The 57,671-nt window shown below is 60.9% G+C and carries 46 protein-coding genes (2 of these 46 cut by a window edge); 28 read left to right on the top strand and 18 right to left on the bottom strand.

Annotation, left to right across the window (positions count from 1 at the left end; translation table 11 throughout):
- From AU381_RS12985 to AU381_RS12965, 5 genes are all read left to right on the top strand, one after another.
- On the top strand, positions 1 to 591 hold the 3' portion of the coding sequence (locus AU381_RS12985; RefSeq protein ID WP_064242181.1) for a MerR family transcriptional regulator. 237 nt of this gene lie to the left of the window's left edge; the window shows 591 of its 828 coding nt (coding positions 238-828); its start codon lies off the left edge, out of view; the stop codon is at positions 589 to 591.
- A gap of 374 nt (positions 592 to 965) precedes the next feature.
- Positions 966 to 2,159: an acyltransferase family protein gene (locus AU381_RS12980; protein ID WP_064242285.1), complete on the top strand. Its 1,194-nt coding sequence runs from the start codon at positions 966 to 968 to the stop codon at positions 2,157 to 2,159.
- A 16-nt stretch (positions 2,160 to 2,175) separates the two neighbouring features.
- The gene (locus AU381_RS12975) at positions 2,176 to 3,279 is read left to right on the top strand and encodes a glycosyltransferase family 2 protein (RefSeq protein ID WP_064242180.1); all 1,104 of its coding nucleotides are present in this window, start codon (positions 2,176 to 2,178) and stop codon (positions 3,277 to 3,279) included.
- Positions 3,266 to 4,318: a glycosyltransferase family 2 protein gene (locus tag AU381_RS12970; protein WP_064242179.1), complete on the top strand. Its 1,053-nt coding sequence runs from the start codon at positions 3,266 to 3,268 to the stop codon at positions 4,316 to 4,318. Before AU381_RS12975 ends, AU381_RS12970 begins: the two co-directional genes overlap by 14 nt.
- A complete protein-coding gene (locus tag AU381_RS12965) occupies positions 4,318 to 6,111 on the top strand; it encodes an ABC transporter ATP-binding protein (protein WP_064242284.1) in 1,794 nt (597 codons plus the stop codon). Before AU381_RS12970 ends, AU381_RS12965 begins: the two co-directional genes overlap by 1 nt.
- Before the next feature lie 67 nt (positions 6,112 to 6,178).
- Here AU381_RS12965 and fba read toward each other — a convergent pair whose 3' ends face one another.
- A complete protein-coding gene (fba, locus tag AU381_RS12960) occupies positions 6,179 to 7,225 on the bottom strand; it encodes a class II fructose-bisphosphate aldolase (RefSeq protein ID WP_064242178.1) in 1,047 nt (348 codons plus the stop codon).
- 753 nt (positions 7,226 to 7,978) lie between these two features.
- Here fba and AU381_RS12955 point away from each other — a divergent pair.
- The 4 genes from AU381_RS12955 to AU381_RS12940 are packed head-to-tail and all read left to right on the top strand — an operon-like array spanning position 7,979 to position 13,278.
- A complete protein-coding gene (locus tag AU381_RS12955) occupies positions 7,979 to 9,577 on the top strand; it encodes a peptide ABC transporter substrate-binding protein (protein WP_064242177.1) in 1,599 nt (532 codons plus the stop codon).
- Positions 9,578 to 9,628: 51 nt separating this feature from the next.
- Complete coding sequence (oppB, locus tag AU381_RS12950) at positions 9,629 to 10,552, top strand: oligopeptide ABC transporter permease OppB (protein ID WP_064242176.1); 924 nt, start codon at positions 9,629 to 9,631, stop codon at positions 10,550 to 10,552.
- The gene (locus AU381_RS12945) at positions 10,545 to 11,675 is read left to right on the top strand and encodes an ABC transporter permease (RefSeq protein WP_064242175.1); all 1,131 of its coding nucleotides are present in this window, start codon (positions 10,545 to 10,547) and stop codon (positions 11,673 to 11,675) included. The genes oppB and AU381_RS12945 overlap by 8 nt, the downstream gene beginning before the upstream one ends.
- Position 11,676: 1 nt before the next feature.
- Positions 11,677 to 13,278, top strand: coding sequence for an ABC transporter ATP-binding protein (locus tag AU381_RS12940; RefSeq protein WP_064242174.1), 1,602 nt, complete (start codon positions 11,677 to 11,679; stop codon positions 13,276 to 13,278).
- 82 nt (positions 13,279 to 13,360) lie between these two features.
- Here the strand turns inward: AU381_RS12940 and fcl are convergent, their stop codons facing one another.
- The 10 genes from fcl to AU381_RS12890 all read right to left on the bottom strand — a co-directional run bounded on the left by fcl (position 13,361) and on the right by AU381_RS12890 (position 23,913).
- Complete coding sequence (gene fcl, locus AU381_RS12935; RefSeq protein WP_064242173.1) at positions 13,361 to 14,329, bottom strand: GDP-L-fucose synthase; 969 nt, start codon at positions 14,327 to 14,329, stop codon at positions 13,361 to 13,363.
- 13 nt (positions 14,330 to 14,342) lie between these two features.
- Positions 14,343 to 15,413, bottom strand: a complete 1,071-nt coding sequence (gene gmd / locus AU381_RS12930; RefSeq protein WP_064242172.1) for a GDP-mannose 4,6-dehydratase — start codon at positions 15,411 to 15,413, stop codon at positions 14,343 to 14,345.
- Between the two features lie 351 nt (positions 15,414 to 15,764).
- Positions 15,765 to 16,553 carry a phosphatase PAP2 family protein gene (locus tag AU381_RS12925; protein WP_064242171.1) on the bottom strand — a complete coding sequence of 263 codons (789 nt, stop codon included), beginning with the start codon at positions 16,551 to 16,553 and terminating at the stop codon, positions 15,765 to 15,767.
- A gap of 46 nt (positions 16,554 to 16,599) precedes the next feature.
- Positions 16,600 to 17,937, bottom strand: a complete 1,338-nt coding sequence (locus AU381_RS12920) for an NAD(P)H-dependent oxidoreductase (RefSeq protein ID WP_064242170.1) — start codon at positions 17,935 to 17,937, stop codon at positions 16,600 to 16,602.
- Positions 17,938 to 17,984: 47 nt separating this feature from the next.
- The gene (gene rfbC / locus AU381_RS12915) at positions 17,985 to 18,518 is read right to left on the bottom strand and encodes a dTDP-4-dehydrorhamnose 3,5-epimerase (RefSeq protein ID WP_064242169.1); all 534 of its coding nucleotides are present in this window, start codon (positions 18,516 to 18,518) and stop codon (positions 17,985 to 17,987) included.
- Positions 18,519 to 18,623: 105 nt separating this feature from the next.
- Positions 18,624 to 19,706 carry a GHMP family kinase ATP-binding protein gene (locus tag AU381_RS12910; protein ID WP_082909940.1) on the bottom strand — a complete coding sequence of 361 codons (1,083 nt, stop codon included), beginning with the start codon at positions 19,704 to 19,706 and terminating at the stop codon, positions 18,624 to 18,626.
- Positions 19,707 to 19,739: 33 nt separating this feature from the next.
- Entirely contained in the window at positions 19,740 to 20,795 is a 1,056-nt protein-coding gene (locus AU381_RS12905) for an NAD-dependent epimerase/dehydratase family protein (RefSeq protein WP_064242168.1), read from the bottom strand.
- Complete coding sequence (locus AU381_RS12900; protein WP_064242167.1) at positions 20,788 to 22,056, bottom strand: HAD-IIIA family hydrolase; 1,269 nt, start codon at positions 22,054 to 22,056, stop codon at positions 20,788 to 20,790. Before AU381_RS12900 ends, AU381_RS12905 begins: the two co-directional genes overlap by 8 nt.
- Entirely contained in the window at positions 22,053 to 22,661 is a 609-nt protein-coding gene (locus AU381_RS12895) for an SIS domain-containing protein (RefSeq protein ID WP_064242166.1), read from the bottom strand. Before AU381_RS12895 ends, AU381_RS12900 begins: the two co-directional genes overlap by 4 nt.
- Before the next feature lie 532 nt (positions 22,662 to 23,193).
- Positions 23,194 to 23,913 (bottom strand): LuxR C-terminal-related transcriptional regulator, encoded by a 720-nt coding sequence (locus tag AU381_RS12890; protein ID WP_064242165.1) that lies wholly within the window; start codon positions 23,911 to 23,913, stop codon positions 23,194 to 23,196.
- A 369-nt stretch (positions 23,914 to 24,282) separates the two neighbouring features.
- Here AU381_RS12890 and AU381_RS12885 point away from each other — a divergent pair, with 369 nt between their 5' ends.
- From AU381_RS12885 to AU381_RS12850, 8 genes are all read left to right on the top strand, one after another.
- On the top strand, positions 24,283 to 25,071 hold the full coding sequence (locus tag AU381_RS12885) for a WecB/TagA/CpsF family glycosyltransferase (RefSeq protein WP_064242164.1): 789 nt from the start codon (positions 24,283 to 24,285) through the stop codon (positions 25,069 to 25,071).
- Positions 25,072 to 25,249: 178 nt separating this feature from the next.
- Complete coding sequence (locus AU381_RS12880) at positions 25,250 to 26,563, top strand: oligosaccharide flippase family protein (RefSeq protein WP_064242163.1); 1,314 nt, start codon at positions 25,250 to 25,252, stop codon at positions 26,561 to 26,563.
- Positions 26,564 to 26,573: 10 nt separating this feature from the next.
- Positions 26,574 to 28,277, top strand: a complete 1,704-nt coding sequence (locus AU381_RS12875; protein WP_162273427.1) for a GumC family protein — start codon at positions 26,574 to 26,576, stop codon at positions 28,275 to 28,277.
- Positions 28,274 to 29,794 (top strand): hypothetical protein, encoded by a 1,521-nt coding sequence (locus AU381_RS12870; RefSeq protein ID WP_156528590.1) that lies wholly within the window; start codon positions 28,274 to 28,276, stop codon positions 29,792 to 29,794. The genes AU381_RS12875 and AU381_RS12870 overlap by 4 nt, the downstream gene beginning before the upstream one ends.
- Before the next feature lie 297 nt (positions 29,795 to 30,091).
- A complete protein-coding gene (locus tag AU381_RS12865; RefSeq protein ID WP_064242160.1) occupies positions 30,092 to 31,390 on the top strand; it encodes a polysaccharide biosynthesis/export family protein in 1,299 nt (432 codons plus the stop codon).
- Positions 31,391 to 31,412: 22 nt separating this feature from the next.
- Positions 31,413 to 32,591 (top strand): glycosyltransferase family 4 protein, encoded by a 1,179-nt coding sequence (locus AU381_RS12860; RefSeq protein ID WP_064242159.1) that lies wholly within the window; start codon positions 31,413 to 31,415, stop codon positions 32,589 to 32,591.
- A 303-nt stretch (positions 32,592 to 32,894) separates the two neighbouring features.
- The gene (locus tag AU381_RS12855; RefSeq protein WP_162273425.1) at positions 32,895 to 34,025 is read left to right on the top strand and encodes a glycosyltransferase family 4 protein; all 1,131 of its coding nucleotides are present in this window, start codon (positions 32,895 to 32,897) and stop codon (positions 34,023 to 34,025) included.
- Positions 34,022 to 34,426 carry a recombinase family protein gene (locus AU381_RS12850; RefSeq protein ID WP_064242157.1) on the top strand — a complete coding sequence of 135 codons (405 nt, stop codon included), beginning with the start codon at positions 34,022 to 34,024 and terminating at the stop codon, positions 34,424 to 34,426. Before AU381_RS12855 ends, AU381_RS12850 begins: the two co-directional genes overlap by 4 nt.
- A gap of 40 nt (positions 34,427 to 34,466) precedes the next feature.
- Here AU381_RS12850 and AU381_RS12845 read toward each other — a convergent pair whose 3' ends face one another.
- Positions 34,467 to 35,594, bottom strand: a complete 1,128-nt coding sequence (locus tag AU381_RS12845; protein WP_156528589.1) for a hypothetical protein — start codon at positions 35,592 to 35,594, stop codon at positions 34,467 to 34,469.
- Positions 35,595 to 35,904: 310 nt separating this feature from the next.
- On the opposite strand from AU381_RS12845, the gene AU381_RS12835 reads away from it, so the two are divergent.
- The 8 genes from AU381_RS12835 to AU381_RS12805 all read left to right on the top strand — a co-directional run bounded on the left by AU381_RS12835 (position 35,905) and on the right by AU381_RS12805 (position 44,452).
- Positions 35,905 to 37,560, top strand: a complete 1,656-nt coding sequence (locus AU381_RS12835) for a GMC family oxidoreductase (protein ID WP_064242154.1) — start codon at positions 35,905 to 35,907, stop codon at positions 37,558 to 37,560.
- A gap of 37 nt (positions 37,561 to 37,597) precedes the next feature.
- On the top strand, positions 37,598 to 38,758 hold the full coding sequence (locus AU381_RS12830) for a glycosyltransferase (protein WP_064242153.1): 1,161 nt from the start codon (positions 37,598 to 37,600) through the stop codon (positions 38,756 to 38,758).
- Between the two features lie 727 nt (positions 38,759 to 39,485).
- A complete protein-coding gene (locus AU381_RS12825) occupies positions 39,486 to 40,934 on the top strand; it encodes an undecaprenyl-phosphate glucose phosphotransferase (protein ID WP_162273424.1) in 1,449 nt (482 codons plus the stop codon).
- A 318-nt stretch (positions 40,935 to 41,252) separates the two neighbouring features.
- Positions 41,253 to 42,407 carry a PqqD family peptide modification chaperone gene (locus AU381_RS12820; RefSeq protein ID WP_244520058.1) on the top strand — a complete coding sequence of 385 codons (1,155 nt, stop codon included), beginning with the start codon at positions 41,253 to 41,255 and terminating at the stop codon, positions 42,405 to 42,407.
- Positions 42,404 to 43,408: a nucleotidyltransferase family protein gene (locus AU381_RS12815; RefSeq protein WP_064242152.1), complete on the top strand. Its 1,005-nt coding sequence runs from the start codon at positions 42,404 to 42,406 to the stop codon at positions 43,406 to 43,408. Before AU381_RS12820 ends, AU381_RS12815 begins: the two co-directional genes overlap by 4 nt.
- Before the next feature lie 112 nt (positions 43,409 to 43,520).
- Positions 43,521 to 43,760: a hypothetical protein gene (locus AU381_RS29690; RefSeq protein ID WP_156528588.1), complete on the top strand. Its 240-nt coding sequence runs from the start codon at positions 43,521 to 43,523 to the stop codon at positions 43,758 to 43,760.
- A 27-nt stretch (positions 43,761 to 43,787) separates the two neighbouring features.
- Positions 43,788 to 44,039: a hypothetical protein gene (locus AU381_RS12810; RefSeq protein WP_064242151.1), complete on the top strand. Its 252-nt coding sequence runs from the start codon at positions 43,788 to 43,790 to the stop codon at positions 44,037 to 44,039.
- 110 nt (positions 44,040 to 44,149) lie between these two features.
- Positions 44,150 to 44,452 carry a hypothetical protein gene (locus AU381_RS12805; RefSeq protein ID WP_064242150.1) on the top strand — a complete coding sequence of 101 codons (303 nt, stop codon included), beginning with the start codon at positions 44,150 to 44,152 and terminating at the stop codon, positions 44,450 to 44,452.
- 563 nt (positions 44,453 to 45,015) lie between these two features.
- Here AU381_RS12805 and AU381_RS12800 read toward each other — a convergent pair.
- The 5 genes from AU381_RS12800 to AU381_RS30540 all read right to left on the bottom strand — a co-directional run bounded on the left by AU381_RS12800 (position 45,016) and on the right by AU381_RS30540 (position 50,945).
- Positions 45,016 to 45,870: a class I SAM-dependent methyltransferase gene (locus AU381_RS12800; protein ID WP_162273423.1), complete on the bottom strand. Its 855-nt coding sequence runs from the start codon at positions 45,868 to 45,870 to the stop codon at positions 45,016 to 45,018.
- A gap of 378 nt (positions 45,871 to 46,248) precedes the next feature.
- A complete protein-coding gene (locus AU381_RS12795; protein WP_244520057.1) occupies positions 46,249 to 47,754 on the bottom strand; it encodes an HlyD family type I secretion periplasmic adaptor subunit in 1,506 nt (501 codons plus the stop codon).
- A 16-nt stretch (positions 47,755 to 47,770) separates the two neighbouring features.
- On the bottom strand, positions 47,771 to 49,558 hold the full coding sequence (locus AU381_RS12790; RefSeq protein WP_064242148.1) for a type I secretion system permease/ATPase: 1,788 nt from the start codon (positions 49,556 to 49,558) through the stop codon (positions 47,771 to 47,773).
- Positions 49,559 to 49,720: 162 nt separating this feature from the next.
- Positions 49,721 to 50,596, bottom strand: a complete 876-nt coding sequence (locus AU381_RS12785) for a right-handed parallel beta-helix repeat-containing protein (RefSeq protein WP_064242147.1) — start codon at positions 50,594 to 50,596, stop codon at positions 49,721 to 49,723.
- A 7-nt stretch (positions 50,597 to 50,603) separates the two neighbouring features.
- On the bottom strand, positions 50,604 to 50,945 hold the full coding sequence (locus tag AU381_RS30540) for a hypothetical protein (RefSeq protein ID WP_206743866.1): 342 nt from the start codon (positions 50,943 to 50,945) through the stop codon (positions 50,604 to 50,606).
- 1,153 nt (positions 50,946 to 52,098) lie between these two features.
- Between AU381_RS30540 and AU381_RS12775 the strand changes: the two genes are divergently transcribed.
- From AU381_RS12775 to AU381_RS12765, 3 genes are all read left to right on the top strand, one after another.
- Positions 52,099 to 52,890 carry a response regulator transcription factor gene (locus tag AU381_RS12775; RefSeq protein ID WP_064242145.1) on the top strand — a complete coding sequence of 264 codons (792 nt, stop codon included), beginning with the start codon at positions 52,099 to 52,101 and terminating at the stop codon, positions 52,888 to 52,890.
- Positions 52,891 to 52,917: 27 nt separating this feature from the next.
- On the top strand, positions 52,918 to 54,474 hold the full coding sequence (locus AU381_RS12770; protein ID WP_064242144.1) for a phosphomannomutase/phosphoglucomutase: 1,557 nt from the start codon (positions 52,918 to 52,920) through the stop codon (positions 54,472 to 54,474).
- Positions 54,475 to 54,608: 134 nt separating this feature from the next.
- Positions 54,609 to 56,918 (top strand): AGE family epimerase/isomerase, encoded by a 2,310-nt coding sequence (locus tag AU381_RS12765; RefSeq protein WP_064242143.1) that lies wholly within the window; start codon positions 54,609 to 54,611, stop codon positions 56,916 to 56,918.
- 91 nt (positions 56,919 to 57,009) lie between these two features.
- Here the strand turns inward: AU381_RS12765 and AU381_RS12760 are convergent, their stop codons facing one another.
- Positions 57,010 to 57,671: the final stretch of a sigma-54-dependent transcriptional regulator gene (locus AU381_RS12760; protein ID WP_064242142.1), read on the bottom strand. 682 nt of this gene lie beyond the right edge of the window; 662 of the gene's 1,344 nt are visible here — the last part of the coding sequence; the start codon falls outside the window, past its right edge; its stop codon occupies positions 57,010 to 57,012.

The raw sequence follows: 57,671 nt of genomic DNA, 5'->3' as shown, positions 1-57,671 counted from the left end.
ACCGCGAATGACGAGCCCGGGCCTGCAGCATTATCGGAAAGCAATATCGACCTCCAGGTGGGCCGAAAATTGCGGAGCCTCAGACATGCCGCTGGCAAGACGCTCGAACAGGTGGCTGGCGACGTCGGCATTGCGCCGTCGGTGCTCTCGACGCTCGAGCGAACGTCCCAAGGTGTCTCGGTTGCCGTCCTGCACAATCTTGCCGAATATTTCGGAACGACGGTGTCGAGCCTCTCAGGCGAGGAGGAACTGCAGGCACGGGTGCTTGTCCGCGCGGGCGAATGGCGCAATTGGCCGCGCACGACGCCGGGCGTGACGGTGCAACTGCTTGCCGAAGGCCAGAACCAGATGGACTGCCACCGCTTCGTGCTGGCGGCCGGCGCATCGAGCGAGGGGGCCTACCGGCACGACGGCGAGGAGTTCGTCTATGTGCTTTCCGGCCGTGTCGAGTTCGTGCTCGACGGGGATCAGTTCTATGATCTCCATCCGGGCGATTCCCTCTATTTCGAGAGCCGGCGCCGCCATGCCTGGTCGAACCGCCACGATGGAGAGACCATTCTTCTATGGATCAATACGCCGCCGACTTTTTAGGCGGCGGCCAGAGCCTTAAGGCGGCGAATTGAGGTAACCTGGCTGCAGTTCAGTTGGCGTATGGCCAAGATTCTTGCAGCTGAAACCACATTGTAGCGGCTCTTTATCGACTTCAGCTTGGATATAATCCCTCGTTGCGGATGCAACACACTTCCTCTGGTTCTTCGGGTTTGCGGGAATCCTTCCGGAAGGCGCGCCAAAGTTTGGCCCTATTCGGGCATACATTCGCCGGCAACCGCGTTGACTATCTTTCACCTATTTGAATTCACCGCTCTTCCGAGAGCACTTGGCGAAGCGGCGGCAAAAAATCATACCGGCCCAGGGAGTGATGCCACCAGGGGAGAATCCCGCAAAGGTTTACTCGGGGGATGTTCATGCAGATTGCGCGCGACCGGCAGCTGGACGGCCTAAGGGCCATCGCCGTTTCATTGGTTCTCTACGCGCATTTCTTCGCGGCCGACGGATCCCACTTGGGCCATATCGGTGTCCGGCTGTTCTTCGTCCTGAGCGGTTTCCTGATTACCCAGCTGCTGCTGGAAGCGCGCTCTGATGCCCGCTTCGAGCCGGCAACAGCGCTCAAATCCTTCTACGCACGCCGTGCGCTGCGCATCTTTCCTCCTTATTTCGCGGTGCTCGGCTTCGTATGGCTGACCGGTTTGGAAAGCTCGAAGGGAGTGCTGGCCTGGCACGCTCTCTACCTTTCCAACTTCTGGTACGCGCTGCAGAACGAGTGGACGCCTTGGGTTCTCTGTCATACCTGGAGCCTGAGCATCGAGGAGCAATTCTACATCGTTTGGCCGCTGGCCGTCCTGATCGCGCCGCGGCGCTCGATTGCCGGAATTTGCGTCGGTGTCATCGCATTCTCGCTGGCTTACCGCTTCTACTGGCCATTGACCGGAACGCCGTCGCTGGCGCGCGATCTGCTGCCACCGGCATCGATGGATGCGCTGGCGGCGGGCGGGCTCCTGGCGGTACATCGATCGAAAGGCGAAGCCTGGCCGCAATGGGCCCGGAAAAGCTTGATGCCACTGCTGGCCGCCTCCTTGATCCTTTTGTGGCTCAGGCCCGTGCCGAAGACGCCGATGCTCGAGTGGCTCGCCTGGATTGGCCTCGAAGTCTTCCCTCTCTTGCCGCTGGCGATGCTGGTGGGCAGTTGCTCGCGGGGCATCGGCGGCTATCTCGGCCGCTTCATCGAATGTCCGCCGATGACTGCGCTCGGCCGCGCCAGCTACGGCATCTATCTTTACCACGCCATCGTCCTGGCTTTTGTCGTCGAGGCGCAGCCCTGGATAGCGGTCAATGTCTCCGAGCAGGGGCCCGGCCGCTTGCTCATCGCCGGCGCGGGCACCTTGATAATCGCGTCGATATCCTGGCTCGCCTTCGAAAAGCCGCTGAATGCGCTGAAGCGGCATTTTCCGTACGTTGCTCCAGGAAGACGCAGCGCCTCGACGGCCGGGGGCAAGTCAATCAGGCCGATCGCTGCGGAAATCGAAGTCCAAGGTCAACCGGCTGTGCCGCGAGCCGCGGCCGACCGCAGCAAAGTGTTCCAGACCTCTGATGTTCAATAAACACGCGAGCCGAACCATGCCGTCGCCCCTGGTGTCCGTCCTGCTGCCCGTCTACAACGGCGAACCCTATCTCGCTGCAGCGCTCGAAAGCATCCTGCGCCAGGACTACGAACATCTGGAGATCATCGCGATCGATGACGGATCGACCGATCGTTCGCTCGAGGTTCTCGAGCGCTATCGGGAGGCGGATCGCCGGATTTTCATTCGTTCGCGGGAGAACCGGGGTCTCATAGCGACCCTGAACGAAGGCCTGGCGCTCGCTCGCGGCGAGCTTGTCGCGCGGATGGATGCCGACGACGTCTCTTATCCGTCGCGGCTTTCGCGGCAGGTGGCGCTGTTCGCCGAGCAACCCGAACTGGCGCTGTGCGGCGCCGGGGTCGACACGCTGATCGGCGATCGCATCGTCCGCGGCAAGCCTAGTCCAATCTACCGGCCGGGCAGCATGCGTATCCTGTCGATGTTCTTCACCATCTTCATCCACTCGACCGTGATCTACAACCGACGCGTGATCCCGGACGATTTGCTTGCCTATGACAAAGCCTATCCGCACGCCGAGGATTTCGACCTGTTCAGGCGTATCGCCGACCGTTTTCCGACGATGATGATCGATGAGGCGCTGGTCGCCTACCGGCTCCATGAGGGCAGCGTCACGAGCAAGCACCAGCTTCAGATGCGCCGGACACACTTGAAGATCGTCGCCGAAAACCTCGAACGGAATGGCCTTTTCGCCGACGCAAGTGCGCTCCGCGCGATCGGCGCCAACGTAACGAAGGAGACGATCCGAGTTGTTGGCGAATTCATCGTCTCGCTCGAACGGAAGATCGCTGCTTTTCCGCCCGAGACGCGCCGGGCCTATGAGGACGGCCTCCTGTGCTTCTTCTATTTTCTCTACCAGTTCATCGCCGATGAGAAACGTCCGGACCTCACGCACGAATTCCTGACGCGAACGCGGAAATGGCAGCTCATCCGGCGCCGTGAACGATACGGTCTGCTTGCCGGAGCTCGTGCGCCCTGGTGCAGCCGCCTTTCGCTCGCCGCCACCGAGCGGATGGACGCGCTGGCGCGCTACCTGCAGTCCGTGCCGGCCGCAAGCGTCCTACCGCAGCATGGCACGATCTGAAATGGCGCGCGACGTCCAAGAACGAGCCCGTGTCGAAGCCGCGGCAAAACGCGTGGCTGCCCCGGCGGCTTCAGCCGGGCACCGGCCGTTCGCGAGTTTCATCGTCTGCACGCGCGATCGCATACGGGCCCTTGCAGCCTGCATCCGGTCGATCGAGGCAGCGTGCGACGCCCATGGCGCGGTAACAAGTGAGCTCGTGGTGGTCGACAACGGCTCGACGGACGGCACGCCGGCCGAGTTGCGCCGAATCGCCGTGGCATCGAGGATGAAAATCACGCTTGTCACTGAACCGCGTCCAGGCCTTGCCGCCGCGCGCAATGCGGGAATGGAACGGGCCCGTGGGCAGATCCTCGTCTTCATCGACGATGATTGCGAAATCGACCGGACGTATCTCGGCGATCTGGAACGGCACTATGCAAACGGCGGGCAGCGTGTCATCCGCGGCGGTCGCGTCGAACTAGGCAACCCTTGCGATCAGCCCTTCACGATCAAACGGTCGAAGGTACCCGCCCGGTTGACACGCGACGTCCATCCCGGCGGCTTCGTGTTGGGCTGCAACATGACGATGCATCGCGACGTCGCCGCGCTCATCGGCCGCTTCGACGAGCGCTTCGGGGCGGGCGCGCCGCTGCACTCCGCGGAGGACACCGACTATCTCGTACGTGCCTTCCAGCTCGGCATTCCTGTCGAATACGTACCGGACATGACGGTCTTCCATCGCCACGGCCGAACCTCCCGCGCTGCAATCGAGAAGCTCCACCGAAGCTATAGCCTGGGCAACGGAGCGCTTTGTGTGAAACACTTCTTCAAGGCGCCGTGGCTGCTGCGGCATTTCTGTTGGACGGTCAGATCGGCATGCGGCCAGGTCTTCGGCGGCGCCCGGTTCGATCCGGAGCTGCAACTGTCCCATTGGCCGATCGTGTCGATGAACCTGTTGGGCGCTGCGAAGTTCGCCTATCTCCTCATCGCAAACCGGGCCGCGCCGACCGAACTGCAGCCGATCGGCGAGACGACGCCCGGGCTGGAGCGAGGCCGATGATGGTGCGGTTCCTCATGCCCGGCCTGCAGCTGCTGCGTGACACGCTCGGGCGGCAATTGCGCCTGCTTCCACTGGTCGTCGTTCTCGGGCTCGCGAGTGCGGCGCTCGAAGGTGCCGGCATCGGTCTCATCATCCCGATGCTCGGGATCATCGCGGGCAGCGACGGTTCGCCCGGTCTAAGCGGCATCTCGGCGGTCTTCCACCAGGTCGGATCCGGGCTGGATAATGGCGACAGGCTGATGGCGCTTGGGGCCGCGATCCTGGCGCTGATCGTCCTGAAGAATGTCATCGCCTTCGCAAACACCGTACTCACCAACTTCATCTACGGGAAGGCGAGCCATTCGATCCGCAGCGCTCTGGCCAATCAGCTCCTGCGCATAGGCTATCCGTTCTTCCTGCAACAGAACCCCGGCCGGTTGCTCAATATCATCTCAAATGAATCGTGGCGGGCCTCCGACGCGATACAGACCGTGCTCGCAGCCATGGTGAACGCCTCCGCCGCGGTGATCCTCCTGGCTTTCCTGCTGCTCCTGTCGTGGCAGATGACGCTCTTCGTGGCGCTCGGCCTCATCGTCGTCCAGGTGGCGCACGCGGCACTATCGGCCACGCTCAAGGCCCCCAGCCGCAAGGTGACGTCCTTCAACAGCGATCTTGCGGCGCGGATGCTGCATCTCGTTCATGCGGGACGGCTGATCCGCGTCTTCGGTCAGGAAAACCGCGAAAAGGCGGCGTTCGATTCCGCTTCCGATTCCGTGCGCCACGCAGGTTTCGTGCTGCAAACCCGACAGGGTATCCTGCCGCCGCTGACGGAGGTTCTGCATTCCGCCTTGTTCCTGGCAGCGGTCGTCAGCGCCTGGTTCGCGGGCGTGAGCTTCCCGGTGATCGTCGCCTTCGTCGTTCTGCTCTACCGGCTGCAACCGCATGTGCGGGCCCTGCAAATGTCCTGGAGCCAGATCCAGGGCTGGAGCGGCTCGCTTGAGGAAGTGCGCTGGCTCCTGGATTCATCCGACAAGCCGAAGCCGCCCTCCGGCAGCGAACCGATCGCAGGGATTAACGAGGGGATCGCATTCGCCGGCGTAACCTTCAGATATCCGGCTTCCGGCTCCCGTGCCGTCGTGCTGCGCTCGGCGACGTTCGAGATACGCGGCGGTTGTTCGACGGCGATCATCGGGCGATCGGGTGCGGGCAAGACCACCATCGTCAATCTGCTTTGCCGGTTCGTGGAACCGGACGAAGGCCACATCCTCATCGATGGCCTGCCGCTCGACCGGATCGACCCTGCTCATTGGCGACGCCAGATTGCCGTTGCGAGCCAGGACCTGGAACTCGTGGACGGCACCATATTCGAGAATATCACCTATGGCCAAAGTGCCACGCTTGCCGAAGTCGAGCGCGCGGCGAAGCTTGCCGAGGCGCATGGCTTCATAGAAGAGCTCTCCGAAGGCTATCAGACGGTCGTTGGCTATCGGGGGGCGAGCCTCTCGGCCGGGCAGCGCCAGCGCATCGCGCTCGCCAGGGCGCTGGTGCGCGATCCGGCCATCCTCATTCTGGATGAGGCCACGAACGCCGTGGATGGCCTCTCGGAAGCGGCGATCGTCGAGACATTGAAATTGCGGGCCGGCCGGCGCACGACGATCGTCATCAGCCATCACCGAAGCACGATCTCGTTTTGCGATGACGTCGTGGTGCTTGGCGGCGGACGGGTCAGGAGCCGGGCGCGCCTTGCTGAAGTGGCGTCGCTCAGCATGGACCAGCTCTATGAGCACGAGGCACCGCTGGAGAGCCAAAGCTGAAACGAAAAGCAAGGCCATGCATCCTTGCGGGATGTACGGCCTCGCAGCGTTCCAGGCTGGATGAGTGTCAGGCTGCCTTGGCGTAGCGCTTGGCCATTTCCGGGAGTCTCAGCACCCGGATCTTCGATGCCTGGCCGGCGGCATGGAAAGCCTCGAAACGCTCCTTGCAGACCTCGGTCATGTGGGCGATCGCCGGTTTCAGATAGTTGCGCGGATCGAAATTGTCCGGGTGTTGGATATGGTGCTTGCGGATCTCGCCAGTGAAGGCGAGACGGAGGTCCGTGTCGATATTGACCTTGCGCACGCCGAGCGGGATGGCCTTCTGGATCTCCGAGACCGGCACGCCCCAGGTCTTCTTCATCTTGCCGCCATAGGCGTTGAAAAGCTCCTGGAGGTCGGCCGGAACGGAAGACGATCCGTGCATGACGAGGTGGGTGTTGGGCAGCCGCTTGTTGATCTTGGCGATCGTCTCGATCGACAGGATCTCGCCGTCCGGCTCGCGCGTGAACTTGTAGGCGCCGTGGCTGGTGCCGATCGCCACCGCCAACGCGTCCACGCCGGTCTTCGAGACGAAGTCGAGCGCCTGGTCCGGGTCGGTCAGCAATTCCTCACGCGATAGCTTGCCTTCGAAGCCGTGGCCGTCTTCCTTGTCGCCGGCGCCGGTTTCGAGGTTGCCGAGGCAGCCGAGCTCGCCTTCCACGGATACGCCCGCCGCATGAGCGATCTTCACGACTTCGGCCGTGACCGCCACGTTGTACTCGTAGCTCGCCACTGTCTTGCCGTCCTTTTCCAGCGAGCCGTCCATCATTACCGAAGTGAAGCCGTTCGTGATCGCCGAAATGCAGGTCGACGGCTGGTCGCCGTGGTCAAGGTGAAGACAGACTGGGATATGCGGATATTCTTCCGCAGCGCCAAGGATCAGGTGGCGCAGGAAAGCGTCGCCGGCATAGGAGCGGGCGCCGCGGCTTGCCTGCAGGATCACCGGGGAGTCGGTCGCATCGGCGGCGCGCATGACTGCCTGGATGTATTCGAGATTGTTCACATTGAAGGCCGGCAGCGCATAATTGTTTTCCGCCGCATGGTCGAGCAGTTGCCGCAATGTGATCAATGCCATTCGAAATCTCCCTGTGCTAACGCGCTCACTCCGGGCGCTACGAAATTGAAGCGGGCCCCACATTCGCGGCTACCCAGGCGATCCTCGGCCTACGATGCGGGCGTTTGAGCGCATTCCGATGTCTTTGGAATCCGCGCGCCCGACCAAAGTCAGACGCACAATAATTGATGCAGACCGTTTGGCAACCGGACCCAAGGCAGGCGCGGGCAGTTGATTGACGTGCGTCAAGGGATTTTGCTGTGGATGGAAACCCGCCCTGTCAAAAATCACCACATTCGCTTTCTGGTTGGTAGTGGCAGCCTTGGCGCGAGGTGGGGATGAAGCGGCTTCGGGTGGCTGTCCTGTCGCTTGGTGTCTCAGAATGATTTCGCGTCGCAGGAACGCGTCGGCAAGGCTCGCAACAGCTGCTCGCAAAAATATTGCGAAAGAGGCGGGAAATTATTCTGCATATTACGTAAAGTGCCGATTGAATTCATGAAGTTTGCAAAAGGCCTGCTTGCGTCGACCACGGCGGCGACGGGCTAGACGTTGCGATGTCATCTAAAACGTTGCAGTTGGCTGCTCTCGGCGCATAATTCCGCTTGGCCGGCCGCATGAGGAGGCAATGGAATTCGTTGCGTCGCTTTGCAACTTACGCGATCAATGAGAATTTCGTTTTATAAGAGAGGGTGCAGAAATCGCCTTGCGTTCGGTGCAAATTTGCACTTCTCTCGTGCGATTGGCTGATCCAAAACAAGGGGAAGGAGAAGAAAAATGGCTTCACTGAAACTCAACCTCCGCGCCGCCGCGCTCATCGGCTCGCTACTTGTCGGAGCAAGCCCGGCGCTCGCCGAAGCGGTCCTGCACCGCGGCAATGCCGGCGAGCCCCAGACGCTCGACCAGGCGCATACGTCCATCAACATCGAGGAATTCATCCTCAAGGACCTCTATGAGGGTCTGACGATCTACGATGCCGCCGGCAAGATCGTCCCGGGTGCCGCCGAAAGCTGGGAGCTTTCGGATGATGGCGTCGTCTATACGTTCAAGCTGCGCGCCGATGCCAAGTGGTCCGACGGCTCGCCGGTGACCGCCGAGGACTTCGCCTTCTCGTTCCGCCGCGTCGAGGACCCGAAGACGGCTGCCGAATACGCCAACATTCTCTTCCCGATCAAGAACGCCGAGAAGGTCAACAAGGGTGAGGTGCCGGTCGACCAGCTCGGCGTCAAGGCCGTCGACGAGAAGACGCTCGAAGTCACCCTTGAGCGGCCGACGCCGTTCTTCCTGGAACTGCTGGCTCACCAGACCGCACTTCCGGTCAGCAAGGCGAGCGTCGAGAAGAACGGCGCCGTTTTCGTGAAGCCGGGCGTCATGGTTTCGAACGGCGCCTTCAAGCTTACCGCGCATGTGCCGAACGACAGCCTGACGGTCGAGAAGAACACGAACTACTGGGATGCCGCCAACGTCAAGCTCGACAAGGTGATCTTCTACCCGATCGACGACCAGGCCGCCTCGGTGCGTCGTTTCGAGGCGAAGGAAATGGACCTCGTCTACAACTTCTCGGCCGACCAGATCGATCGCCTGCGGCAGTCCTATAGCGACCAGGTGCATGTCTCGCCGACGCTTGCGACCTATTACTACGCCTTCGACACGCGGCAGGAGCCCTATAGCGACGTCCGCGTCCGCCGGGCCCTGTCGATGGCGGTCGACCGCGACTTCCTCGCCAAGGAAATCTACAGCGGTTCGCAGATTCCTTCCTATTCGATGGTGCCGCCGGGCATCGAAGGATACGGTGATCCCGCAAAGGCGGATTTTGCGGAAATGTCACAGCTCGACCGTGAGGACAAGGCGATCGAGCTGATGAAGGAAGCCGGCTACGGCGAGGGCGGCAAGCCGCTGAACATCGAGATCCGCTACAACACCAACCCGAACCACGAGCGTGTTGCGACGGCTGTCGCCGATATGTGGAAGAACACCTTCGGCGCCAAGGTCTCGCTCGTCAACCTCGACGTCTCGTCGCACTACGCCTACCTGCAGGAAGGCGGCAAGTTCAACGTCGCCCGTGCCGGCTGGGTCGCCGACTATGCCGATGCCGAGAACTTCCTGGCGCTGAGCCTCAGCACCAACAAGACCTTCAACTATGGCCACTTCGAAAATGCCGAATACGACGCGCTGATGAAGAAGTCCTACGAAGAACAGGATCCGGCGGCGCGCTCGAAGGTCCTCCATGAAGCAGAGACCCTGCTGATGAAGGAGCAGCCGATTGCGCCACTCCTCACCCAGGCGGACCTGTGGCTCGTCTCGAGCCGCGTCAAGGGCTGGCAGGACAATGCGCCGAATGCGCACTTGAGCAGGTTCCTGTCGATCGCCGAATAACGAACTGAGGCGACGCGCGGGAGCCCGCGCGTCGCCTCCGGAGCCAAGTCCATGATCTCCTTCGTCCTTCGCCGATTGGCGAGTGCGGTGCCGACGCTGTTCATCGTCGTCACCATATCCTTCTTCCTGATGCGGTTTGCCCCCGGTGGCCCCTTCAATCTCGAGCGTCCTCTCCCTCCCACCACGATGGAGAACCTGATGAGGACCTATCACCTCGATCAGCCGCTCTGGCGTCAGTACGTTACCTATCTCAGCAATGCGGTGACCGGCGACTTCGGTCCGAGCTATATCTATCATGACAACAACGTCGCGCAGCTGATCGGCAAGGGCTTGCCCTATTCAATGGAGCTCGGCTTCTACGCGCTGATCCTGGCTGTAGTCGGCGGCGTCATCGCAGGGACGATCGCCGCGCTCCGTCAGAACAGCTTCCTCGACTTCGCTGTTATGTCGGTTTCGACGATCGGCGTCACCGTGCCGAATTTCGTCGTCGGCCCGGTGCTCACCCTCATCTTCGCAATCATGCTCGCCTGGCTTCCCGCCGGCGGCTGGGGCGACGGGTCGTTCCGCTTCCTGGTTCTGCCGATGATCGCGCTCGCGCTGCCGCAACTCGCGGTCTTCGCCCGGCTGACGCGCGGCTCCATGATCGAGGCGCTCAACACGGACCATATCCGCACGGCCAAGGCCTATGGATTGCCGTCCCGTGCCGTCGTCATCACCCATGCGATGCGCGGCGCGATGCTGCCGGTCGTTTCCTATCTGGCCCCCTGTGCGGCGGCGCTGCTCACCGGTTCGGCGGTGGTCGAGACGATCTTCACCATTCCGGGCGTCGGCCGCTATTTCGTCCTCGGCGCCATCAACCGTGACTATACACTGGTCATGGGCACGGTGATCCTCATCGCCATCTTCGTCATCGTCTTCAATCTCCTGGTCGATATTCTCTACGGCCTGCTCGATCCGAGGGTTCGCCATGACTGATATCGTCCAGATACCGGCGGCCGCGCCGGAAACAAAAGGCCGCAGTCTCTTCCAGCTCGCGGCACTGCGCTTCCGCCGCAACCGCGCCGCCATGGCGGGCTGCATCATGCTGGCGCTGATCGCGCTCTTCTCCTTCGTCGGTCCGTTCTTCTCCCCGCACAGCTACGACCAGGTCTTTCCGTCCTATGTGTCGATCGGCCCGAACCTCGAACCGCGGCCGGATACCTCGACGCTCCAGGAGGTCATGGAAAGCGTTGCGGCGCGCGCCCGCGTGACGCTGAAGGAATTCAACGTCGAGGGCGAAGCCTTTACAGCCACGGTCACTTCAGAGCAGCCGATCGATCCGCGCGCCACGCGCTATTTCGACCGCGCCAACGAATTCGAGAACACCAAGGTCGTCGCGACCGAGGACGAGGGCCGCACGCTGAAGGTCGAGGGCCAGGTGGACCGCGAATATTTCCCGTTCGGCACCGATTCCAACGGCCGCGACCTGCTCGTCCGCGTCATGCTCGGTGGACAGATCTCGATCGCCGTCGGCCTGCTCGCGAGCCTCGTGTCGCTCGGCCTCGGCGTCTTCTACGGCGCGACGTCCGGCTATATCGGCGGGCGCGTCGACAACGTGATGATGCGCTTCGTCGAAATCCTCTATTCGCTACCCTTCGTCTTCCTCGTCGTTGTGCTGGTCGTCTTCTTCGGCCGCAGCTTCATCCTGATCTTTCTGGTGATCGGCGCGGTCGAGTGGCTGGACATGGCCCGTATCGTCCGCGGCCAGACGCTCGCTCTGAAGCGCCGCGAATTCGTGGGTGCGGCGCAGGCGCTCGGCCTCACCGACTGGCAGATCATCCGCCGGCACATCATCCCGAACACCATCGGTCCGGTGATCGTCTTCGTGACCGTCGTGGTGCCGAAGGTCATCCTGCTCGAAAGCTTCCTGTCCTTCCTCGGGCTCGGCGTGCAGTCGCCGCTGACGAGCTGGGGAGCGTTGATCTCCGAGGGAGCAAACAACATCCAGTCGGCGCCGTGGCTGCTGATCTTCCCGGCCATCTTCTTCGTCGTTACGCTGTTTTCGCTGAACTTCGTCGGCGACGGCCTGCGCGATGCGCTCGACCCCAAGGACCGCTGACATGGCAGACACCACCGATTCCATTCTCACCGTCCGCGGCCTCAAGGTGGACTTTTCCACGCCGGACGGCACGGTCGAGGCGGTCAAAGGCATCGATCTCGACGTGCATGCCGGGGAGACGCTCGCGGTTGTCGGCGAATCCGGCTCGGGCAAGAGCCAGACCATGATGGGTATCATGGGACTTCTCGCCAAGAACGGCATGGTCGCCGGCTCGGCGCGCTACCGCGGCCAGGAACTCATCGGTCTGCCGCCAAAGGCCCTGAACGAGGTGCGCGGGTCGAAGATCACCATGATCTTCCAGGAGCCGATGACCTCGCTCGACCCGCTCTACACGATCGGCCGGCAGATCGCCGAACCGATCGTCCACCACCGTGGCGGCACGTTCAGAGAGGCGCGCAAACGCGTGCTCGAGCTCCTGGAATTGGTCGGTATTCCCGAACCGGCGCGCCGCATCGACAGCTACCCGCATGAGCTCTCGGGCGGCCAGCGCCAGCGCGTGATGATCGCCATGGCGCTGGCCAACGAACCGGATATCCTGATCGCCGACGAGCCGACGACCGCGCTCGACGTCACCATCCAGGCGCAGATCCTCGATCTGCTCAAGTCGTTGCAGCAGCGCTTTGGCATGGCGATCGTGCTGATCACGCACGACCTCGGCATCGTGAAGCATTTCGCCGACCGCGTCGCCGTGATGCGCCGCGGGGAGGTGGTGGAGCAGGGGAGAACGCCAGAGATTTTCGAGCGCCCCAAGTCCGACTACACGAAGATGTTGCTTGCCGCCGAACCGAGTGGCCGCAAGGTTTCGCCGCCGGACCACGCGCCGATCATTCTCGAGGGTCGCGACATGGCGGTCGAGTACGCTATCGGCAAGGGCCTGTTCGGCGGTTCGTCCACGGTCTTTCGAGCGGTCGACGGCGTCAACCTGCGCCTGCGGCAGGGTCAGACCATCGGCATCGTCGGCGAGTCCGGTTCGGGGAAATCGACGCTCGGGCGGGCATTGTTGAGATTGCTGCCGAGCAGCGGCTACTACCGTTTCGGTACGACCGATATTTCCGGCTTCGACCGCAGCACCATGCGGCCCTTGCGCCGCGAGCTCCAGCTCGTCTTCCAGGATCCGTACGGTTCGCTTTCACCGCGCCTGACGGTGGGCGAGATCATCACGGAGGGCCTCTATGTTCATGAGCCGGAGCTGAGCCGTGCCGAGCGGGACCGACGCGCCATTGCGGCCCTGAAAGAGGTCGGCCTCGACCCGGCCTCGCGCAACCGTTATCCGCACGAATTCTCGGGCGGGCAACGCCAGCGCATCGCCATCGCCCGGGCGATGATCCTGAAGCCGAAGGTGGTGATCCTCGACGAGCCCACCTCCGCTCTCGACCGGTCGGTACAGGGCCAGGTTATCGAACTGCTCCGCGACCTGCAGAGAAAGCATGGTCTTTCCTACATCTTCATCAGCCACGACCTGTCCGTCGTGAAGGCGATGTCGGACTATGTGATCGTCATGAGGAACGGACGCATCGTCGAAGAGGGGCAAACGGACGCCATCTTCGAAGCACCGCGGGAGCCTTACACAAAGACGCTGATCGGGGCAGCCTTCAACGTGTGACATTTACCGTCGACATTGCGCCTTTCATGATTGCCTCGCGTCTCGGAAATGCCTTATCCCACCCGCCACTCTGGTCTGGCGCCTATACGGCCCTCAGCCGCAGATCGCCAGCTTCGGTATGTGCCTTGAACCACGCATATGTAAGTTCCAGGCCTGCACGAAGCGTATGCCTGGGTCGCCATCCGGTTGCGAACAATTTGCCGACGTCCATCAGTTTGCGCGGTGTCCCGTCCGGCTTGGCCAGGTCCGCCTCGATCTCGCCCGTAAAGCCGACGACGTCGGCGATGAGCATTGCGAGGTCCCGGATGGAGATATCCTCGCCAGAGCCGACATTGAGGTGACCATCCGCCGAATATGTTTTGAGCATGTGGACAATGGCGTCGGCGGCATCGTCCACGTGTAGGAATTCGCGTCGCGGTCTGCCGGACCCCCAGATCGTGAGGCTAGGTTCTCCTTCGATCTTCGCGTCGTGGGTCCGGCGCATGAGCGCCGGGACGACGTGACTTTTTTCCAGGTCGAAGTTATCGCCCGGACCGTACAGGTTGCACGGCATTGCCGAAACATAATCGGCATTATACTGGCGCCGATAGGCCTGGCACAGCTTCAGACCGGCGATCTTGGCGATAGCGTACCACTCGTTGGTGGGTTCCAAGGGGCTCGTGAGAAGAGCGTCTTCCGGGATCGGCTGTGGCGCCAGCTTCGGATAGATGCACGATGAGCCCAAGAACAGTAGTCTCTCGACGCCACACCGGAAGGCGCTGTGAATGACATTCGTTTCGATCAGCAAGTTGTCCAGCAGGAAATCGGCCGGATACCGATCATTGGCGAGAATCCCGCCGACCTTAGCGGCCGCGAGAACCACGGCGTCCGGCCTGGTTTCCGTCATCCAGCGATGCACGGCGTCCTGACTTCGAAGGTCGAGAACGTCGCGCCCGGCCGTCAGGATTTCGCAGTTTTCCTGCTCCAGTCGCCGCACCACGGCCGAGCCGACCATGCCGCGGTGGCCGGCCACAAATATCCGTTTTGCTTCGAGCCGATAAGCGTAGTCCATGGCTGGTGGTCCTCTAGACGCTAGAGTCGATGTGCCAACGCTCTCGCTCCAGACGTTTCAGATCGGCGATCACCATTTCCGCTACTAGATCGCTGAACGTTGTTCTGTGCGTCCAGCCGAGCTTTGCGCGGGCCTTCGCCGGATTTCCCATCAGCAGATCGACCTCCGTAGGACGGAAATGGCGTGGGTCGATCCTGACGAGAATCTCTCCTGTTTTGCCGTCCCGGCCGATCTCGTCCACCCCCTTGCCCTCCCATTCGATGACGCGACCGACTGCCCGGAAGGCAAGAGCCACGAATTCGCGCACCGAATGGGTTTCGCCCGTGGCGAGGACGAAATCGTCAGGCTCGGCGTGCTGAAGAATCCGCCACATCCCATCTACATAGTCTCGAGCATGTCCCCAGTCGCGTTTCGCGTCGAGATTGCCGAGATAGAGGGTGCTTTGAAACCCCCGTTCGATACCCGCAACCGCACGTGTAATCTTGCGGGTCACAAACGTCTCGCCGCGCGTGGGGCCTTCATGATTAAACAGGATACCGTTCGAAGCGAATATTCCGTACGCTTCCCGGTAGTTGATCGTGATCCAATAGGCATAGAGTTTGGCCGCCGCATAGGGAGAGCGCGGATAAAACGGCGTTCTCTCCGTTTGGGGCACCTCCTGGACCTTGCCGAACAGCTCGGAGGTTGACGCTTGATAAAAGCGCACCTGCTCTTCCATCTTCAGGATGCGTATCGCTTCAAGCAGCCGGAGTGTGCCCAGGGCATCGGCGTTGCCGGTATACTCCGGCGTCTCGAAGCTCACCTGAACATGGCTTTGGGCCGCAAGATTGTAGATTTCGGTCGGGCGCGTCTCCTGAATTATGCGGATGAGATTGGTCGCGTCGGTAAGGTCGGCGTAATGGAGAAAGAAGCGCGCGCCCGGTTCGTGCGGATCGACGTAGATGTCGTCGATGCGCTCAGTGTTGAAGGAGGAGGATCTGCGTTTCAGTCCGTGGACAGTATAGCCCTTCTGCAACAGCAGTTTGGCAAGGTAGGCACCGTCCTGACCGGTTACACCTGTTATGAGCGCAATGCGATCTGTCATCGGGTCCAATCCATCGTTGAGCGGCGGTGGCGCCGTCGACCGACGGTCCCGCCCCCACATCCTCAAAGGAAAAGGGAAAGCGCTTTGTTCGACCAGAGGGTCATTGTGGGAGGCGCTCCAGCAATATGGAGGTAAATCCCCCACTTGATGTTCGTAAAAGGTGCTACGCGAGCGTCGTCTTTCCGCTTGATTAGCTTATTCGACCATGCTCCTACCGCAAAGGAAGTAGCCGCGATGCGCGAGCCGTCAGGCCACGAGTCCCACGCCGCCGCCAACTCGCCGAACCGTGATCAGATCCGAGTCGCGGCGGCGACAATATCAGCGCTCCGCTGGCTGGCGTTGTGCCAATTCCTACGGGAGAAGGCTTTCGGCAAGTTCGCGCAACTCCTGGAATGCGATAATAAGGTATGAGAGCTGAAAGCTGCACAGATAGAAGCTTGGTGCCGCGCCGCGCTCCCACAGGAGAATCAGGGCGCCGAGTTCAAGGCTCGGGCGCGTTTGTGATAGCCATGCCAGGGTGGCGGCCAAGGTGAGGCTACCCAGAGCGTTGGTCGGGTAATGCAGCCCCAAGTAGACTCGCGCAAGCTCTACCAACAATGCATAGACCAGGGCGAGGAGTCCGAGTTCGAAGTGAACGAGAAGAATGGCGATCGCTAGACCCACGAACAGAACCGCTCGCTCGCTCGGAAACCCGGGGCTGCCGGCGAACGGCGCTGAGCGCAGAACGGCAGCGTCGCCCAGAACGTCCGGGATCTGAAGCCTAAGTGCGGGGTCAAAGATCGGCTTTGGCGTCGTTGGCAAAGTGTCCTGCAGGAAATGTGCGACGAACGCTGCGAGAACGGCTGCGCAGACACCGCTCACCAGCCTCGCCCTCGATTCCGGCCCGACATGGGAAAACCAGCAACACCAGAGCAAGGATACGACTATAGCGCCTTCCGTGGTCGGGTGAATGGCACCGGAAGCGAGCCGCGTGGCAAAGGGCTGATTGCTCGCTACGGTGTTAATGGCCTTTGCGAGAGGCCTGTCAATCCAATCGGGGTTAAGGGCCAGGAAACTCGTACCGACAAAGAGAAGGAAAAGCGCAGTGGCCTGCGTCAGGCGATGCAAGTCGGATAACCTTCGCGCCATCGGTTCGGCCATCTCGAACTCCTGGGGTAGGTCGGCGCATCCTCTGATGTCCCGCCAATTAAGCGGTCGCAGGAACCTTGCGCTGCGGGGAGGCTGCAGAGCGGCCGAAGAAGGCAAGATCCTGCTCCTGGCGCAGCGCGTCGCATAGTCGCCCGGCCGGAAGCTCGATGTCATCATAACCGAGCACCTCGTCGCGCTTGACGTCGCGCAGCAGGCGGCAGCCCTCGGCGAGCCCGATCGGCAGGAGGCGCTCGGCGTGTACCGTGCGTGCGTTCTCGCAGAGCCCGTAGGTCATGTAATATCCAAGGCCATCGAGGACCTCTCCGGCACGAAGGTCTCGCTTGGCGGCGGTCACCACGTCAACGGCCGGCCCACCCAGGGGAGCAATGGCAGCATCGCGGAAGATTGCGGCCCTCGCCACTGTAAAGGGTACCTCGAAGTGACACAGATGATAGGGCCAATAGAAACAGTAGAGCGGCCCGGGGCCCATCTTGTAGAGTGAGAGATAGTGCTTCTCGACAGTATCCTCTGTGGTGCCAAGAACGAAAACGCCGGGGTTTGGCATGGCGCCGACACAATAATCGACGATCCCCGGCCCCTCGAGGAGCTGATCGAGCGGATACCAGCCGACCGCTTCCTGAATCGGGGTACCGGGCTCGACCACAGGCCCGTACATGCCGCGCTTCGCCACCCGCATGCCTGTGGCGTTGGCAACGATGGCATTCTCGAACGAGATCTTCGTGCCGTCCGCGAAGGAGGTGACCATCGGGGCCTTCATCCCCCACTTCCTGGCAAATCCCTCCTGGGTCGTCGGATTTCGGTAGGGATCGTGCAGTCCCTTGATGTTCCCACAGAGCACCGGACGTACGCCTAGGCCCTTGACCCAACGATAGAGGTTCATCATGACGCCCGGCTGATCTCCCTCAACATTGGTGAGGACCACGCCTGCACGGTCGGCATAGACTTTCAGGATCGGGCCGATCGTGCCGTCCAGTTCGGCATTCATGAGCGCAATATGCTTGCCGTGCCGGATCGCGCGCATAGTGACATGGGCGGCGAATTCGATCGCGCCTGTCGCCTCGACGATGACGTCGATCCCGTCGGCCTCGCAAATGTGCATCGGGTCCGCCGTGATCGCGCGGCGGCCGCTGGCGATGAGATCCTCAAGCGCCCTGGTGCTGGTCGCCTCCGTCACATCGTCGTCGCCTGCAGCGGCATAGACTTCGCGCGCCTTTTCCACGTGTCTGTTGGAAATCGCCGCGAGCTCCATTCCCGGAACATATCGCAGCATCTGCAGCGCGATGCCTCGGGCCATGAAACCGGCCCCGATCATGCCCACGCGAATTGGACGCCCCTCAGCCTGGAGCCGCTCCAGCTCCTTGTCGACGATGAACATTCGCGTCTCCTCTGTAGCGCTGCCCGCAAGTTCGGGGCGGTGGCGGGTTAACCGGCATAATCCGGCCAGTTTTGGTCCTTTTCGGAAACCACCGCCGGCGCATCCACCGGCCACTTCACGGCGAAGGCAGGATCGTTCCAGCGAACACCGCGCTCGGCCGCCGGTGTGTAGAATTCGGAAACGAGATATGTCGCCTCGGTGTGGTCCTCCATGGTGAGAAAGGCGTTCGCGCAGCCCTTCGGGATCACCAGCATCCGTTGGTTCGCCGCCGAAAGCTGGACCGTGAAGTGCTGCCTATAGGTGGGCGACTCGGGCCGCAGATCGATCAGCACGTCGTGCAAGCTGCCCCGGATGCAGCGAAGCATCTTGTCCTCACCATGGGGGGCCAATTGATAGTGAAAGCCCCGCAGTGTGTGTTTGTGCCTGTTGTATGAGATGTTCATCTGCACGACCTGGCCCGGAAGCCCGTGCTCGGCAAACTCCCGCGCGCACCAGCCGCGCGCAAAAAAGCCCCGTTCGTCCTCGAATTTCTGCAGTTCCACCAAGGTCACGTCTGGAATATCGGTCTTTGTGAAAAGCATTTGTAAATCCATTAGGTCAGAAAAACTTCGTCGCGCCGCACATGCGGCTATGCCTCCTGCGCTTCGTTCGCGCCAACGATCCGCTGGCGCCGTGGCGGCTGGGCATCAGACTTGCGTTGGATACAAGAGGCGCGAGCCGTGTACTTCATAGCCGATGGGCACATAGGTCAGGTGTGAGAGGGCCCGCCTCACGCTTTCCCGGCGCTCCGGTTTGACCGCGAACATAAGGAAACCGCCGCCGCCGGCGCCGCACAGCTTGCCGCCCTCCGCCCCTGCCTGCTTGGCGAGGTCGTAGTTGCGGTTGATCTCCACGTTGCTCACGCGCGACGCCAGGCTCCGCTTCATCTCCCACCCGCTGTGAAGAACAGCACCGAACCGCTCTATGTCGACGACGGGCTCCGAAAAAACCTCCTGAAGCATGAAGGCGTAATCACGCATCTGCCGCAGCGTATCCAGATTGCCGGACGTTTTCGCCTTCTGCTCGACCAGCACGGAACTGGCCGGTCGCTGATGCGATGTCCAGAACATCATCAGGTTTGCGAAGAGATGTTCGACGGCGCCGTTGCGCACCCGTTGCGGCTCGACCGTTACCGCGCCTCCGGGCTGGAAGCGGAACAGGTTCATGCCCCCGAACGCGGCGGCATACTGGTCCTGCTTGCCGATCGGCTCCTGGAGGATGTCCATCTCGATGTGACATGCTTCTTCGGCCAATTGGCCGGGCGTGACACGCTCTCCCCGGAACGCGTGCAGGGCGTTGAGCAGACCCACCGTAAACGAGCTCGACCCGCCCATGCCCGTCGAGGCCGGCATGTCGCCGACCGTGGAGATGTAAATCGGTGGTTCGATCTCCAGAAAACGCAGGCATTCGCGAGCGATGTTGTTCTTGATCTCCCCTATGGTGTTTACCTGCTCCGTTTGCGAATAGTTCAGGCGGATGGGTTCATTGAAGATCTCGCTGTGGCGCTTGACGGTGACATAGATGTACTTGTCCACTGCCGCGCTGAACACTGCACCGTAGTCGAGGTTGTAGAAATCCGGCAGGTCGGTGCCGCCGCCGGCAAAACTGACGCGCAACGGAGTGCGTGTCAGGACGAGAGACGGCAGTCGCTGTGCAGCGCGATCGATGATCGTCGGATGGGTCAGTCCCGAGTGGCGATCATGCACTAGAGTATCGACTAGCTGTTCCATATTTCGCTACCTCGAAGTCTACGGGAACGATGATTATGCAATGCACAACTGTGGTGTTCGCCAACGCAGTTCGTCATCGAGCTTCCCCGCTTCGATCAAGTGACCGAGCCAGCGCAGCCGCGTGAAGCGCTTGTCGGTAAAGTCTTCATATCGGAGCGCGATCGAGCGGAACGCCTCGTAGAGCTCCTGCGCTCCCCTTCGTGCCGTCCACTGAAACTCGAAGTCCGGGAAAGTTCGAGAGAACTTGCTAAAATCCGCCTTGTAGGTCCTTTGATCCGCGCCGGGTTGCGGTACCATTATCAGTTCCGCGCCCGGCACCGCCTCTGCGGCGACCTCAGCTATCTCGCGCACCTGAAGATTGAGGCTTTCAACGCCCATGTTGAACGCCTCATTGTGGATGTCCTGAAGCGGCGCCTCCAGCATCAGTTTGAAGTAGCGCGCGACATCCTGGACATGAACCACGGGCCGCCATGGCGTGCCATCGCTATGGACTTCGACACGCCCCCTGGTGAAGGCGCTGCCCATGAAGTTGTTTAGCACGGTATCGAAGCGCATCCGTGGTGACAGACCGTAGACGGTGCCGTTGCGGCAGTAGACGGGCGAGAACCCGTCGTCGGCCAGGGCGCGCAGTGCTTCCTCGGCAACAACCTTCGACCTTGCGTACTCAGTCTGCGGTGCCAGCGGGGCGGTCTCGTCGACGACTGCAGCTTCCGACATGCCGTACATGATGCAGGAGGAGGAGAACAGGAACCGCCGGATGCCGGCCGCCTTGGCCATCTCGGCCAGACGCAACGTCCCTTCCGCATTGATCTGCCGCGTCCAGTCGGCGTTGAGATTTCCGATCGGATCGTTCGAGAGTGCCGCCAGATGGATCACGGCGTCATAGCCCCGGAGATCCGAGGGCTCGATTGCGCGCACATCCTTTGTGATCTCGGGCACGCCGGTATTGTCGACTCCGAGGGTGCATGCACGAAAATATCCCGTGTCCAGCCCGGTCACCTCATAGCCCGACCTTTGCAGCAAGGGCACCATGACGGAACCGAGATATCCATTGTGTCCGGTGATGAGAATGCGTGATGATTCAGTCATTTTTCTCCAATCCTGCTGTCGATAGGAGTTGCCGGGTGAGGTCCAGAAGCGAGCTCTGCTCGCTTACCTGCGCATAGAGGCAGTCGGCCGCTTCGGCCGCCTGACCGTCGCGATCGTCGTCACCGACAAAGAGGGTGCGCGTGAGATCGAGATCAAAGTCGCGTTGCGCCTCGTACAACATGCCGGGTTTGGGCTTGCGGCAGTCGCAGCCTTCGTCCCAGCCGTGTGGACAGTGGTAGATCGCTGTGATCTTGGCGCCGGCGGCCGCGGCCTCGGCGCACATGTGCTGGTGAACGGCATCGAGGTCGGCGGCGCTCATCGCGCCGCGCGCTATCCCCGCCTGGTTGGAGATGACAATTATGCGGTAGCCGGCGTCGTTCAGGAGGGCCAGCGCCTGCTTGGAACCCGGGATCCATTCCCACTGATCCGGTGAACACACATATTGGGCCCGCGGGGGCTTGCGGTTGAGGACGCCGTCCCGATCCAGCAGGATGGTTTTCTCGCGGCTCATGAAGCGTGCTGTTGCGGGAAGACGCTCGATCGAGCCCACGCTGTAATAGCGGTGCTCGCTCACGAAGCCGGCGAGGCGGTGCTGCGTGGCGAGCGGCGTATAGATCGCCTCCTCGAACAGCGTGTCCTCGTCGGGCAGGAATTCGAGGGCGAGGTCGGTCAATATGGCGTAGCTGATCTCGACCCCCTGCAACCCGGGCGTCGTCCGGAGCCGGTCGAAGACGGTCACATTGTCATCCGCATCAAGGATCACGCTGCCGCGTGAATAGCCGTCCTTGTTGCTGTAGACCGTGATCATTCCAGGCTTGCCGGCCGCGCAGAAGCGTTGCCACAGCCGCTCCATCCGCATGGGCCAGTAATTGTCGCAATACAGCAGCAGGAAGCACGGATCTATGAGATGACGGGCATTGGATACCCGGCTGCTGGTAAGATCGTCGGGATCGGTGACAGCATATTCGATGGTGAGGCCGAACCTGCTGCCGTCGCCGAAGTGGTCCATCACCACGTCGGGCAGGTAGCCGAGGAGCAGCAGGACCTTCTCGAAACCCTCCTGCCGCAGCTGCTCGATCTGATACTCGAGAAAAGGCCGGCCGAGCACCGGCACCATCGGTTTTGGCCGATCGAGGGTGAGCGGATGCATGCGCGTGCCGCGCCCGCCGGCCAGAATGACTGCCTGTCGCGGCCGGCTGTAGGCGCGGCCCTCGACATATGCCTGTTGTGCGCGCGGAGACCTCGGTAGGGCAATCGTCATTGACCAGGCTCCGGGCGGTCGTCGACAAGGTATCGCGTGATGGCATGGCAGATCGCCGAGTGGACGTCTTCGACGAGCTCGTAGGCACCCTTTTCGGACCGCACCCATAGCGGCTGATCGACGAGATTCTTGAGCTTCCCGCCGTCAAAACCGACCATGCCGATGCTGGCGACCTTTTTTTCGCGAGCGAGCTCGACTGCCCGCACGAGATTGAGCGAGTTCCCGCTTGCCGAAATGACAATGAGCAGGTCCCCGGGCTTGGCGAAATTCTCCATCTGGCCGGCAAAGATGCGATCATAGCCTTCATCATTGCCGAGCGCCGTCATCCAGGAGACATTGTCGGTCAGGCCCATGACACGGATCGGCTGCCTTCCTGATCGTTTCGTGGCCTTGCCGAGGTCATTGACCCAGTGGGAGGCGGTTGCCGCGCTCCCACCGTTGCCGGCGATGAAGACCGTGCCGCCTGAATCGCGTGTGGCACGCAACATCTCTATCGCCTCCTGGACGGCGTCCGTATCGATCTGCGCCAAGGCGATGCATAGGGACGCCAGATAGTCGTGCGTGAATTCCTTTGGCGGCAGGTAGAAAGCATCACGAGCGAGCATTTGTGACATCCCTCTTCTTGTCCGTCGTTTCTAAAGTCCCTGGGCCCACGTGGTTGAATTGCTGTGCTAAGCAACCGGAGCTCATGGCGAACAAACGGCCTTACATGCCGCAAGAGTTTCACGCAGGATCAAGCAAGAACAGATGATCATTCGGGTAGGCCGCCGGTGCGCGCAGACTAGCTAGCTCCGACCACGTTAAGCTGTTTGGTGCAAAATCGTTCGGCTTCATCCCTCCGGCCAACCCAAAGCGGTAGGCGCATTGCCGGCTGTCCGAATTGCATGCAAGTCGAAAGGTCGGCCGCGGACTGTGCGCATGCCGCTGATATTGCCTCGTGAATTCCGCTTGGCGGTGATGAAGCACATTTGCCATTTCCCTTGTGCAGCTTGGCTTTATCAAGAAGCGGCGCTTCGGCGCGGCCTATTCCGATCCCGCACGCGGCTGCCGACCCGGTCGATGGCCGGCTTGGCAAATATCAAGCACACATTCAGCCTGTCGGACGGGGAGCTGGGCGACGCCGTTATAAGGGCCTGGTCACCGATTCAATTGCGGCATCGCGGGGTTGCTGATCGCCCATACGGCAGCCTGCGTCCTGTTGCGGACGTGAATTTTGCGCAGAATTGCCTTGATGTGAACCTTGACGGTCGCTTCGGCCATGTCGAGCTTGCGCGCTATCACCTTGTTCGACGCGCCCTCGACAAGGCATTGCAGAATATCATACTCGCGGCTAGACAGCTCGCGCTGTGGGCGGTCGGCCTGCGCATGGAAGTCAGGCTGCACATCCCATCCGACGGCCTCGGTTGTGTCCGAGAAGCCGCGGCGCACCAGCGCCAGCGCCACCGACGGAAATATGACTTCGCCCAGCATCAATAAGTCGAGAGACTTGAACAGGTTTTCGGGGCTAACGCTCTTGGTCAGGTAGCAGTTCACGCCGAGGCCAAGTACGGTAGCCAAATCGTCGTGGTCATAGCGGTCAGCGAGCACGGCAATCCGCACCTGCGGGTGTTCGTCCCTGAACCGGAGTAGGTACTCACTCTGCAGCTCCTCGCTGCTGTGAGAGCACAGGACGAGAAGTGCCGGCTTCTCCCTGCCCAGCGGATGGTCCATCACTTCGGACAGTTCTGAAGCCGCCAAGGCGACACGGAACGAAGACCCCACCAGAATGTGCTTCAGACCTTCACGTGAAAGATCGTGGGAATCAACGAGGAGTGTCGGCGTTATTCGTGCCATGTTGTTCAACCGGATCCGTGCCATATTGCCAACTCGACTTACCGCATCTGCTACCATTTTTCTCAATCAGGGTACCTTGGAAGAGCGCGCCACATCCACCCGTGCAGAAGTTTAGGAGCCTCAACTTTTAGCAGGCGGGCCAACCGCGTCCGATTAAACCAAAGTGCTAATACTTTTTGGTCCGGCCCCGCCACCCGAGAAGCGCGCTCAACCAAAGTATCGCCTCCCGGCCCGAGCGTTCCGCGCGCTTTCAGCACCAGGAAGAGAAAAACGGACATTCCTTCTAGGTACCTCCAATGAGCGCCGCCCGCTCTTGCCCTGTTCGGAATCGCAATTGAACCCAGAGTGCTGGCACGCTGTGATGGTTCATCCTTTTCGGCAATCGAGGGCGACATGGCGGAGCTTGCGTCCAATCAGCAACAGATGCGTGAGGAAGTACTCGGTGTGCCGGTGCATGCTCTGGGCTGGGTGCAGGCAGTCGACTGCGTCTTCGAATGGGCTCTGGGACGGGAGAGCAGGACGATTTTCCTCTGCAATGTCCACAGCGTCGTCACCGCTCGCCGCAATCGCGCTCATGCGGAAGCGATAAGCAACGCCGACCTTGTCGCGCCGGATGGGGCGCCTGTGGCCTGGATCCTGAGACGGCGGGGACACGCGGATCAGCCGCGCATCAGCGGCCCGGACCTGATGTGGCATTGTTGCCGGAGGGCATCGGAACTTGGCACGGAAATGTTCCTGTACGGCGGAAGTCCTGACACCCTCCAGCGTCTAGAGCGGCGCATTCGGACCGAATTTGCCGGCATAAACATTGTCGGCTCTTACGCGCCTCCGCGGCGCCCTCTGACTGCCGGGGAGGACGAGGCGGTGGTCAGCATGATCAATCAGTCCGGTGCGAGGATCGTCTGGGTGGCGCTTGGATGTCCCAAGCAGGAAGGCTGGATGCAGGCGCATCGCGGCCGGATCGAGGCGGTGATGTTGGGGGTGGGAGCGGCCTTCGATTTCCACGCCGGCGACATCAAACGCGCGCCGCTATGGATGCAGGATAGCGGGCTGGAATGGCTGCACCGGCTCTTCCAGGATCCGCGCCGTCTGGCGAGCAGGTACCTGGTGACGAACAGTCTGTTCATCCTGGCATTGCTGCAGGCGTCGCTGTTTCCCAGGCGCCGGATTCGTAACGGTTAGAAGGTGAGGCTTACCCAGTGTACACATTCGGACCTCCGAGTTTCCGGTCCAATCAGGTTCCTTTCCGGGCTGTCCTCGCGGCGCTGCAGATAGATGACGCCAGGCTGGGAGCACTGCCGCCCATCCGCGGACAGCGTGGTCTACATTGCCTCTATCGGCATCGGTCTGGAGGCTGCTCATGAATCTACGCAAACAGGCCGCCAGTCTCGCCATCATGCATGCCTGTGACGTCCTGCAGCCGCTGATCCTGTTGCCCTATGCCGGACGTGTCCTGGGACCATTAAGTTTCGGGCAGTATGCGTATGCAATCGCCATCGGACAACTGGCGGCCAGCGTCGTGGCCTACGGATTTCATTGGACCGCGCAGCGCAAGGTTGCCTCCATCCGGCACGACCCGGCGGCGATCGCGTCCGTCCTTGCTCAGGTTACTGCCACCAAGACGATGCTGTTCGCTGCCGCATGCCTGGTCGGTCTAGTGCTGGCCGGTAACGTTCTGGCGCTCAGCAGGCCGATATTCTTGTGCGCCATGCTATCGGCTGCCGGCGGCATCTTTTTCCCCTCCTGGCTCTTCATCGGCCTGGAACGCGCCTGGCAAGCAGCCGTCGCAGTCGTTGTTGCTCGCCTTCTCGCGCTCGTGTTTTTCGTCGCCATGGTCGCATCACCCGACCAGCTCGCGCTCGCCGTTGCCATCCAGAGCGGAGTTCCCGTTATCAGCGGCCTGGTCTGTCTACCCTTTATTCGTCCGATTGGGTTCGGCGGCTTCAGGTGCTTGACGCTTTCGGCCATTGGTATGCAGCTGCGCTACGGCTGGCGCGGATTCCTCTTTGCCGCCGTCGAGCGCGTCCTTATCACCCTGCCTGTTCCGCTTGTCGGACATTTCGAAGGTTATGTGGCGGCCGGACAGTACTCTGTCGCCGAAAAATTCCTGCAAGTAGCACGGGTATTCTTCAGATTGCTCATGGATACATTTACGCCGCGGGTTGCATATTATGCCCAGGTCGACCCTGCGGCCGGAATAGCGCTGATAACGCGGTCGCTATTCACCGTAGCAGGTGGGGTGGCGATGAGTGTCGGGATGTTCTTTGTTGCTCCTTATGTAATATTGTTCTTCTTTGGGGACGAATATGCAGGCGCTCTTCCTATCGTGCGCGCAATGTCGATTTTGCCATTTCTGATGAATGTTAGTACAGTTACATCGAATATATTCATGTTCAATTACGGATATGAACGTGAATGGATAGTGCTTAATGTCTCCGGACTTCTAGTATTCCTGTATGCCTCGTACCAGTTGTCGTTCCTCATGTCGGGGGAAGCCATTGTGTATGCGCTGGTGGCCAAGGAAGTCGTCGTACTAGTGGTTTCGGCCGGGTTCTTCCTTATTGGCGGAGCAGCCGTTGTTAGCGCGGCATCGGCACACGACACAGGCCCGGCGCGAGGGTATCTGCCGGCCTCCGAAACCGTGCCGCTAGAGGATGAGGCAGGTCGCGCGTAGGAGTTTCAATATGCTCGCCACCGATCACTTCGTGGTTCCGTCGCCCGGGTCGCCTCACGAGCCGGCCTTCCCCCCCCCAAAGGATCGCGACACGCTGTCCGTGGAAGACATCATAAGATTTAGTCGACGGAGTTGGCGCATCTGCCTCTTCTGGATGGCCGTGAGCCTCGGTCTCGGCGGAGTATTTGCGATCCTTTCGCCCGGACTTTACACGGCCTACGCGACGATCCTGCTTTCATCTCCGCCCCCTCTGCAGGCTGACGAAGTTGAGATTGCGGATGCGCGGGCCCATGTCGATAACCAGATCCAGGTAATTCAGTCGGACGAAGTGGTGGGGCGCGCCGTTGACCGTACCGGGCTTTTGGAAGACGAAGAATTTATGCGGACGGATGAGGGCTTACGGGAGCGGGTCACCGGCTATGTGCGCAGCCGACTGGCATCTCTTTTCGGCACCGAACTGCCAACGGTCGAGCCCAATCTCCGCCATGAGGCGACGATCCGCCTGAGGTACGGACTTTCCGTTCGTCAGCTGGGTTTCTCCAATGCTGTCGAGATCGGCTTCACCTCGCAGGATCCTTACTTCTCGGCCGAGCTCGCGAATGCAATCGCCGGCAGCTACATCGAAAATCAGCGCGAACTCAGGCTGTCGGCGCGCGCGGAAGCAGCATTGGACTTGCAACAGCGCCTGACGGAACTCCGGGACAAGGCCTTTGCCACCGAGGCACTGAAGAAACTCCCGTCGGACCCTCAGACCGCCGAGAACACAAGAGCCCGTTTCCGCGAGCAGCAGAGTACGGCCGAGGTTTATCGCTCCCTGTACAATGCCCTTCTGCAGCGAGCCCATTCGGACTCGAGCGCGTCGTCACTCATTCCGACCGCAAGGGTCATTACGGCAGCCGAACCGCCTCATCGGCGCAGTTGGCCCCCAATGATTCTGGTGGTGGCAGTCTCGATCATCGCTGGTGGTGTTGCCGGCTTCGGCCATGCATTGATCCGGGAAGCGACGGACCGCTCCCTGGAAACGGCGGAGGATGTACGCAGGTCGACCGGTCTTGACCGGATTGCGGAGATCCCCCGAATATCTCGCAGCGAGTGGATTGTCCTGGAACCCAGCGAGCAGTGCTTGCAGCCCATCTACTCAAACGACTCGCCTGCGCTCCACAGTACGATGAGCAAAGTCGCCGCCCGGATGCCCGGAGTACAAGGTCATCAGCGCGGATTTGTCATCGGTGTCGCGTCGCCCGTAGCCAGATCCGGAAGCTCCACGGTTGCGGTTCATCTCGCAAGGGTCGTCGCGGAGACCGGGCAAAAGACGCTGCTCGTCGACGCCAATTGGCAAAAGCCCTTGGCCGGCAAGCCGATGCTGAACGCGGACCCGGGTCGCAAGCTCGCCAGGGCGTTTGCCACCATTCCCACGGATCACAATGGGTTGGAATGCCTCGTACTCAGGCCCACGGCGCCGACGTCCGAACTTAATGCCTCACTCTCAATCACCGCCGCGCTCCAGCGCCTGCAGCAAGAATACGATTGTGTCGTGGTTGATTTTCAGAGCACCGACCTTACCGCCGATCTGGAAGCGGCGATGGATGTCATCAGCGCGGTCGTCGTGGTGCTGAAGGCGCGGCGCACTTCCTCCGATCATCTCGAAGCGATCCTGCACATCATTCCCGCAGAGAAGGTCGCGGCGATCATTGTGAACAGGATGGGGGCATGATCCACCGTGCGTCACGCTCCGGTCGGCAGCGCCGCCGCACTGATCGCGGGAAGCCACGCGAACCGCCACCCCCACCGGTCGGCTTGCATCTTGGTCGCAGTCCTTCCCCCGACGTGCTCGACTACATCCTGTTTCTCCCCGGCATTTGGCTGGCCTGCGCGCTCGGGATATCGCTGCGCCTGATCGGTCCCCTCTTCGTCGTCGTCCCGGTCGGTGTTTGCCTGGCCTATGCCGTTCTGCGGCAGACCGCCCCGCCTCGTCTGCTGGCGATCTACACCGCTTTCTGCGTGTTCATTGCCCTGCTGTCCAGGTATCGGCTCATGCCGGACTCCTGGCAGGTTCACTTCCTCCAAGAAGCGGTCATAAGGCAACTCGTCCCAACGGTAGGCTTCTTCTCCGTCGCGTGGGCATCCAAGGCTTATTTTCGCCGGAGGCTTATAGGGGGTACCCCCTTTTTCAGTGCGCCGGTTTTCCTGTTCCTGTCTCTTGTTGTCGGGCCCGCGGTGATGTTTCAGCAGGGCGTGCAATATCAAGGTGCAGCTCCGGCATCCGCCGTTCTGTACCTTTATGGTTCTTTCATCAACAATATTGTCACCGCCATGTTCTTCATAGCGGGTGCTGTTTTTCTGACGAATGACTGGCGCCGGTACGGCGGCCTTTTGCTCATACTGGGGATTGCCCTCGTGAGCCCCTTCGCTCAGTTCAGGGTGCTTGCGGTCACGATAATCGCCATGCTGGTTGGCATTCCTGGTCGATTGGTGGCCATATGTCTGGTTACGACAATGGTCGCCGCCTATGCCGTCGGACTGAACTTCATACCTCAAACCCTGACTCTGGACGCGAACTCCGGGATCCGCCTCGTCTTCATTTCGGACACCCTCGCATCCGTGGCGGATACATACGGCATTGGCATCGGATTTGGAAAAGAGTCGGTCCAGTGGCGATATGAGTTCCCGGGTTTCGCGGATTTCACCTTTCTTCCTGACATCAGGAACATAACGCACGCCAGGCTGCTCGAGATACTCTCAGTTGGAATTCACAATTCGTTCTTTCAATCCATGTTGCGGACGGGAGTCATTGGATTCGTCTTGATTGTGTCTGCTATATCGGCGGCGTTCCCGCCACCCAGATTGCCGCGCGGCGTCAGAGACCATGCGTCGGCGCTCTTCGTGATCATTTTCCTCGCGATGTTCGTCAATCCAGCCCTCGAGAGCCCTATACAGATCGTTGGGATAGCTTTCGTATACGGCTACCTGATCGCACTGCGCGCCAGCGCTCGGGCCGAGTCCGTGGAATCCGTCCCGGCCAGACCCCTTCGAAGCCGTATTCCGCTGGTCGCGCATCTGTCCGAACGCGAATGCGGCGCGCCCGCGACCGGCGATCTGCCGGGCTCGGTTGAAGAGGAGCGCGCTGTGCCGGCTTTGGAGGGAATTTCCAAAATGCCTAAAGCCGATTTTGAAGCACGTGAGGCGCAAGAGCCGCCGGCTGACGTATCCGCTCTACAGGGGCCGGGCTGATCGATGCGAGTGAGCGCCGGCGGATGGCCTCTCAGACCTGCACGCCAATCCGGCTGAACGCCTGCCGGACCCTGAGGGGGACAAGGAGGCACCGCCGGTATCTGTCACAAGCGGGCAGAGAACCTCAGCGCCTCCAGGAGGAGTGCCCCGGAAGAACCGGCGCCCCAGCCATTAGCGCCGCTCTCGGCCGTGCTTCTTCTGGTAGCATGTGGCCCTGGAACGTGCGGGTTCGCCGGCGGCGGGCAATCCAATGCCAAGCCGCCGGGAGCATGCCGGGCAAGCCGTCGGGGGGCCCCCATGAAGCTCTTGAAATCCTTGTTGTCGGCGCTGTCGCTGGTCACGGCTTCGCCCTGTCTTGTTCCGATCGCTGGCGCCCTGGCCCTGCTGCCGACATCGGCACTTGCCGAATATAAGCTGCAGCCTGGTGATACGCTGGAAGTCTCCGTCACCGGTATTCCGGATTTCAGGCAGCGATTGCTGATCGGAGTGGACGGCGAAGTGAACTTGCCGCTCGTCGGCGAGGTCCGGGTCAGCGGCCTTTCTGTCGACGAAGCACAGGAAATGCTCGCCGGCGGTCTCGCTAACAAGCAGTATCGGCAGGCGACCGCGGACGGAAGCGAAATCTCACACCTGGTCCAGGTCGACCAGGTCGTCGTATCGGTGGCCGAATACCGCCCCATCTATGTTTTTGGTGATGTGACCAGGCCCGGCGAATACGTATTTCGGCCCAGTATGACCGTCCGGCACGCCGTGGCGGTCGCGGGGGGCTACAGCGTTGCCCAGATGCGTGTCGCAAATCCACTCGTGGAAGCGGCCGATTTCCGTTCCGAGTATCAGGCCCTTTGGGCGCAGTTCGCAACGGAACAGGCACGAATCTGGCGCCTTCGCACCGAGCTCGGCGAGGATGTCGAACAGGTTGGGAACGTGCCGGTGCCTGACGCGCTTGCCGCGCGACTGAAGGAAACGGCAACTGCGCATATCGAGGCTCGTCTGGCAGACAGTGAAAAAGACAAGGCGCTTCTGCGCAAGGCAGTCGAGGAGACGAACCGGCAACTGAAGCTCCTCGCTGAAAAGAAGAAGAGGGATGAAGAAGGAAACCAGGCAGATGCAGGCGACTACGAGAGCGTCAGGGAGCTGTTTCAGAAAGGTTTGGCGCCGACCACGCGCCTGGCTGAAGCCCGTCGAGCTATGCTTCTGTCATCAACCCAGCTCCTCGACACAATCGTCCAGGCGTCGAACATCGAGCGCCAGCGCGGCGAATACATCCGGCAGTTGAACAAGATTGACAGTGAACGACAGATCGCTGCCTGGCGGGACCTGCAGGAGGCCTATATGAACCTTGCACAGGTCTCGGCACGTCTTGAGGGGACCGCCCAGAAGCTGGCGCTCACGGGTCAATCCCAAGCCACTTTGCTGGCAGTAACGGATCGGCCCGAAATAAAGGTCCACAGACAGCGAGAGCAGGGATCCGAGATGCTCCCCGGCAGCGAAGATCTGGGGCTCGCGCCCGGTGACGTGGTTGAGGTCGTTTTGCCCAAACCGGACTTTACCCGGGCCGTTGCGTCGTCGCCACCGGCCCCAGCCGTGGCCAACTGAGGTTTAGAAGGTGCGGCCTCGGATGCGCGTTTTGCTGGTTCATAATTTTTATCAGATAAGGAGCGGAGAGGACAGCGTGGTTCGGGAGGAACTCGCCTGCCTCAGGCAGAACGGGGTCGACGTCGAGCTGTTCTCCGCCACGAATGACGATATCGTGCAGGTCTCGCGAAGGATTTCGACCGCCTTGGGGGTTGTCTACAACCCCCTCTCACGGCGTGCCCTGTCCCGAAAATTGGCGGAATATTCACCGGATGTCGTCCATATTCATAATTTCTTTCCTCTCCTGAGCCCTTCGATTCTGGATGCGTGCCGGGAGGCCGGCGTGCCGTCAGTAATGACCTTGCATAATTTCAGAATTCTCTGCCCGAGCGCATTGCTTTATCCCGATGAGAAACTTCGGGAGCGAAGTCTCCAGCACCCCTGCTGGTGGACCGTTCCCAAGAAAGTCTACAGGAATTCCCTGCCGGGCACGCTTGCCCTTGCCGCAATGGTCGAGTTTCACAAGAGAGCCGGCACCTGGTCCCGCAAGGTTGACCGCTTCATTGCCCTTACCGACTGGGCCAAGCGCAAGCTTGTGGAAGGCGGCTTGCCGGCCGAACGCATTGTCGTCAAGCCGAACGCGGTCGCCGGGCCTCCGGCCCTCGGTACGCTTCGTCGCAACGGAGGGCTGTTCGTCGGTCGGCTCGATGAGCACCATAAGGGGGTCGCGACGTTGCTCGACGCGTGGAAGGAGATCGACTATCCGCTGCGGATCATCGGCGACGGACCCTTGGCACCGCTCGTCAAATCCGCCGGCGGGCGCGTAGAGTATCTCGGGCGCCAGCCGCGCGAAACGGTGCTGAGGGAGATGCAGTCCGCAGCATTCCTGCTTTTTCCGTCGAAAGGGACGGAATTGTTTCCAATGACCGTCATCGAGGCCTTCGCAAGCCGGCTGCCGGTCATCTGCTCGGATCTACCATGGATCAAAGGGGTCGTGGAACCAGACGTCACCGGCTTTGTTGTTCCTGCCGGCAATGCCGCCGCGCTAGCCGATCGGGTGCGCTGGGCGCTTTCGAACCGATCCGCCCTGGAGGGATTGGCAGACTGCGCCTTTACCGCCTACCAGCAGCAGTACACGCCCGAAGCAAACTTCAATCGGCTAATGCCCATCTATGAATCCCTGGTCAGGCGCCCGGTCCGAGCCTTCGTGGCAGCGTCGTGAGAGCGATGGAGGCTAGCCCGGAGCCGTGGCGCCGGCGGAGCCGGCCGCTGCGTGGCACGGCATGCCCACGGTGGGGGGTACTCCCTATTTGTCGTTGATCAATCGGTCCCCAGGACCGATCCTACCGTTTCGTGTTCTCGGAGAAGGTTCCGTGCGGCGTATGGAACTCGTGACGCCCGCATTATTTCCATTGTTGATAAGGCCACGGGTGCGACGGCTGGCCGCGTGCCGGTGCCTCTGTGACGGTTTGGTCCGATGCGTATTGTCTTGACCCGGCGCGAACCATTGGATTCGCCTGACGGTGTGAGCATCTTCATTGTTGCACTTGCCCAGGCGATGCTGGAGTTGGGGCACCGGGTGCAGATCGTAGTCGGTGCCTTCGAAAGTCGTGAAAAATTTCAGCGGCTACTTTCGCCTCGCACCGAGCTGCCGATAATCGGATTGAGCCGGACGCCTTTGAGCGGGCCGGCTTCGGTCGCGGCGTGGCTACGGGCGATGGGCATCATCAACCGGTTTCGTCCGGACCTTGTCATCCACAGCGAGGCGGTGCCGCTTCCGCTACAGGGCACGGTTGTCCAGATCGTTCACGATCTCGAGCGGCGGCAGGGGGCGCTTGCGGCCGTCTGGCGAGCCATTCGACGCATGAGCATGCGGCGCTGCCATTACGTCGTTGCCTCGACGACCGAGCTTCAAGAAGAACTTGTGCGGGACCTTGGGCTGCCGGGGGACCAAATTCTCAGAATTCCCAAATGCATCGATCAACAGTCCTATGCGTGTCGTGGACTGGCAAGTCGCGAGCGGGCAATCCTCCATGCCGGCACCTCGCCCTACAAGGTGCCGGAGGCTACGATCGGTGCATTCGGAGCCCTCAACGATCCCTCCGTACGGCTCTACGTGACGGGTGACGTCACTAGACCGGTGGAGGAGGCGGTCGAGGCTCTTCCTGAACCGATCAAGGGGCGCGTGGTCCTTCTCGGCATGACAACGGGAGCACGCGTTCGTGACCTGCACAGCCGCGTTCGCGTCGCCGCTTTCCCCACGCGCTATACGGTTCCCGTCGCCTCGGCAACGGTGATGGAGGCAATCGCCACCGGTACGCCCATCGTCGGTTCCTCAAGGCTTAGCCGGGATGTGCTCGCGGATGGCGTGAATGGGGTGGTGGCCGAACCACAGGCGGAGGCGATGGCCGCAACACTGAAGTCGGTCCTGGATGATGATGACCTTTGGTTGCGTTTGTCGGCGGGCGCCCGGCAGAGGGTCAGACATTTCGATGCCGATAGAGTGGCAAAGCAATATCTGGAGCTTGCGGGTACCTCCGAGCCCAAAGGGACTGACGAACCGCGGCGCGTTCCTGCTCGCAGATCGTCAGCCGCTTTGTCGGCTGTCCCGCTTCCTGTTTTGCAAACGCTTGTTACAGCTGGGGCAATGCTATGATCATCGGGTACTGCCGTATCAATACCTTCGAACCTGCCGCAAGTCTGGAGGCGCAAAAGCTTTATCTTGCCCGGTGCGGAGCGGAGAACTTCTTCTGCGAGAGGTCTGGGATGTTCGGCTCGACGCCGGAACTGGAGAGGGCGATCGCCAGTGCCAGCAAGGGCGACGTGATCGCCGTCACGAAGCCCTACCGCGTTGCGCGCACGACTCGGCAAGTGCTGGCGCTCATCGACAGGCTTGGCAGCAAGGATGTCGGTCTTCGCATCGTCGACACACCTATCGATACCAGCACGACGACGGGACGCATGATTCTCGCATCAGCGCCGCTGTGGACGCTTGGGATGTCCCCGGCGCGGTCGATGCTGGCAGACCTGTTTCTCTTTAGGCGTGGTCGTCGGTAGAGGCACAATCGAAAGCAAAGGCCCCGGCGCGCCCTCCCGCTTACTGCCAGTTGAAGGCCAGCCGCAATGGCAGCCTGGGCTCAAACGCCCTGCGCCTGATGGACCACCCGGCATGCACGGCGGCCCTTTGCCAGATGATGTTGCGGGGATTGGCAAGCGCGTAGACGCAGCAGTCCCTAACGGTGTGCTTTTCAGCCCCTTCCGATATCCGGGTATAGAAGGACAGTCCGTTGGAGGTTGGGGCGTCCCTGCCGTCCCTTGGCTCATTGTAAGTGTCCCGGCTCCGGCAGCGGATGAACGAGCATCCGCCACTGCCCACATCACCCTGCGGGACAGCCGAGAATGCGCCGTTGCCCTGTTGAACGGTGTCGACGTCTTCGACAAGGCAATCGAAACTTCCCTCCAGCATGACGCCAGCGCCGGTCGGGCTGTTGTTATAGAAGACAAGTCCACGCCGAACCATACAGCGATCCGAGCAAAAGACGGAGATGTTGTCTTCGGTCCAGGAAGTGGGACCGTTCTCGGCCGAAAATTCTTCCAGGCTCGAATCCGGGGAGCGGTTGAATTGCACATTCTGTCCACGCGGAAACGGCCCGCGGGCGTCGTGGAGTTCGAGGAGGCTCATCCGGGTGCCCGGACTGTTGACGACATAGACATTGGAGGCTCCGCGGGACGCCTTGACACGGGTGAGAATTGCGTCCGGGCAGCTTTCCAGCTGTATGTTAATGTAGTTCTCGCTCGGTCCCGCCCCCGCGGGGGGAGCGCCGACATGATCGACCTCAAGGTCCTCGAGGAGTATCCCCGCGGCTCCCTGGGCGAATACCCCGCTGCCCAAGCCGTGACGAATGCGGCAGTTGCGGACAATGACGCCTTTATGGAGGACCATGATTCCGTTGCCGTGGGGGGAATAAATATCGAGATTCTCGATAACCTGCCCATCCTTGCGCGACGTCACGGGTCCGCTTGGGCGCAGGGAGGTGGCTAGCCCCTTGCCGCCGCTCGATTGAGCGCTGGCTGGATGCACCGCTGGGCCGATGACGCCCGCGCCAGTCAGCGCCAGCAGACCGGCGAGGAGATGTCGTCGATCAAGATGCGCGACTTCACGGATGCGATGCGGCAGGCGGCATTCCCGCCATCCGGATTCAAAATGCCGCCGGTTGCGCGACATCGCAGCTATCCATCCGAGGCGTTCGGCGTCGCCTCTGCCTGTGCGGATGCGTCGAGGTGGCCGACTAACTGAAACTTGGCAACCCGCCCACATCCTCTCGGCACGGCGGCTTCTCCGGCAAAGTTGTCTTCAGGCATCCGATCTCCCTGTGCGCCAGCCATAGGTTTCCCAAACGAGCCTGCATACAATCTCTCCATTCAGCCCGAACCGAAAGCCCCTCATAAGGCTTAGCTTAATACGGATGGGCAAAGTGTCATCGGCCTGATTCCCTGCCATTCTCTGAAGCTGGCAATAAGCGGAGCGCGAAGCTATGTCGGTTGAGGCGGATGTCTTTGATTATGTGATCGTCGGAGCAGGGGCGGGAGGCTGCATCTTAGCCAATCGACTGGCGGCTGACGGCACCAAAACGGTCTGTCTGCTCGAGGCAGGGCCGTCCGACAACAACATCCTTCTGCACATTCCAGCGGGAATCTACAAGACATCCTCGAATCCGAAGTACGCCTGGCAGTTCGAAACGGAGCCAAGCCCGGGGACGGCAAACCGTTCTATTCCGATGGTGCAGGGCAAGACATTGGGCGGTTCGACCGCAATCAACGGGATGAACTACAACCGTGGCGCCGCTGCAGACTTCGATGAGTGGGCCCTCCAGGGCAATCGCGGCTGGGGTTACACCGACGTGCTGCCCTATTTCAAAAGAACCGAGCGCAGGCTCGGGACCTGCGATCCCTTCTATCGCGGGACGGATGGGCTGCTTCCGATTACAGATTGCGATTGGCGACATCCGCTCTGCGATGCATTCATCGAGGCTGCACTCAATGCCGGCGTCCCGCGCAATCCCGACTACAATGCGGCGAGCCAAGCCGGCGTGGGCTACTACCAGCGCTATATCGACAAAGGATGGCGCATGAGCGCCGCGCGGGCTTTCCTGCGGCCGATCGCCAAAAAGAAGAACCTGGACGTCCGCACGAACGCGCAGGCCACTGCCATCCTGTTCGAGGGAAGGCGGGCCGTCGGCGTTCGGTATGCGAGAGGGCCGGGACACCCCGTGCGCGAGGCGAGAGCCCGTAGCGAGGTGATCCTCTCGGCCGGGGCCGCGAACTCACCGAAACTGCTGCAGCTGTCGGGCGTCGGCGCTGCGGATATGCTCTCCAGGCTTGGAATACCCGTGGTGCACGAATTGCCCGGTGTCGGTGAAAATGTTCAGGACCATTACATGATTCACCTGATTGCCCGGGTGGACGGAATTGAAACGGTTAGCGGACACGGCGCCGCCCTCCTGCGCGAGGCGGCCAAATGGGTGCTGGGCCGCCCGAACTTTCTCGCCGTCAGCCCGTCGCTTGTCTATGGATTTGTCAACTCGCGGGATCTTCACTCCACCCCCGATATCCAGCTCGACCTTGCTCTGGGCAATTATACCGACCACCGCGCGAGGCGGTTTCCGGTCATTAAGCTCGGCTACTATCAGCTGCGGCCGAAGAGCATCGGATATGTGCGGGCCGCCTCGGCAGATCCGTTCCAAGCTCCGCTCATCCAGCCGAACTATCTCGACGATGACCAGGACCAGCAGGTCGTCGTCGAGAGTATGAAGACTGTCCAGCAATTGTTGCGCGCCCCGGAACTAGGGCGCTACAACTGCACGGAAGAGCTTCCCGGCCCAAAAATAGCCGACGACGCCGAACGTCTGCAGTTTGCCCGAGAGATCGGGCTGACGGCCTATCATTTGTGCGGATCGTGCCGGATGGGCCCATTCGACGGTGCCGAATCCGTCGTGGACGATCAGTTGCGGGTCCACGGCCTGCAGGGCTTGCGGGTCGTTGATGCTTCCATCATGCCGGCCGTTCCCTCCGCCAACACCTCGGCCGCTGTGTTCATGATCGCGGAAAAGGCAGCAGACATGATCCTTGGCCGGCAATCCCTCCCTGCACTGGAGCGCGAGAGGCCGGTCGCGCCGGCGGCGGCCGAGTAGTCTAAATTCCGAACAACAACTGCCGGGAGAGGTTTCCTTGAAGAGACGTACACTTGTTGCCTCCGAATTCAATGCGAAGGACCGGGCTCACTTTGCTCTGGCTTACGAGTTTTGCCGTATCGTTGCGGAATGCGAGGATGCTGACCTGATCGCCCCCGGCATCGACAATTACCTGACAAGACATTTTCACGCCGTCCTGCCAAAGCACGACCCTCACAACGTCCAGCGTGACTTCAACAGACTGACGAACGCGGTTCGCAAGGGGTTAGGGTTGAGGAACGCGCCGACAATCGAGCATGTTCGGCTCACTCAAGACTACGATCTTTTCTTCTTCGTCGCCTGGAGCCCCCAGAGCCTCGTGGAATTGTCTCGAATGCACGACTGGCGCGGCCGCAGCAAGGTTGCTGTCGCGTATCTATTCGAACTTTGGTCTAGCACGCTCGAACAGGACCGTCAGTATCTGAAGCTTCTGGACCAGTTCGACCACGTGTTCCTGTTGCATAGCGCGTGCATACCAAGACTTACCCAATATACCCGCACGCCCTGTTCCTTCCTTGCCACCGGTGTCGACGGCCTCATTTCAACGCCGTTTCTGTCACCGGTCGAGCGAGTGGTCGATGTATACTCGTTCGGCAACCGGGCTGCGAAAGTACACCGACAGCTTCTGAAGCTCGCCGAGGAGCGGGACTTCTTCTATCTCTATGACACGCTCGCAAGCACAGATTCACGGGTGAAGGACTGGTACGAGCATCGGTTGCTCCTCGCCAACATCATCAGGCGCACGCGATATTTCATGGCTTTCAGTCCAGCGACGCTTGCAAACTCCAAATCCGGCACGGTTGCCGGCGAGCAGGTGCTGCCTGCCCGTCTTTTCGAAGGGGCCGCAGGCGGCGCCGTCATACTTGGGTCCGCGCCGCAATGTGCCGAATTCAGCGAGCATTTCGACTGGCCGGACGCTGTGATCGAGGTACCCCCTGACACAGGCAGTATCGTCGAGGTCATCAACGAACTGGATGCAAACCCCCGACGCACCGAATTGCTGCGCCGGACGAACGCGGTTCGCAGCCTCGAGATGCACGACTGGGTTTACCGGTGGGAGCGCATCCTGTCGACGATCGGCATGGAGCCGACCCCGCAACTCCACCTCCGCAAGTCCCGGCTGCAACAGATCGCCACTGATGCATTGGCGCCCGCCTAGACGGGATGAGGATAAGTTTGTGCGGCCTTACGCCTGTGTCCCGCTCTGACTTCTTAGAAACGATTGCGTAAAGCGAGAGCGGCGGGTCCGCTCGCCGGCATCCTGGATGCCGATCGTCTCGGGCACGTTTCGTTCGATCGGCCCGACGTGCCTTAGCGGTGGATTGGCGTGCCTTGCCGAGATCGGCGGACAAGCCGGCTGAACCGACCGGCCGCTTCACGACAGTCGAGCCTTCGCCGCGCGACCCGCTCGGGGCAACTATCGCCGATCATCACGGCCATCTCGATCGTCACCCCCCAGCTCAACGAAATGCTGTTTCGGATACCCCTCAGTGGTCGAAACCGTTCGAAGCGGCTGATCAGCCACTGGCCCAGCTGTCCTCCAGTCTTGCGTCCAGTGCGACGCGTAAAGCAGCAGACGTCAACAGTTGCGTGCTCACTTTTATTTCGAGGTACTCCGATGGGCAAATCGGCACCGGAAACGGTCTGGGAAAAGCCGCATGGCCCTCGATTCTGCCCTTTGGGGTTAGAGCTTTTGCCGAATTGGATTCGCACAGTGTCGCTGCCATCCTGACTGAACTCGAAGAACCGAGTGCTACTGCAGCGACGACAATCGAACTTCGTGACCGCAGGCGACGGGTACCACGCGACGCTGGGCACTTCGGCTTTTTTCGGCCGAAGAGGCGGTCGTCGCGTGGATGAATGCGGCTTTGAACGAGTGGAACGCCATGGCACTTCTTCAAGAAGAGCGCCCCACCGCGGGCGCGACCTCAAACGCACCGCGCTGGAACGTACCTGTCAAGGCCAGCGTTCTTCTGCAGTTGTTTCCGCTTCTCGAGGCGACGTCCGTCGTGCTGCTCAGCATGCTCTCGGGAATGGTGTTCGATCTTGTGAGTTTCGGGCATTTCGGCGAGTACGGCCGCAACTTCGGGCTCGGTGTCGTTGTCGCCGCGCTTTTTTCGACGTCCGCGCATGCGCGCGGCCTCTATCCGGGTTCCGAGCCCCGGTGGCCAGCCTCTCAGATCAAGGAGGTGGTGCTGATCTGGACGGCGGTCTTCCTTGGTCTGTCGGTTGTGGCGCTAACACTCAAAGTGGGAGACATCTTCTCGCGCGAAGCCGTCTTGCTCTTCTTCGTGGCGGGACTGGGCGGCATCATCTTCGCGCGCCTTGGGGCGAAACGGCTATTTGCCTCTTTGACCACATCGAACGTGCTTGCCAAACCGCAAGTGGTGATCGTCGCGCAGTCAGATGTGCGCTCGTTAAGCAGCGTGGTCCAGGCAATCAAGGCATCTGGATCCGACGTCTGCCAAACGATTACGTTGCCGCCGGCCTCCAGCGAGGCCGCGTTTCTGGAGTGCATGAATAAGCTCGTCGAACATGTGCGTTGGCGTTCTGTCGACGAGATACTCCTTGCTGCCAATTGGGCCGACATATCTTTGATTGAAAAAATTACGGGCCATCTTTGCATGGTTCCGATACCCGTGAGGCTCCTCCCGGACGACATCGTTAGCTCGCTTCTAAAACGGCCGTTCGTCAACGTGGGAGGAACGAGGGCGATAGAGCTGCAGCGCGCGCCCCTGACGGTATCCCAACTGCTTAGGAAGCGGCTGTTCGACCTTTTGCTGACCTCCGCCGCCCTTCCATTTATTCTCCCCCTTTTGGCCGTTGTAGCGGCGCTCGTTGCACTCGAATCCAAGGGGCCGGTGCTCTTCTGTCAACGTCGTGTCGGTTTCAACGGACGGCCATTCAAGATCTACAAGTTCAGGACGATGACCATCCTGGAGGACGGCGCCGTCGTCCCGCAGGCCTGCAGGGGCGATCCCCGCGTCACCCGCATTGGGCGCCTGTTGAGAAGGACCAGCCTCGACGAGATTCCCCAGCTCTGGAACGTGCTGAAGGGCGACATGTCGTTGATAGGTCCGCGGCCGCATGCCCTGGCGCATGACAGCGAATACAGCCAGATCATCTCATTCTATACAGCACGGCACAAAGTAAAGCCGGGAATCACCGGCTGGGCGCAAATCAATGGCTGGCGCGGCGCAACACCGCAGGTCGACATGATGATTAGGCGTGTCGAGCACGATATGTGGTACGTCAACAACTGGTCGATCTGGCTCGACGTTAAGATCCTGCTTCTGACCATCCCGCGCGTCTGGACGGGGCGAAACGCCTATTAGGCCAGCTCGGCCGATCCGGATCGAAGCCAAATAACCTCGAAGCGTGGTTTCTGGGCCGCGAAGCGGCACTCGGAAGAAACGGAGCAGTTCCTCCGCTTGAATACGACTTCTGGGTGATGTTCGGTACCATCAGCTGCCCGGCTCTATTCCAAAGACGTTGTTACAGAACAGCCGAATGCAGGCGATGATCAGCGCTGGACACAGCGACAGTTCAACGGATGAGCCGAGGTTGAAGCTCGAATGAAGATGGCCCCCTCGTCTCGCCTTCCTGTCAAATCGAACATCTCCGACCCCACTCAAACGAGGATGGCCGCATCTGTGAGTTCGCACCAAACTCGAAACACTGGCCGCTCTCCTGGGTCGCTCCTGGCGGAATTTGCTGCCGTCGACTTTGCGCCCCAAGGTCGACTTGCAAGCATCAGAGGGCAGAATATCCTGCTCAGTTTGTCGCGCGGGGCCGTTTTTTCGCTGAATAACACCGCTGCGGACATTTGGCGGTTGCTTCAAGAAGGCCTGACGGTCGAGGCTGTTTCGGACGCAATGGTTGCCCGCGGCGTCGACGCGCAAGAGGCGCGCAATTACATCGAGGCGGCGCTCCAGGACTGGGAACGGCACGGCCTGATCCAGCCTCTTTCTCCACCGACCCCCGCCGAAACTTACCTGCGCCAGATCGTTGCCGTTCCCGGTCTGTGTGCGGCCATACTGTATCCGGCTTCTATCGCCTTTCCGGCCGCGACCGCGTTTCAGCATCTCGAGGTCCGGGACATGGGGGTAGACGTGGTATTCCATCTGGTCGAAAGCGGAGAGCGTGTTCACCTGTTCCGGGATGGCCACTGGGTTGTATCCTGCAGTCGAGACGAAATTCCGGTAGTGGTCAAAGGGCAACTGATGACCGAAGTGCTTCGGTGCGGTGAGTATGAACTAGCCCTCCATGCGGCGGCACTGCACAGGAATGGCCGTACGCTCCTCCTTTGTGGCAACCCTGGCTCCGGCAAGACGACGTTGGCGTTGGCGCTGGTCCACGCGGGATTTGGATTCGCGGCAGACGACGTGACACTTCTCGACTCGGCCGGACAGGCTATCGGCCTTGCTTTTGCGCCTGCGGTGAAATCGGGTTCATGGCCAATTGTAAGAGAATATTTCCCGGAAATCAGCAAGGCTCCGGTTTACCGACGTCCCGATCGCAGACGCGTTCGTTTTCTTGTGCCCGACGATCCCCTCCCTCCCGTTCCCCATCCCATTGACTGGGTGGTTCTGCTCCGTCGTGCGCAGGATGTCGACCCTTCATTGCAGGTGGTTGCGGCGACCGACATCCTGGGTGGCTTGGTGAACGGCGCCGCCGCGCCGAATCAAGAACTCAGCAGCACCGCCTTCGACGCGCTTTGCCAGGTCCTCCGAACCGCAAATGGCTATTGCCTCACTTATTCCAATTTGAATGACGCGGTAGAACTGCTGGAGGCGGCGTGCCAATGAAGCCCGCCCGAAGTGCGCTCGAGGCACTGATCGCGGGACTACGCGGCCATCTCGTCGTGACAACCGATTGGCAAGCGCTGATTGCCCTCGCCAACCACACCCTGCTTACTCCCGCGTTGTTTGCCTCTCTTACCCAATCGGGGCAGTCGGACCGGCTCCCCGAAGACGTGCACGAGTATCTTCGCTTCATTTACGACTGCAATCGGGAGCGTAATCTGCGCTTGCGCAGCCAGCTGAATGAAGCCGTCGTTGCGCTCAACCAGTGCGGCATTGTTCCAGTCTTGCTCAAAGGCGCCGTTCCCTTGTTTCTTTCGTCTGGCGGTAGGGTTCCCGACAGGATCATGAACGATCTCGACCTGGCTGTGGAAACAGGCTCGGTAGAGGCCGCCCGCGCCTGCCTCACCAATCTTGGCTATACGGAAGTGGCGTCCTCTCGCGACGGAATGGGACGCCCGCAAGACGTCGGTCTCCTGGAGCTTCGGCCGTTTCATCGGATTGATCGGGAGCCTCCGAAGCTTGCCAGCCGCCGCGGCGTTCGGGCCAGAATCCCCACCCCGCAATCCCGGGCTCTCCACTGGATCATGCATGATCTCGTCAAGGAGGCGGACTACTGGCGCGGAAGAACAGACTTTCGCCACCTCTATGATCTGGCACGACTAGCCAAACAGCATGAGCTGGATTGGGCAGCATTGCGCGCATCCTTGCCCGATCGGCACACGAGGAACGCGTTTGACACTCAACTCCTCGCATTAAGCCACTTCTTTGGCGCCAGCGTACCGGCGCAATGTGTGCGGCGCCCATTGGTTCGCTTTCAGCATTGGCGGCGCGTCTTCCCCCTGTACCATCCCTTCCTCGGCGTTCCGCTGCGCCTGGTCGGCAATTCGCTCTGGGGCATGTGGCGTGTGCTGCATGGCGATGGCGTGGCGCTGCGGAATCCGCTGGGCATGGGGCGCCGCGCCGCCAGCATCCTCCTCGATGCCGATCTTGGATCAAAAGTGTAGTAATACTTAATTTTCAAATGGCGTTAGAAGAGTGTCTTGTTCCCGGGAAAGTTGCTGTTTATAAATTAAAGATGCGTAACGGTAAAATTCTTGAGGGATTGGAGTATTTTCGATGAAGAGACAAACGAAGGCGAAAGGCGCCAAGAAAATCGAAGTAAAGTCGGATGATTTGACCCAAGAAGAGCAGGCGCGCCGCGAATTTCTGAAGAAGGCGGGGCAGTTTGCCGTTGTTACACCTCCATCCATTGCTCTGTTGCTTGGCACTAGTTTAAATTCGCAAGCCATTGCGGCGTCGCACGGCGGACGTGGATGGGGCAAGCCTGGATGGGGCAAGCCCGGATGGCCTCGGTAGAAGCCGCCCGCGCCTGCCTCACCAATCTTGGCTGTTGCGAAGTGGCGTCCTCTCGCGACGGAATGGGACGCCCGCAAGACGTCGGTCTCCTGGAGCTTCGGCCGTTTCATCGGGTTGATCGAGAGCCTCCAAAGCTTGTCAGCCGTCGCGGTCGGCAATTCGCTCTGGGGCATGTGGCGTGTGCTGCATGGCGACGGCGTGGCGCTGCGGAATCCGCTGGGCATGGGGCGTCGCGCCGCGAGCATCCTCCTCGATGCCGATCTTGGATCAAAAGTGTAGTAATACTTAATTTCCTAATGGGTCAGAAGAGTCTCTTGTTGCCGGGAAAGGTACGGTTTATAAATTAAAGATATGTAACGGTTAAATTCTTGGGGATTGGAGTATTTTAGATGAAGAGACAAACGAAAGCGAAGAGCGCCAAGAAAATCGAAGTAAAGACGGATGATTTGACCCAAGAAGAGCAGGCGCGCCGCGAATTTCTGAAGAAGGCGGGGCAGTTTGCCGTTGTTACACCTCCATCCATTGCTCTGTTGCTTGGCACTAGTTTGAATTCGCAAGCCATTGCGGCTTCGCACGGCGGAGGTGGATGGGGCACGCCTGGATGGGGCAAGCCCGGATGGCCTGGAGGCGGCAAGAAAGCAGGGGGCAAGAAAGCCTTACGCTTGGGTCGTCTTGCCCGCAAGCTCGGGTGATGTGTCATCCGGATTGAGGCGCGCTACACGACAGTCGATCGAAGGCGGCGGAGGCTACCGGCTGGTTACTTCATAGTTCTGCGCATCAGGACGTTGCCGCGCGGGTGTACCGCAGCGGCCTTGCGCCGGTCTTCGATACGTGCGCCGCGTTCTGCACCCGTCTTTGGGACATTCGACGAGGAAACGGTATCATCATCGCCGGTGCGCTGATGGGCTTTGCAGGCTCGCATCGAGCGCCGCGCCCCTTACGATCATCGCGGATTGTCGGGAACCGGACGCCTGGCGTGTCGATCGGAGTCCCCTCCCAACGCTTCCATCGCAACTCTGCAAGCCGACAACCTGCCGACAACGTGCGCAACGCCGTCCCGGTGAAGGCGCCGGCGCGCAGCGCCAGACTCATCCCAAACCAACGAGGCTACACACTTTCTTGCCGAGATCGATTTCCAAGCACGAAAATAGTCATCGGTCCGTTCCTCTCTCGTTCGCAACAAGAGCAATTCTGACCGATCGCGCCGGAGAGGGGCGGGGCCGTCCATAATCATAAACCCCGCCGATTCCGGATTTCAATTCGAAGCCCTCGAAGAAAAACAAAATCCAGCGCCACCGCCGCCGAACCAATGATTCTTCGGATTCTCTTTGAATAAGAGAAACAGTCTTTCGGTGCTTTCGGCAAATTTCGCCAGTTCGTCTGTCTCTCCGGAATTGTCTCCTATAATGATGGAATGTTCATTTATCTTATTCGATATTGTCTCATATTCGAGCTTCTCGTAAGATGAAGAATGGTCGCTGTCATTTATGAATACATCTATTGTTTCTGAGAAAGTCTTTAGAGTTTCTATAGAATCACCGATCAGAATGTCGCCATGCTCCGAATAGGGCGGCGTCAAGAGCCACCCGGCTTCGGGATTGATATCCGTCCCGTAATAATGGCCGGGGCTACCGGAAGCCTTATTCCTGCGCAGCGCGGCACAAAGAATAATCGAGCCGAGACCTTTGTCGACACCCGTTTCGACGACAATACGCGGCTTCATCAGGCGAACTACCGCGTACCACGCTGCGCGCCGCCCGTAGAAAATGTTTGCATCGCACACGCCTCGATAGGCGCTCTTTCGAATCGTGTCAGCGATGGAATTACGCAATTCGGCGTCTTCCTCCAATTCCAAGAGGATCCTTTTCACGTCCGCAAGCGGCGCAGCTGTGACGAAGCTGAGCGTGTGTGCGAGATAGAGCAGATTGTCCGCTGTCAGCTCGTAGGTGAAATTGGTGTGCTCGCGTGACCGCGCGAGCCAATGCAGATAATTCCCGAGGACGGGCGCGATGTATCGGCCGCCGACATAGGCCCGATAAGGCAGGGCGAGTATCCGCGCAGCCTGGCTGCGCTTGATGGGGCGGAGAAGCTTTCGGATCGGGATGTTCAACGGCATTCTCCACGCATGCGTAGGAACCGGCTCGCCACGAGCGGGAGAGCCATGGCCAATAGGGGACGGCTTGGGCATGGGACATTCCCTCCATACATGAATATTCTATCAAGGCATGAGTGCGTACGGCGGGGCAATTCCCCTTTTCGACTTACCCAGGGGGGATCGGCTATAGCGCCGGTCGCGCCGCCACGATCACAAGCTCCGCAGCCTGTCATCTCGAAGACGCGCCATCGCCAAACTCGGCAAGTTCGATCTGCTGCAGAGGGTACTGGCGAGCCCACTTGATCAGGGTGCGGTCACATACGCTCGCACCCCACCGCTCTACGGCGCCGCGCGTCCTTCAAGACGCAGGACGTCTCGGTTAAGCACGCTGGCTCAGTTCTCGCGCATGCCGAGCCTGAATGCGTCCGTCAAGGGCTGAGTCAGATAGGACAGCACGGTCCTCTCGCCGGTAGCGACGATCACCTCCGCAGGCATACCGGGCCGGAGCTTTGCGCGGACCACCTCGGGAAAGTCAGAGACCTGCACGGACACCTTGAGCTCATAGTAGGGCTGCCGCGTCACTTCGTCATGAAGCGCGTCGGCAGCAACCGCCTTGACCTCTCCCATCGCGATCGGAGTCGAGCGAGCCTTGAACGAAGGAAGTCGGATCTCGGCAGGCTGGCCCTCGACAACATTGTTGATATCCACTGTAGACATCTTCGCCGAAACGACCAGAGTGTCGTCATCGGGGACGATCTCCATCAAGGTCTCGCCGGGGCGAACCACGGCTCCTATCGTGTGGACTTTAAAGCCGACGACGCGCCCGGAGCGAGGTGCGCGTATTTCGGTGCGGCTGAGCACGTCATCGGCCACATGGAGCTTTTCGCCGGCGTCGGCGAGCTTGGCGCTGGTCTCGGCAAGCTGTATCGAGACCTCCTCGAAGGCCTTGCGCCCGACTTGCTCGATCTGGAGCCGCGCCTCGCCGATCGTGTGGCGTGCGCCCGCTATGTCAGCAACGAAGGCTCCAAGCTGACCCTGGAGATCGGCCCGCTGCCGTTTGAGCGTGGTCAGCCGCGTAACCGGAATGATACCTTTATTGGCCAGCGGCGTCAGCTCGTCATGCTCTTCCGTAATGCTCTCGATTTGCGAACGGACGGCCTCGCTTCGGGATTGCACGGCCTCAATCTGCCGTTCGGACTGGGCGATGCGCTCTTTCAAAATGGAAACGTCGTTCGTTCGGGCCAAGCGGCGCTTTAAGAACAGTAGCGACTGATCTTGCATCGCGCGTTGGGCCAAGGGGGCATTTGCAGCTCGCGTGAGTTCGCGCGGGAAAGTGACCATGTCGGCCCCATCCAATTCCGCCTGCAGTCGAGCCTTTTGGGCAAGCAGCGAGAAGAAGGCAGACTTGGCAATTTCGCCCTGGGCCCGCGCCTCGGTGGAGTCGAGACGAACGAGCACCTGACCCTTGCCCACTTGCGCATTGGGCGAGACGAGAACCTCACTTACGATACCGCCCGCAAGGTGCTGGACTGCCTTCCGGTCGGTTTCGACCACAATGCTACCCGAAGCGACCACCGCGCTGTCGAGTCTGGCTAGAGCGGCCCATCCACCGAGGACGCCGAAGGTCAGCACCACGATGCCAAAGCCGATCCGCGCGGGCTTGCGCCAGTCTCCGGAGAGGTTTGCGTGCGACGGTTCGTAATCTGGGCCGGCAGAATCAGGTCGCGCGGAAATCGGCGGGAAGTTGGCTCGAGCCGCCTGTGCCCGAAGCAAGAGCGATAAAAGCGTAGGCCCCACCGCGCCTGTACGAGCGGAGGTCATGGTCGTGCGGGCAGTCCGCACCAGGAGCTCGCGACCGTGCGCTATTGTTGGGACCCTTTTCGAGTTTTCAGGCGTCATCGTTGACCTCGGCGCGCTACGCATCGACGCGTGGCCTGAGGAGAGGAGTCGAGGCTGATGCTGGCGGTCCGGCGCGCCCCCCGTCCCAGACAGGCCGCCGCGGTGTCGATGCTACGTTCGGGCCGATGATCGACGGCAGCAACTGGTCCCGACTGCCTATCTGCGCCACCCGCCCTTCTTGCAAGATAATAATTCGATCCACCACGGACAGGAGGTTTGGCCTGTGGGTCACGATCACGACGGTCTTTCGGTAGCTCCTGAGCCTTTCGATGGCCTGGACCAGCGCTCGGTTGCCATCGCCGTCCAAATTGGCATCAGGCTCATCGAGCACGACGAAGCTCGGCTTGCCGAACAGGGATCGCGCGAGACCAACCCGTTGGCGCTGACCACCCGACAATCCAATTCCATCCTCCCCGATGTCGGTCATATATCCGTTTGGGAGACGCTGGATCATCTCGTGCGCGGAGGCGTGTGTTGCAGCCTCAATTACCTGCGCATCGGCCGCGTCTGCCCGGAAGCGCGCAATGTTGTCGCGCACGGAACCGGAGAACAGCTCGACGTCCTGGGGCAGATAGCCGAGTGCGGAGCCGAGCTGGTCCGGATCATAATGGCGCAAGTCGTTGCCATCGAGCCGCACGCACCCCTGTGCCGGGGGCCACGCACCCACAAGCGCTCGTGCGAGCGAGGATTTGCCAGAGCCAGAGGGTCCGACGAGTGCGACGATCTCTCCCGCCTTCAGCGTAAACGTCGCGCCCATGACGAGCGGCGTGGTCGTGCCGGGGGCGACGACGACAAGGTTCTCGGCGGAAACGATACCCGTGGCGTCAGGCAGGCGCATGCGCCCGGTAAGGAGCGGGTTCTCGTCGAATATACGTTCCAGGCGTGCATGGGCGCTGCGCGCGGAGACGATATTTTTCCATTGCGCCACCATGATCTCGATCGGGGCAAGCGCCCGACCCATGATGAGCGACGCCGCGAACAAGACACCTGCGGAGATGTCCTGGTTAATAGCCAGGTGCGCGCCGACGCCCATCACGGCCACTTGAATGGCCATGCGCAGGAATTTGGAAAACGCCAGAAGGGTGCCGCCGCGCTCGCCCGCGCTGACGGAGTTGGCAAGCGCCTCGTCGCGCATTTCGGTGCATCGTGACTGGATCGCGGCCCCCATGCCGAGCCCCCGGATTGCCTCTGCGTTGCGCAGCGAGGAGCCCAGCCTGTCGATGGCGCGAATGTTCGTGAGTGAGGCTCGCAAGAGCAAGCCCTTCGTGGCGCGCTCATTTACAAATGCGATCGTCACGATCGCCACTGCGCCGACGAGGGCCACAAGGCCGATCAGCGGGTGAAGCAGGAAACAGATCACGAGGTAGATCGGCGCCCAGGGCGCGTCCATCAGCGCCATCATGACGCCGCCCGAAAGAATTTCGCGCATGAGATCGAGATCGCGCATTGTCTGCGCATGATTTGATCCACGGGAACGCAGCGCCGAGGAGAGCGCCGCATCGAAGGCGGGACCGGACAAGAGCCGGTCGAACCGCACGCCGGCCTGCTGGAGAATACGGCTCCGGAAATGTTCGAGAGCCACATAGGTCATCAGGAGCACACCGACGATCACCGAGAGCATGACGAGCGTGACTTCATTACGGCTCGTGAGGACGCGGTCATAAATCTGCAGAGTGTACAGCGGAGACACGAACATGAGGAGATTGACGAAGAGCGAAAGCCCGCCAGCCGCGACGAGCCCCGGGCGGATCTCGCGCAGGGCTCCCGTGAGCGGCGATGGCGCCTGCAAGGGGGGCTTGGTCATCTGTTGTAATCCAATGAAGCCGTCGCGGCCGTTCTACCGTTGGCCATCGTCAAGTCTCTGTTCGAAAGAACGGAAGCCAGATGGGCAGGGCGTGAGCCCTGCCCATCTGACCGTGCTGAAGTGTGGGGCAACCGTCTACTGCAGCCGGTTGTGCCAGCCCGTTCAGACTGCGTAGTCCCAGGCGAACTGGTTATCGATGTGCGCCATTGGAGTGGCGGTGGGATCCTCCTGCACATCGGCTACGACCGCCTTTGAGCGATCCCACACGATGTTATTGGGATTGCCGGGATCGGTGTAGGTCGAGTTCAGGATGCTGACTCCGCCGGAACTGACATTCCAGATCAGTCCATTCGACGAGGGAAGCCCGCGGCCCTGGTCCGCGTTGATACCGTCGAACGACCTCGTGTCATCGAAGGTCACATCGCTGGCGTAGGACGAGAACGCGCCATTGGCCTGATGGATGGCGTCAACGTTCAACACGCTGCCGCCGGTCGATCCGTTCTCGAACATGACGCCCACGCCGGTCTGAGAGTTGTTACCGTCGATCACCCCGTTGGAGATCGTCGTATTCGGGCTGGCATAGACCGAGACGATGTCCTCAGGATGTGAATTGGCGGGGTCGTTGAAGGCATAGAAGTCGGTCAACGAACTATTGCCCGAGTTGTTGAACTGGACGAACTGACCGCGCGGGAAGGGACCATGGAAGTCGTAGCCGTCGACATGCGAAAGATCCGCGCCGGGCGAGTTCAGGAGATAGATGCCGGTCGAGCCTTCCCGCACAGTAGTGTTGTGAACGGTCAGGTTCGGGGAATTTTCTGCAATGATGTTGTTGATGTTCGGGCTCGTCTCGGGGGCGATTCCCGCCGGCGGGTCGGCGTTGATGACCTCGGTGTTCTCGATCGTGACGCCGGTTGCGCCCGATACCGACACACCGTCGCCGTTGACGTGATGAATACGGACATTACGCAGGATGACATTGTCGTGCGTGATCGTGACTGCGTCTCCGTTGGTGACGTAAATGTCAAGATTTTCAATCACCTGGCCGTCATATGCAGAGTGGATCGGCGTCGTGGTGTAGGTAAGACCCGGCGCTGGCTGCGTGGATGTCGTCGACGGGGAAGCCGTCGACGTGGAATCGGGGGCCTCGGTCGTCACGGTCGAGGTCGAGCTCGACGTGGAAACTGGGGAAGTCGGAGCTTCGGTCGTCACGGTCGAGGTCGGGCTCGTGGAAGCGGGGGAAGTGGGGACCTCGGTCGTCACGGTCGAGGTCGGGCTCGACGTGGAATCGGGGGAAGTGGAAGCCTCGGTCGTCACGGTCGAGGTCTCGCTCGACGCGGCTGTCTCCGAATTTGAGCCTGGGCCTTTCAACCCATCCGAGTGTTTCCAATGCATTTCCTTGCCGGAATTCTTCGACCTCATGTGTATCTCCAGTCAGAATATTGTAAACGCAAGTATCCCTTCCTCGAAGGACACTCATCGACAATAAACGATAGTTCATCGTTTTGACGAAAACTCGGACACTACAACCATAAATTTCGTCTGTGGTGAATAATGCTAATATTCATGACCAAAATGCGGCGTGGATAAGGCTATACTGCGAAGACTCACCGATAATCGGCGCTCCGTTCAACCTTGCGCCAACGTCGGATTGCAAACGTCGTGCTGATCTCTCGGATCACGCGTGACAGTGACGCCGATCGCCGGACCGGCTTCATCGCCTCGATGAGGGACCACGGCTAGGGTGCGCTGCGCCTGATCCCGACTGGACAGCCGCCGACGTCGTTGCGCATCGCGCTAAGCGGTGCTGCGGAACTGATCCTCGATGTGCTGGACGGCAAGTCGGAGAAGCCGTGCGGGCGACGATCCACCCCGATCCGATGCCCAGCCGAAGCCCGCCGCGTCCCGGCCGCTGCGCATCCAAAAGCTCGTAGCAAAGAGAGTGCTCACCGCTATCATCTGGTAGGCCTGCGTGCGGGGCCCGTCGACGCGCTCGACGTCGGCGCTCCAAAGTTAAGAGAGATACTGAATTCGCATTAGCCCTTATTAGCAATCTTACGCCGAGATTTGCTCGATGTATCATTGCACGCTGTGGAGAAAAGAGGTGCCGCGCAAATGGCCTTTGCCTCTCACCCATCTCCGCGTTGATGTTGGGGCTTTGGCGAGACGCCAAGGCCTGTCTCTTGTCTTTCGGCTTCACTTTGAGGCGCTATCCGCCGCATGCGGAGATCGCCCGATGGAGGTAGATGAGTATTCCGCGATCCCACTAAGTTTTATCGACGAAGAGACGCAAAACGAAAAATGGTTGTTATGTAAATCAAATAATCTATAATGGTTTTTCAGGTTGAATTGAAGTAAGCCTTTCAGTTTTGAGATGTAGATGGCTTTATAGAGAAGATCCTTTCCCAGTATGGTTTAGTCGGATAGCTGCGGCATTTTCTTTGCCAGGGCTCCAAAAACGATTCCGTGCTCAAGATGTTTATGTGAGCCGCTGCTCATCCGCCTCTTTGGTCAAAACATAGATGTAGCGGGGATTTTATACTATGAATTCCGTGGCCAGATCTTACAAGAATACCGCTCTCGAATTCGAGTCTCTCCACGGCACCTTACTTGAGACGGAAAACAAAGAAAAACCGGAGACGGACTCGGCTCTGCTCATTCTGGACAGTCGCACACTTGATAGGGAATGCCTGGCCCGATGCCTTGTGCTGCACGGGATGGGCCTGGAGATCTTGGCTTACGGATCGATTGATGAATGGCGGAAGAACAACGATCTTCATCCGCCCGTGGCGGCAATCCTCTTGAACATAGGTAGCCGAAAAGTCACCGATCCCAGCATTGCGGCCGAGATCGCGCACCTGGTGACGGAATTTGGCCCGAATCCCGTCGTGGTCCTGTCCGATATAGATGAACTGGCTCAAATCCTAAAAGCGCTGGAGTGCGGGGCCAGGGGCTATATTCCGTCCTCAATCGGCTTTGAGGTCTGCGTGAAGGCCGTCAACCTGGCGCGGGCAGGCGGCACATTCGTTCCCGCGAGCAGCGTCCTCGGGCGCACCGTCGCAGACGCTTGCGAGGAAATGGCACAGCCTGCCACGGGGATGTTCACACAGCGGCAAGAAGAGGTCATCCGGGCCCTCAGGCGCGGCAAGGCAAACAAGATCATTGCCTATGAGCTCCACCTGCATGAGAGCACCGTCAAGGTGCACGTCCGGAACATCATGAAAAAGCTGGGAGCCACGAACAGGACTGAGGTGGCTTACAAAGCCAGCCAGATGTTTTCAGCCGAGGTCGGAGCACTGGACCAGCCAGGGCTGCCGCAATCACGCACTTGGTAATCCTTTCAACAGCCGGCGGTATGCGGGATGGTGCAGGTGGATTTTGCTCGTCTTGAACCAGGCTCGCCTTCTGAGCCGCTCCACGAATCCGGGCCCGACCGGTTTGTGCTTGAAACGAGAGCGCTGATAAGGCCGACAGGGTTTCGGGAGTATGACGCACGGTGGTGGTTTGGCCGGCCGGATGGCGGCAAGCCGCCAGAGCTGAACCTGATGGGCGTGCAGGCTCTGGGGATGGGGCTCGGCACCTTCATGCGGCGCTCGGGGGCCGGCCCGGAGATTGTAACGGGGCACGACTTCCGCTCCTATTCGCTTGGCATCAAACTGGCCCTGGTCAGTGGCCTGATGGCCGCCGGCGCGCGCGTCAGGGACATCGGCCTGGCTCTGTCGCCGATGGCCTATTTCGCGCAGTTCGCGCTCGACGTGCCGTCGGTAGCGATGGTGACCGCCTCGCACAACGAGAACGGCTGGACCGGAGTCAAAATGGGCACGGCCCGGCCGCTGACTTTCGGACCCGACGAAATGGCAGAGCTGAGAAGGATGGTGCTGGAGGCCGATTTCGACCTGACCGGCGGCGGGGCCTATGAGTTCGTCCCGGACTTCCGTCAGCGCTATATCGACGACCTGACCCGCGGCAGGCGCATCGCCCGGAAGCTGAAAGTCGTGGCGGCCTGCGGAAATGGCACGGCCGGAGCGTTCGCGCCTCAGGTGCTGGAGCGGATCGGCTGTGAGGTGGTCCCGCTCGACTGCGAGCTCGACCACTCCTTCCCGCGTTATAATCCCAATCCCGAGGACCTGGCGATGCTCCATGCCATTCGGGACAAAGTGCTGGAAAGCGGCGCCGATGTCGGGCTTGGTTTCGACGGCGACGGCGACCGCTGCGGGGTGGTCGACAACGAAGGAAGCGAGATCTTCGCCGACAAGATCGGGGTGATGCTGGCACGGGATCTTTCCGCTCTGCATTCCGATTCGGTGTTCGTGGCCGACGTGAAGTCGACCGGACTGTTCGCGACCGATCCGGTGTTGAAGGCAAACGGTGCCCGCACGGACTATTGGAAGACGGGTCATTCCTACATCAAGCGCAGGGTTGCCGAACTCGGCGCCCTCGCGGGCTTCGAAAAGTCGGGGCACTTTTTCTTCAACCCGCCTCTCGGGCGCGGTTATGACGACGGGCTGATCACCGCGATCGCGGTCTGCGATATGCTCGACCGCAATCCCGCCATGAGCATGGCCCAGCTCTATCGGGCGCTGCCGGTGACCTGGGGCTCGCCGACCATGTCGCCGCATTGCGACGACGAAGTGAAATATGCCGTGGTCGAGCGTGTGGCGGAGCGGTTCAGGGCGATGCAGCGTGATGGGCTGCCGGTTGCGGGCCAGAAGATAACCGACCTCGTCACCGTCAACGGCGTGCGCGTGGTGGTCGATGACGGAACCTGGGGTCTTGTGCGGGCCTCCTCGAACAAGCCTGAGCTGGTCGTCGTGGTGGAAAGCCCGGTCTCGGAAGCGCGCCTGCGCTCAATGTTCGAGGCGGTCGACCGCGTGCTCAGGGAGCATGCGGAAGTCGGCGCCTACAACCAAACCATCTAATGCATGTCGCCCGAAAATCGTGCAGCGGTTTTTGGGACAACGACATGCATGAAAACAAAGACCTGCAGCGCGTCCCGTGAACACGTTTGAATGCGACGCGCTTTAGCTGCCAGCGGCCGGAAGGGGGCAACAGAATGGTTGCACGGATTTCCTGTTTTGTAATGAGCGGCGGCGTCGGCTCGCGGCTTTGGCCGCTGTCTCGTGAGGACAATCCCAAGCAGTTCCATGACCTTGCCGGCAACGGCTCGATGCTTGTCAGGACCGTGGCACGGTTGAGAGCGCGGCCGGCCGGAGACACGCCGGTGCATCTGATCGCCTCGGAACGCCATGCCGAGCGAGTGCGCTCCGACATGGCCAATATCGATCTGGCCGGCGGCCGCGCGATATTCGAGCCAAGCGGCCGCAATACCGCGGCTGCGGTAGCGGTGGCCGCACTCGAGACGATCGCTGCGCACGGCGACGGGCTGGTTCTGGTCGTGCCCTCCGACCACGAGATTTCGACGGATGAGCAGTTCTGGGAAACGGTTGAAAAGGGCGTGCCGGCCGCAGAAGCTGGCAGGCTTGTCATATTCGGCATCCCGCCGGGCCAGCCGGAGACCGGTTACGGCTATATCGAGGCAACGGGGGACGGCGATGTTCGCGATGTCGCGCGCTTCGTCGAAAAGCCCGACCTGGAGACGGCGAAGGCATATGTCGCGGCCGGAACCTTCTTTTGGAATGCCGGCATCTTCCTGTTCCGCGCCGAGGCCATGCGGGCGGCGTTCCGCAAGCATCAGCCGGATATCTGGGATAAGGCGGAGCGCGCCTTCGCCGCGGCGGCGAGCGAGGTGTCGGGCACCTATCTGCCGCTTGGGCTCTACTCGGCAATTCCCTCGGTCTCGATCGACTATGCCATCATGGAGCACGCTGGGGGCATCGCGATGGTGCCGGCGAGTTTCCGCTGGAGCGACCTCGGATCCTGGCAGTCGCTTCTCGACGTCAGTCCGACCGACGCGAACGCCAATGTGGTGATCGGCGACGTCGTCGCGATCGACTGCGAGCACTCGTACCTGCGCAGCCAGGGCCGGCTGCTCTCCGCGATCGGGCTCAAGGACATCGCGATCGTGGCGACGGCTGACGCGACCTTCGTGGCGCCTGTGGGCAAGAGCCAGGAGGTCAAACGCATCGTCGAGCAGCTGGAGAAGAGCGGCCGGCTGGAGACAAAGTTCACTCCGGCCCACGACCGCGTGCTGCTGCCCGGCGCCTGGCGGCAGCGGGTCGCCCACTGGCTGTTCGAGGAGACGCTGCCGCTGTGGTCGACGGCCGGTGTCGATGAGCGCCATGGCGGCTTCTATGAAGCGCTGAGCTTCGAGGCCGCGCCGCTGATGAGGCCGAAACGGATGCGTACCATGGCCCGCCAGGTCTACGCCTTTTCCGTGGCTAAGCTGCGCGGCTGGAACGGCGATGCCGACCGGCTGATCGAGCACGGCATAGCCTTCATGGAAAGAGGCCGCACGAAGCGCGGCGGCTGGGCGCGGGTGCTTCATGTCGACGGCACGATCGCAGACCCCTGCGAGGACGCCTACGATCATGCCTGCGTGCTCCTGGCGCTCGCCCACGCCCACCAGGCCGGCAATCCGGACGCGCTGCGGCTCAGCCAGGAGACCTTCGCCTTTCTCGACGCGCATCTCGAGGACGAGCGGCTGACCGGTTTCCTGGAGACCTCCGATGGTACAGAGCTGCGCCGAACCAACCCTCACATGCATCTGCTTGAAGCCTTTCTCGCTTGGCACACGGCAACCGGCGAACGCGGCTATCTGCGGCGGGCCGCCCGCATCATCGACCTGTTCCGCAGCCATTTCTTCGACTCGGAAAGCTGGACGCTCGGCGAATACTTCGACGACTCCTGGAAGCCCGCCGCCGGCGAGCAGGGCCAGTGGACCGAGCCGGGGCATCACTTCGAATGGGCATCGTTGCTGGTCGAATTCGCCGGCAAGAGCCGGCAGACGGATCTGATCGCCTTTGCCCGCAAGCTCTACGCATCCGCGCATGCCAACGGACTCAACCGCTCGACCGGATTGGCCTATGGCGCGGTGTCGCGCTCCGCTCTGCCGCTCGACCTCACCTCGCGCAGCTGGCCGCAGGCCGAGGCGGTCAAGGCCGCACTTGCGCTCGAAGGCACCGGCGGACCGGACCTGAAGCCGGAGATCGAGGCCCGCGTCGGCCGCTTGTTCCGCTGGCACATCGACCCGGCGCCGCTCGGCATGTGGATCGACCGCATCGACGAAAAGGGCAGGGCCGTCGCGACCGAAGTCCCAGCCTCCATCTTCTACCACCTCGTCACCGCCCTCATGCAATATCTCGACAAGACGCAAGGGGCGGTGATCGTCTACCAATTGCCCGCAGTCCCGGAAAGCACCCGCACGCGCGAGCTTTCTGCCGCGTCCAACAAGGCAACGGCGTGAGGGGTCGCGCGCCGGCGGGACGCGCATTCGGCCTGCCGACGCCTTGTCATCGCAGCAGGACAAGGCGGCGTACGCTTCCTTGCGCCCCGCCCTACGCCTCGTCCGTCAGCGCTTTCTTGTCGAGGCCGAGCTTCTGCATCTTTTCGTAAAGGGTCTTGCGGGAGATGCCGAGCGATTCATAGACCGGCTTCAGCGCGCCGCCGTGCGCTGTGAGCGCACTGGCAATCACGCTCTTTTCGAAGGCGGCGACCCTGTCGGCAAGGCGGGAGCCGTTTGCGGGCGATGCCGCATCGTCGCGCTCGGTTTCGAGCCCGAGCACCAGACGCTCCGCTGCATTGCGGAGTTCGCGGACGTTGCCCGGCCAGTCGCGGGTCGCCATTTCGGAGGCGAGCGTCGGCGAGATCTCGATGTCGTCGCGGCCATAGCGGGCGGCGGATTCACGCACCAGTTGCATGAAGAGCAGCGGGATATCGGAGCGGCGCTCCGCCAAAGACGGCGCGCGCAGCGTCGCGACGTTCAGCCGATAGAGCAGGTCGGCCCGGAAGCGCCCGGCGGCGACCTCCGGCTCCAGCTCCACCTTGCTGGTCGCGATGAAGCGAACGTCGAGCGGCACGTGCTCGTTGGAACCGAGCCGGGTTATCACCCTTTCCTGCAGCACGCGCAGGAATTTCGCCTGGAGATCGAAAGGCATCGAGCCGATTTCGTCGAGCAGGATCGTGCCGCCACGCCCGTGCTCGAACTTGCCGTAGCGCG

Origin of the sequence: Sinorhizobium glycinis, from assembly GCF_001651865.1 — a bacterium.
In the GTDB taxonomy this organism is placed as follows: Bacteria; Pseudomonadota; Alphaproteobacteria; order Rhizobiales; family Rhizobiaceae; genus Sinorhizobium; species Sinorhizobium glycinis.
This window is presented reverse-complemented; position numbering and strand designations above follow the sequence as displayed.

Coding starts and splice junctions, on each gene's coding strand:
- AU381_RS12895 (WP_064242166.1), bottom strand. CDS start 22,661: ATGCTCGCTCGTGATGCTTTCTACCTGCCGCCAAAGGAATTCACGCAC.
- AU381_RS12825 (WP_162273424.1), top strand. CDS start 39,486: ATGGCACTTCTTCAAGAAGAGCGCCCCACCGCGGGCGCGACCTCAAAC.
- AU381_RS12860 (WP_064242159.1), top strand. CDS start 31,413: ATGCGCGTTTTGCTGGTTCATAATTTTTATCAGATAAGGAGCGGAGAG.
- AU381_RS12795 (WP_244520057.1), bottom strand. CDS start 47,754: ATGACGCCTGAAAACTCGAAAAGGGTCCCAACAATAGCGCACGGTCGC.
- AU381_RS12900 (WP_064242167.1), bottom strand. CDS start 22,056: ATGACGATTGCCCTACCGAGGTCTCCGCGCGCACAACAGGCATATGTC.
- AU381_RS12875 (WP_162273427.1), top strand. CDS start 26,574: ATGCTCGCCACCGATCACTTCGTGGTTCCGTCGCCCGGGTCGCCTCAC.
- AU381_RS29690 (WP_156528588.1), top strand. CDS start 43,521: ATGAAGAGACAAACGAAGGCGAAAGGCGCCAAGAAAATCGAAGTAAAG.
- oppB (WP_064242176.1), top strand. CDS start 9,629: ATGATCTCCTTCGTCCTTCGCCGATTGGCGAGTGCGGTGCCGACGCTG.
- AU381_RS12865 (WP_064242160.1), top strand. CDS start 30,092: ATGAAGCTCTTGAAATCCTTGTTGTCGGCGCTGTCGCTGGTCACGGCT.
- AU381_RS12975 (WP_064242180.1), top strand. CDS start 2,176: ATGCCGTCGCCCCTGGTGTCCGTCCTGCTGCCCGTCTACAACGGCGAA.
- AU381_RS12845 (WP_156528589.1), bottom strand. CDS start 35,594: ATGTCGCGCAACCGGCGGCATTTTGAATCCGGATGGCGGGAATGCCGC.
- AU381_RS12770 (WP_064242144.1), top strand. CDS start 52,918: ATGGTGCAGGTGGATTTTGCTCGTCTTGAACCAGGCTCGCCTTCTGAG.
- AU381_RS12905 (WP_064242168.1), bottom strand. CDS start 20,795: ATGACTGAATCATCACGCATTCTCATCACCGGACACAATGGATATCTC.
- AU381_RS12850 (WP_064242157.1), top strand. CDS start 34,022: ATGATCATCGGGTACTGCCGTATCAATACCTTCGAACCTGCCGCAAGT.
- AU381_RS12940 (WP_064242174.1), top strand. CDS start 11,677: ATGGCAGACACCACCGATTCCATTCTCACCGTCCGCGGCCTCAAGGTG.
- AU381_RS12835 (WP_064242154.1), top strand. CDS start 35,905: ATGTCGGTTGAGGCGGATGTCTTTGATTATGTGATCGTCGGAGCAGGG.
- AU381_RS12910 (WP_082909940.1), bottom strand. CDS start 19,706: ATGGAACAGCTAGTCGATACTCTAGTGCATGATCGCCACTCGGGACTG.
- rfbC (WP_064242169.1), bottom strand. CDS start 18,518: ATGCTTTTCACAAAGACCGATATTCCAGACGTGACCTTGGTGGAACTG.
- fcl (WP_064242173.1), bottom strand. CDS start 14,329: ATGGACTACGCTTATCGGCTCGAAGCAAAACGGATATTTGTGGCCGGC.
- AU381_RS12815 (WP_064242152.1), top strand. CDS start 42,404: ATGAAGCCCGCCCGAAGTGCGCTCGAGGCACTGATCGCGGGACTACGC.
- AU381_RS12965 (WP_064242284.1), top strand. CDS start 4,318: ATGGTGCGGTTCCTCATGCCCGGCCTGCAGCTGCTGCGTGACACGCTC.
- AU381_RS12805 (WP_064242150.1), top strand. CDS start 44,150: ATGAAGAGACAAACGAAAGCGAAGAGCGCCAAGAAAATCGAAGTAAAG.
- AU381_RS12920 (WP_064242170.1), bottom strand. CDS start 17,937: ATGTTCATCGTCGACAAGGAGCTGGAGCGGCTCCAGGCTGAGGGGCGT.
- AU381_RS12955 (WP_064242177.1), top strand. CDS start 7,979: ATGGCTTCACTGAAACTCAACCTCCGCGCCGCCGCGCTCATCGGCTCG.
- AU381_RS12880 (WP_064242163.1), top strand. CDS start 25,250: ATGAATCTACGCAAACAGGCCGCCAGTCTCGCCATCATGCATGCCTGT.
- AU381_RS12765 (WP_064242143.1), top strand. CDS start 54,609: ATGGTTGCACGGATTTCCTGTTTTGTAATGAGCGGCGGCGTCGGCTCG.
- AU381_RS12775 (WP_064242145.1), top strand. CDS start 52,099: ATGAATTCCGTGGCCAGATCTTACAAGAATACCGCTCTCGAATTCGAG.
- AU381_RS12970 (WP_064242179.1), top strand. CDS start 3,266: ATGGCACGATCTGAAATGGCGCGCGACGTCCAAGAACGAGCCCGTGTC.
- gmd (WP_064242172.1), bottom strand. CDS start 15,413: ATGACAGATCGCATTGCGCTCATAACAGGTGTAACCGGTCAGGACGGT.
- AU381_RS12870 (WP_156528590.1), top strand. CDS start 28,274: ATGATCCACCGTGCGTCACGCTCCGGTCGGCAGCGCCGCCGCACTGAT.
- AU381_RS12945 (WP_064242175.1), top strand. CDS start 10,545: ATGACTGATATCGTCCAGATACCGGCGGCCGCGCCGGAAACAAAAGGC.
- fba (WP_064242178.1), bottom strand. CDS start 7,225: ATGGCATTGATCACATTGCGGCAACTGCTCGACCATGCGGCGGAAAAC.
- AU381_RS12925 (WP_064242171.1), bottom strand. CDS start 16,553: ATGGCCGAACCGATGGCGCGAAGGTTATCCGACTTGCATCGCCTGACG.
- AU381_RS12790 (WP_064242148.1), bottom strand. CDS start 49,558: ATGACCAAGCCCCCCTTGCAGGCGCCATCGCCGCTCACGGGAGCCCTG.
- AU381_RS12980 (WP_064242285.1), top strand. CDS start 966: ATGCAGATTGCGCGCGACCGGCAGCTGGACGGCCTAAGGGCCATCGCC.
- AU381_RS12885 (WP_064242164.1), top strand. CDS start 24,283: ATGGCGGAGCTTGCGTCCAATCAGCAACAGATGCGTGAGGAAGTACTC.
- AU381_RS12890 (WP_064242165.1), bottom strand. CDS start 23,913: ATGGCACGGATCCGGTTGAACAACATGGCACGAATAACGCCGACACTC.